Genomic DNA, 57,671 nt, shown 5'->3' on the forward strand with positions numbered 1-57,671 from the left:
CAACTTTACCAGATTATCTCCTTATTGAGCAACCGCGAATTCATGAATCGATTAGGTTATCCAACGCTTGGAATTGACCTGGACGAAGTATTCGGAAGTAATCTGGAAGTGATTTCTGCCAAACGCATTCTGATGAATGGCGAACACATATATAATGAAAGCGGAGATACGTATCGATCTGGCGGAGGAATTGCTCCTTGTAATGATTACGTGGCAGATGCATTTGTGCAAACACCAACCTGCAACTATAGTTCGCGCAGTGGAACGGCCATAAGTGCCGTTACGATTCACACAATTCAAGGAACCTACGCTGGAGCAATCAGTTGGGCACAGAACTGCAACGCCCAGGTTTCATACCATTATGTTGTCAGCAATACAGGGCAGATCACCCAGATGGTGTGCGAAGTGGACAAAGCTTGGCACGTAGGCTCTGAAAACCCTTACACAATAGGCATCGAACAAGACGGGGTTGTGAGTGACCCGAATAACTATACTGCCGCCATGTATGCTGCTACGGGGGATATCGTGTCTGACATCACGCAGAGTGGTTATGGAATAGATGGTCTGCGAACAGCCTATTTTCCTTGGGCTGCAACTACCTATTATAACGCAACCAGTACTCCTGGCTCATGTGTGCGGATCAAAGGTCATCAGCATTTCCCTAATCAATCACACACCGATCCTGGGCAATATTTTGATTGGGACTACTTCTACAAACTGATAAATCCGAACACACCGACCACCATCTTAATAGCCGCTTCTGGGAATTTTTATGATAGCGGTGGCCAGATCGGAGTTTATTATAGTGATGAACGGACAATTTCCCTCATTCAACCAACGAATGCCAGTACCGTTTCTGTCACGTTTCAACAGTTTGATCTAGAGGATCAATGGGACTACTTATATATATATGATGGCACGGACGTATTTTCTCCATTGATAGGTTATTACACGGGAACCAATAATCCAGGAACGGTTACCTCAAACAGTGGACATTTGTTGTTTGAATTTCGGAGTGATTGTTCATCTGCAGCAACCGGATGGGAGGCAAATTGGACTTCGCAAGGATTAGACATTACACCGCCAACAGTTGAGATAAACGCTGGTCCGTGGGAAACCGATAATTTCTATGCCTTCTACTCTGAAAATGATGAGCAAAGCGGTAGTGGAGTTAACGATGATGAGCGCTTTTCCTCCATCCTTGATTTTGATGGCAGTCGTTGGAGCGGAAATCCTGACCACGGTTTTCTATATGATGATTACAATCCTGGTTTGAGTGAATGGATTTCCCAGACAGGAACTTGGAATATTTCTGGAGGAACAGCTGTTCAATCAGACGAGGTCAATTCAAACACCAACCTGAATATTCCGGTAGTTCAAGAGCAATCCTTCAATTACTTGTATTCAGTGAAACTGAAAATCAATGGCTCGGGTGCGAATCGAAGAGCCGGAATGCACTTCATGTGTTCAGACGCAACGCTCGAAAACCGTGGCAATTCATACTTCATTTACCTGCGTGCTGACAACGACAAGGTTCAGATATATAAGGTAAGCAATGATGTTTGGGAATTGGAAACCGATGACGACCTGACCATTGATCCCAATGTTTGGTATGATGTAAAAGTGGTTTGCAATCACTTTAGTGGGGAAATTCGGGTTTATGTGGATGGCGCGATGGTCAGTTCTTGGACCGATTCTTCTCCGATCCTGAGCGGAAATAGCATTTCGTTACGAACAGGAAATTGTTCGGCTGAGTATGATGATGTGCGCGTATATAAAGGACGGCTTTCGGCTGAGTATGTGAATGTCGGAACAGCCAATGACCCAGTTCGATATCAAAACCCAAATCCTAACATAGCTGCTTGCGAAATCAGAACTTACATCTTTGACCATGCTGGAAATTGCTCTTCGGAAGATGTATTGCAGGTGAATATTGATTGGACGCCTCCAGTTCTGTATGGAGTTGCGGATGGCATTTCATCAGACATTGACCAAACAAACGATGGCGCGCAACTCTTTGCCAATTGGTCTGCGGCTACAGATCCTCACTCAGGAATTGCGTACTATGAAGCGGCAGTTGGAGATGCTGCTGGTGCAGCGAATGTTTATCCGTTCACCAATGTTGGATTGAACACTTCTATTAATGTTCCTTACGTTTTGACACCAAATGATTGGTATTACGCAACCGTGAAAGCCGTGAATGGCGCTGGATTGGAAGAAGCGGACACCTCAGATGGCCAGCAATACATTGATATCACAGTTGGAATCGTGGAAATGATGATTCAATCCGTTTACCCGAATCCAACAACGGGAATTGTAAATCTGCCACAAATTGAAAACTTGAAATGGCAATTGCTGGATGTCATTGGTAGAACTGTTGCGGAAGGAAGCGGAGAATCGCAAATTGACCTTGAAGCAATTGGCATGGCAGAGCAAACGTATTTTCTGTTCATTACCACCGAAGAAATCAGTACCGCAACCAAGTTGATTTACCTGAAACCCTAACTATTTACTCTTATATATAAGGTAGCTGAAATCCTTCTCATCGAAAATCTCGTTCGCGATGCGAAGAAGTTGAGATGAAGTAAGCTGTTCTATTTTCTGAGCAATTTCTTTCCAAGTTCGAACTTCGTCAAACGCCAAAAGGCTCTTCCCTATTCCCAACATCTGACTTTGGTTGTTCTCTTGCCCGATTGCCACTTGTCCCAAAAGCTGCTGTTTGGTCTTGTGCAACTGCGCTGTACCCAAACCCTTCTCGCGAAGCAAACGAAGTTCCTTGTGTGTAAGATCGATGCACTTTTTCAGAAACTTCTCGTCCATTCCTAAATAAATAGAGAACAGACCTGTGTCTGAATACGAAGTATAATTTGTCTCTACATTATATGTGTAACCGTGACGTTCGCGAAGCGTCATGTGCAATCGTGCATTCATTCCTGGTCCGCCCAAGAGGTTCGATAAAAGATAAAGTCCAATTCGATTATCATGACCTGCCGAATAAGCCACGTTTCCCATCATCAGGTGCGTTTGATAATTGGACTTCTGTGCTTCTAAGCGAACAGGTTTGTAGCCACTGAAAGGCATACGTTCAGCAACAATACCACTTGTTTCTATTTCGCTACCGAAGTAGCGTTCAATCATTGCTTTCAATTTCTTTAGATCGATCTTCCCAACCGAACTAATTACCATTTGATCGGTACGATAACCACGCTTCAGGAATTTGCGAACCGCAGCTGCATCAAAACTGTACACACTTTCGGGCGTGCCAAGCGTGCCTCGGCCAATCGGGTCATTGGCAAAGACCAACTCATCAAACTCATCGAAGATCATTTCTGACGGAGAATCCAAATAAGAATTGATCTCATCGACAATAACTGATTTTTCCTTTTCCAATTCCTTGGCAGGAAAAGTGGCATGAAACACAATATCATTGAAGAGTTCCAACGCTCGACCGTAATGCTCTTTCAAAAAAGTAGCATGCACTACAGTCTCCTCCTTTGTCGTATACGCGTTCAACTCCGCGCCAATATCCTCCATGCGACTTAACACGTGATACGCTTTCCGTTTTTCGGTCCCTTTGAAGATCACATGCTCGATAAAATGGGCCAATCCGTGCTCATCAGGCAACTCATCGCGCGAACCCATATTGACGAAAAATCCCAAATGCGCAACGGGCGAATTCACTTCCCTGTGAATACACCGAATGCCGTTGGCCAGCGTCCACCTCTCAAAATATTCTTCTTGCATTGCGCTAAAAGTACTTCTTGAAAAACGGAAATTTCGATAGCAGGATATCTTCTATCCTTTTGGTATCAATCAGCGCTAAAAGGGCGCATGCCAAAAACGGCAATGCAGGAACTTTGTATCGAACGATTGCTCCAACAACGGGCGTCACAAGACCTGTGAGTACGAGAATGACCAAGGCAAAAAACAGCGACACGTAGAAAATCGGGTTTCGCAACGCTTCTGCTTGAAAATAGAACAGCAGCAGAATCATCAAGAACCCAATGATCAGATTTTCCAAACCCGAGAGCAACATGAACGGTGAACGAATTTCCCACGGAAATGGTCGGTATGTAGCATTGATAAAAGCCACAGGCATCGCCTTCAGAAAACTCCAAGCATTGGGTTCCAAACGGGGGATTTCTATTGTACTTCCCGTTTTGCCATAGTCGAGTAGTACAGTGAGTTCGCTTCCCGCTTCCAAGTTGCGGATTGGGGAAATTGAATCCTTGGCATGTTTCCAATAAACAGCAGTCACCGCATCATTTAGCAACACATTTTTCCGGTCATTCGTAAAGGTCAGAAGCTCATAATTTTCAGCCTCTATATATAAGGTATCATTTGAGGCAGTTTTAACGTATGTTCCGCCCTCTGCCAACTGGTAGAATTCGTACTGCTTTTGCGCCAACCGTTGTAGTGGATCTTTATCTGGCGCAAGCTGAGCGATCATCAACGTTGCCAATCCAAGCAATGAATAGATTCCAATAAAAACAAGTGCTGGATGGAATTTAGCTGTTCGCAGCGAAAGTTGCCAAGCAAGTAATCCTGGGAGAATCGCAATGAGCGCATAACTCTTAACCGTAAAAAGGAAGAACAAACTGGTGATCATCAAACTCAGTCTTCCTACCAAAAAACCATCGTTCATCCATTTCATCGCCCCAAAAAGGAATAGACCAAGCCCGAAAAGCAACAGCGGCTCTTTCAGTACACCCGATGCCCAAAACATCATTCCTGGCAAGAGAAAGACACCAGCGAAAAACCACTTCTCCTTTGATGGTGCCATTTGTTTAAGAAAGTGGAGAATTCCAGTGAGCCCAATCATTCCAAGGAAATTGGCAACTACGCTATGTACGTTATAATGCCCAAGGGAGAACAATCTGACAAAGGCATTGAACCGGATAATTGTATGCGTGTCGTTGGCAATGCTGCTTCCATAAGGACGATACCAATGGTTCATATGGTCGTAATACTGGTCAAAATGAGGTGTGTTGTTTCCCAATCCGAAAAGCATTTTTACAAAATCCATCGGATGCCGACTCAAAGCTGAGAACATCACCATTCCATCATCATAATACTTCCAGATATCTGCGGTTGAGCGATCTGTATAGTAATAGGTGTATATTAGATAAAGAAGAAAGCCACTCAGCACCTTTAAAACAAACGCGCCTTGAAACCATCGGACAGGAATATTACCGATCCTAAAAAACCTCATTCTGGAAATCAGAAAAAGGAATAGGGCCAAATAGCCAAGAGTCAGTGCCGTCCCGATGAGATGATCCATAGATTCAAATGTAACAGCTTGACAGAATATTGAACTCCGAATTGAGCCAGTTTAACCCGAAACCGTGTTAATAACTATGGATGATGCTACGGCACTACCAAAGCTCCGCAAAAGTGCTGTTCGTTACTTTTGCAGTTCAATTCAATCTTGAATCTGCACAAAGATGGACAACACCACTACCAACCAATTGACAACCGTAGAAACTGCTGGAAAACTAGGTCTTCGACCAGAGGAATTCGAGAAAATAAAAGGCATTCTTGGCCGTACTCCGAATTTTACTGAGCTCAGTATTTTCTCAGTAATGTGGAGCGAGCACTGCAGTTACAAGAACTCCATCAAATGGCTAAAAACATTGCCAAGAACTGGTTCGAAGATGCTGGTAGAAGCAGGTGCTGAGAACGCAGGATTGGTTGATATTGGCGATGGATTGGCCTGTGCATTCAAAATCGAATCGCACAATCACCCTTCGGCATTGGAACCATATCAAGGAGCTGCAACAGGTGTTGGTGGAATTAACCGCGACATCTTTACGATGGGTGCACGTCCAATTGCACAATTGAACTCCCTTCGTTTCGGAAATCCAGACCTCGACAAGACAAAATGGTTGGTGAAAGGCGTGGTAAAAGGAATTGGCGATTATGGCAATTCATTCGGAATTCCAACCGTTGGCGGAGAGGTTTTCTTTGATGAATGCTACAACCAGAATCCGCTGGTAAATGCCATGTCCGTTGGAACTTTGGAGGTTGGGACCATGGTTTCTGCCACTTCGCATGGCGTTGGAAATCCTGTTTTCATCGTTGGGTCTTCTACAGGTAAAGATGGAATACACGGAGCAACTTTTGCCTCTGGCGATATTACAGAAGACAGTGCCGAGGACCTTCCGGCAGTTCAAGTAGGCGATCCGTTCCAAGAAAAATTGTTATTGGAAGCATCGCTCGAAGTGATCAAAACAGGTGCCGTTATCGGCATGCAGGATATGGGAGCAGCGGGCATCACTTGCTCCACTTCGGAAATGAGCGATAAAGGTGGTCACGGTATGGACATCTGGTTGGATAAAGTTCCAACCCGTCAGCAGAACATGTTGGGATGGGAGATCCTACTCAGCGAATCGCAAGAGCGAATGCTCATAGTGGTTGAAAAAGGACGTGAAGAAGAAGTACTTGCAGTATTCGATAAATGGGATCTGAATTGTGTGGAGATCGGAGTCGTTACAGAACCAAATCGAGGAGAGAAAGGCGGAACGCTTCGTTATTACATGAATGGCGAATTGGAAGCTCAAGTTCCTGCTTGGGACCTCGTTCTTGGTGGTGGCGCTCCAGTTTATGATCGCGAATATTCAGAACCAGCGTATTATGCTGAATATCAGAAATTCAATATCGATCAACTTTCTGAACCAGAAAGCTTGAAAGATGCTTCGTGGCACTTGATCGGCCATTTGAACATTGCTTCGAAAAACTGGGTAACCGAGCAGTACGACAGCATGGTTGGCACATTGAATATGAGCACCAACTCTCCATCTGATGCAGCTGTTGTAAACCTAAAAGACAGCAATCGTGCGTTGGCAATGACAGTGGATTGCAACTCGCGCTATGTGAATGCCGATCCAGAAAAAGGAACACAGATAGCCGTTGCTGAAGCGGCCAGAAACCTGATCTGTACTGGTGCGGAACCAACTGGTGTTACCAACTGCCTCAATTTTGGAAATCCTTACCAGCCAGAAGTTTTCTGGCAATTCGTGGGAGCCATTAAAGGAATGGGTGCAGCATGTCGAAAGTTCGATACGCCTGTTACAGGTGGAAACGTGAGTTTCTACAATCAATCAGTATATAAAGACAGAACTGAACCGGTCTTCCCTACTCCAACCATCGGAATGGTGGGGATTTTGGGAGACAAATCAGATAGAATGACGTTGGATTTCAAAACCGCTGGCGACCTGATCTATTTGGTGGGCACATCAAGAAACGATGTCAATTCTTCTGAATATCTGTACAGCTTCCGAGGAGTTAAAGGTTCGCCTGCTCCTTTTATCGATCTGGAAGAAGAGTATGCTGTTCAGCAATTGATCCTTGCATTGATCAAGGAAAGAATCGTACAATCGGTTCATGATGTTTCCGATGGTGGACTGTTCATCACCGTTCTTGAATCGGCTTTACCAAAAGGATTTGGATTTGAGTTTGAGAGCGATTCAGAGATCAGAACTGACGCCTTCCTTTTCGGAGAAAGCCAAAGTCGAGCAGTTGTTTCCATCAAGCCAGAAGCTCAAGATGAATTCGTAGAACTGATGTCAGCGTCTGGTGTAGATTATACGCTTCTTGGAACGGTGACTTCAGATGACAAAATGGTCATTGATGGAGAAGAATTCGGAAAAGTAAGCGAGGCAAAAAAAACATACAATTCTGTGCTTGCCAATAAAATGGCCTAACGCTATTATCGTTCATAGCTTGCATTTATGAATGCAATTAAAAGTACTTAGCTGTCGTAGGCTTGCAAGGTTTCGGTGAAACCTTATTTTTGGACGCTTGATGAAAATCAACTGACCGATTTTGGTCGTTAACCTCTAATCCAAAATAACGCTTATGAGCCGTCCACTTCCTTTAGATATGATGTACCGTTGGGAACGCGAATCACCAAATTTGGTGTTCATGCGTCAACCGATAAACGGTAAATGGCACGAATGGACCTGGAAAGAAACCGGACAGGAAGTGCGAAAAATGGCCGCTTACCTGAAAGGTTTGGGCTATGAGCCAGGCACCAAGATTGCCATGATTTCGAAGAATTGTGCGCACTGGATCATCTGCGACCTTGCCATTCAGATGGCTGGATATTGTGGGGTTCCTCTTTATCCGAACCTGAATGATGAAACCATCAAGCAGATTTTGGTTCACAGCGAATCGAAGTTGCTTTTCGTTGGAAAATTGGATGATTGGGCTTCTATGCGACCAGGAGTTCCAGATAACGTGAAGTGTATTGCGTTTCCTTTTTACACAGAACCTGGATATGACGAGTGGAATGATCTTGTAAAAGATGTGCAGCCGATTAAGGATAACGTACACCGTGATCCAAAAGACATGGCAACTATCATTTACACTTCTGGGACAACCGGAATGCCGAAAGGTGTGATGCACAAATTCCACAACTTTGGATGGGCTGCTGAAAAAGCGATGGACGAGCTTCGATTGCAGCCTCATACACAACGTTTCTTCTCGTACCTCCCACTCTGCCATATTGCAGAAAGACTTTTGGTAGAAATGGGAAGTATTTACACTGGTAGCCCAGTTTCGTTTGCTGAATCGTTGGATACGTTTGCTGCGAATTTGGCCGAATCGAAACCTACTGTTTTCCTTGGAGTTCCAAGAATCTGGAGCAAATTTCAGCAAGGAATTCTTGGCAAAATGCCACAGAAAAAATTGGATCTGTTCTTGAAAATTCCAATTCTGAGCGGAATCGTTAAGAAGAAGATCAAAACAGGCTTGGGACTACAGGAAGCTGAAAACGTATTCACTGGAGCAGCTCCTACGCCAGATTCACTGATTCATTGGTTCGCCAAACTGGACATCAACATTCAGGAAGCGTATGCGATGACAGAGAATTGTTGCTACAGCCACGTTACTCGAAACAACGCTATCAAAGTTGGATATGTCGGTCAGCCTTTGCCCGATTGCGAAGTAAAATTGAGCGACATCAAAGAGATTCTTGTGAAGCACGAAGCCTTGATGGACGGCTATTATAAAGAGCCAGAATTGACGGCAGAAACAATGGTTGACGGTTGGCTTAGAACAGGAGATGAAGGCTACATTGATGATCAAGGATTCTTGAAAATCACTGGTCGAGTGAAGGATCTATTCAAAACTACCAAAGGGAAGTATGTTGCTCCTTCTCCGATTGAAATGCACATTTCTGAGAATGCGGATCTTGAACAGGTATGCGTGGTCGGTGATGGAATTCCGCAACCGATCGCGTTGTTGGTGATGTCTGAGTCAGGAGCAAAAAAATCGAAGACCGAATTGACAGATAGCATACTTAAAACACTTGACCGTGTGAATCCTTTGTTAGATCATCACGAACAAGTGAAAAAAGCAATTGTGGTTAAAACTGCATGGACAGTGGAGAACGAATTGCTTACTCCGACAATGAAGATCAAACGTAATCCGATCGAAAAGATCTACCACAAGAATTATGAGAAGTGGTACGAATCGCCTGAAAGAATTATCTGGGAATAATTTCTGATTGAAATTGAATTAAAAAGGCCGCTCAAATGAGTGGCCTTTTCTTTTTTCGCCCGTCTTTGCCTGACATTTATCATACTTAACAAAGACACTGGTAAGGCGCTGAATCTCAGCTTAAAGGTTACTTGCAAACGTTAATTACCGTCCTTCATGAATAGTCTCACAAAATCAGTTTTGCTTGTCGTCATTTCAAGTTCGATTTTTTCATGCCAATCGAAGCAAGAAAAGATCAAACCACAATATAAAGCACTAGTTGAATCTGTGTATGCTTCAACTACGGTTGAACCCGATGATCTGTACGAGGTTTATCCAACCGCTTCTGGCGTGCTGGTTAAGGTTTTCATCGAGGAAGGTGACACGGTTTCCATCAACCAATTGTTAGCAGAAGTTGAAGCAGACGAACCCACTATCAATGCAGAGAATGCCGCTTTAAAAAAAAGCCTTTCTGAAGAAAGTTATTCGGGAGCAGCAAGTGCGCTGGCCAGATTGAAAGATGATATTCGAATGGCTAAAGATCAACTCCGCATCGATTCGCTCAACTACACACGCCAACAGCGATTGTGGGAAAAGCAAATAGGCTCTGAAGTAGATCTTGAATATCGAAAGTTGAAGTACGAATCGTCTTCAAATCACTTGGCCACGTTGCGTTCTTCGCTGAAAGAAACCGACCGAGAACTTCGCAATCAACTCAAGCTTTCGAAAAACGAATTACAACGCGCGCTTTCGCGATTGGGTGATTATTCCATTCGATCAAGAATCAACGGAAGAGTTTATTCACTTCTGAAGAATGAAGGAGAATTGGTCAATGCACAACAAGCGTTTGCTGAGATTGGAAAGCGAGACGCTTTCGTACTGAAAATGTTGGTGGATGAAGTCGATATCATCAAGGTGGAGACTGGACAGCGCGCGCTGATAACCTTGGATGCATTTGCCGATACGGTTTTCGAAGCACGGGTCACGAAAATCTACCCATCTAAAGACGAACGAACACAGACGTTTCTGATTGAAGCTTCTTTCGTTTCGCCACCAGATGACCTGTATAACGGACTAGCTGGCGAAGCGAATATCATCACCGCGCAATCAGAAAATGTGCTTGTCATTCCGTCTGAGTTCCTCTTCAACAACAACCAAGTAAAAACCAAGAATGGACAAGTTGAAGTTACCATCGGCAGACGAAACATGGAATGGGTGGAAATAACTTCTGGTCTCGATACCAACGCAATTTTGGTTAATCCGTAGCAGCATGACCAACTACCGCGTCATACTCGATATCACACGAACTCATTTGCTTTCGCGATTCAAGCAAACGGGCGTGGCGGCTTTGGGCGTGACCTTCGGTATTGGCATGTTCATTACCATGATCGGATTCATGACAGGTTTGAACGGACTGTTGGATGGTCTGATTCTGAACCGTACGCCACACATTCACATTTACAACGAAATTGAGCCAAGCGAAGAACAACCGATTGAATTATTGGGCGATTTCAGTCAAACGTTTAATGTCGTTTCGTCCGTAAAACCGAAGCAAAGCCTAGTTCGGATTCATAATGCATTGCCACTTATTTCTCAACTCCGAAAAGACGAACGTGTGAAAGGCGTTACGCCACAGGTAAATGCCAATGTGTTCTATCTCGCGGGCTCCATTCAACTGAACGGAATGATAACGGGAATCAATGTGATGGACGAACTGGAACTATTCAACTTCGGAGATTACATCGTTGAAGGCAGCGCCAGCGACCTCGTCAAGAACAACAAGGGAATTCTTCTCGGTTCGGGAATTGCCACCAAAATGTCGGTCACAATTGGTGATCGGATTCAGGTAAAATCGGTGAATGGCAGCATCATTCCGTTGAAGATCGTTGGTATTTTCCAAAGCGGATTGGCCGAAGTGGACAAGATTCAGAGCTACGTGAACCTGAAAACAGCGCAGCAATTACAAGGCGGAAGCAACGACTACATTTCTGACATCAACGTGAAGTTGTGGGACATGGAATTGGCGCCAAAAATGTCCAAAGAGATTAGCAGTCAGCATAAACTCACGGCCGTAGATATCAAAACCGCCAATGCGCAATTTGACACGGGTTCTTCGGTCAGAAACCTCATCACGTATGTGGTTTCCATCACCTTGCTTACCGTAGCTGGATTCGGCATTTACAACATTCTAAACATGCTCATTTACGAGAAAATGAATGACATCGCCATCCTGAAGGCAACAGGTTTTTCGGGCAATGATGTCAAGCTCATTTTCATGAGTCAGGCCATTTTGATCGGATTTGTTGGTGGTATTCTCGGGCTCTTACTCGGACTGACAGGGTCACTTATAATTGACAATATTCCGTTCAATACAGCTGGATTGCCAACCATCAAAACTTACCCTATTACCTACGATTATCAGTATTACCTCATTGGAATGGCATTCGCGTTGGCATCAACTTTTCTTGCCGGTTACCTGCCAGCTAGAAAGGCTGAGAAAATCGACCCCGTTGATATAATCAGAGGACAATGAGCAAGGTTTTGGAAGCGAGAAATATTCAGAAGCACTTCCGTTTTCCGGTCGACTTCCACGTGCTGAAAGACATTTCGTTCAGTATCGATCATGGCGAATTCGTTTCCATCATGGGGAAATCGGGTTGCGGTAAATCGACTTTGCTTTACATCCTTTCTACGATGGATACGGATTATGAAGGCGAACTTTTTCTGGACGAAAAACTGATAACCACCAACACGGCCAACCAACTTGCTCGTTTACGGAACGAGAAGATCGGGTTCGTATTTCAATTCCACTATCTGTTACCCGAGTTCACGGTGCTTGATAATGTGATGCTTCCAGCACGAAAATTGGGCAAGAAGAGTTTTGAAGAAATCCGCGAAGACGCATTAGAAAAGCTTCGTTTGCTGGACATTCACGATCAAGCACATAAGAAAGCTACCATGATTTCGGGCGGTCAAAAACAGCGGGTTGCTATTGCGCGTGCGCTTATCAACGATCCCGTCATTATTATGGGAGACGAACCGACCGGAAACCTAGACAGCAAGAATTCTAATACGGTTTTCAATATTTTCAGAGACCTGAGCCAAGAGAAGAAATTCTCTCTTTTGGTTGTAACCCACGATCAGGATTTTGCCGACAAAACCGACCGCATTATTGAAATGGGAGACGGACGGATTATCTCTGCTTAGCCTTTTGCAGTTTTAACCATTTCAAATCCTGCTTTTCCGATGAAGAAAGCAAGGAACACCCACGGAAACCCGTGAAATACAAGGTCGAACCAATCCATTCCTGTCATACCAATGGCACCACCAGCCACCCAACGGATTTTACCAACGATGTGTGGTTCTGGAACAAAAGGAGCCAGACCGAGTGTGAGTGAGGCAATAAGCCAAGTAGTAAGTTGTTTTTTGGTATTCGAATTCATGTGGCAAAGTTCCGCAACCATTTCTTTCCGAAGGTGACAATTGACACAGATCATTCTTATGTATCTTTGAAAAACCAAATTTGAGATGGGATTAGAGGCTCTTAAACTGGAATTGATTGAATGGCTTAGTCGGTTGGACGATAGCTCAACGATTGAGTACCTTAAAATCGTCAAAGACAACTCCGATAAGGATCTCGATTGGTGGAATGACCTTTCTGAAAATGAAAAAGCTGGGATTGAACGTGGACTGAAAGACATTGAAGAAGGTCGAGTTCATCCTCACAGTTCAGTGAAGGCAAAATATGGCCTCTGAGTTTCAAATCATCTGGTCAGATGAGGCCATTTCAAACCTTGAGAAAATTCTTGACTATTTAGAACGGAAATGGACCGAAAGAGAAGTCAATCGTTTCAAAGTATTACTTTCCAGACAGCTTGACATAATCCAAAACAACCCAGAATTGTTTCCGAAATCTGGAATTCAGTCCTTACTCAGAAAAGCAGTTCTTAGCAAGCAAACCTCCATCTATTATCTGATCAGAGACGACAGTATTTACTTGGTCTATCTTTTTGATAATCGGATGAATCCCGAGAAATTGAAGTAATCGAATTCAACTCACCTCAAAGCTGTTCCAAGTCTCAAACTTCCATATCTCAAGCACATTTTCTACCGAAATGGAATACGGTTTATAGATTCGATTGCTGGAAACCAACTGAAAACTTCGGCCATTTTCCAAGTTGTTGTAAAGCAGTTTGAAAACCACGCCATCATCTTTAGTGATGACAATGCAAGGCGTTCCATTCTTGATGTCGTTCCAATCTTGGATGAACGAACCCGTTACCCACGCATTTTCGGGAATCGGCAACATGCTATCGCCCTTTATCTGAAAGCAGCGATACGTTCTGTTTTTCGGCAGAAATGGCAACTGAAACTTTGGCAATTTCTCCACGAATTCGGGGTCACCATAGCCATTAGCATATCCAGCTTGCGCTTTGGTTGCCACCATTTCAATGTTCTCGTTTCCTTGATTATCGGTGGTCACGGTCAGCAGGCGAAGCTTCTGTCCCGTGATGTCTACATCCATTCCGCGTTCGATTTCGGAGAGTTGGAATGCTGAAAGTTTGCTCAGGTCGTAGCGAATCAACGCATCTAAACTGATCTTGAAATACTCTGCCATGCGGATGAGCTTCGCGAAGGGCGGCTGCACTCCTTTCTCATAACCAATTAAGGTCGTGCGACTTAACTCCAACGTCTTAGCCAAATCGGTCTGCGAAATCTGCTTTCGCTCTCTCAAGAATTTCAGATTTATTGATAAATACATTCGACCAAAAGTGTACAACGAAATTACAAATAGTCTACATTATAAACTCATTAATGTCGAAATGGCCAACATATCAAATAGATTACGAACTGAACATTTAATGTTGTGCTAGAATGAAACCATGAAATCCATCATCCACATAGACCTCGACACCTTTTTCATCTCCTGCGAGCGGCTGCTCGACAGCCGATTAAACAACAAACCTGTGCTTGTGGGTGGCGTAACCGACCGTGGTGTGGTCGCATCATGCAGCTACGAAGCTCGTTTGTTCGGAATCCATTCGGCCATGCCCATGAAAATGGCGCGACAACTTTGCCCCGAAGCCATTGTGATTCGTGGTGACAGCAGTACCTACAGCAAACAATCGAATATCGTTACCGAGATCATCAAGGAGGAATCTCCTTTGTTTGAGAAATCGAGCATTGATGAATTCTACATAGATGCCACAGGAATGGACCGCTTTTTCGGTTGCTACAAATGGTCTCAGGAATTGCGCACACGCATCATAAAAGAGACGGGACTTCCCATTTCCTTCGCGCTTTCTACCAGTAAAACGGTCGCAAAAGTGGGTACGGGCGAGGCCAAACCAAACAACCACAAGGAAATTCCGAAGGATACGGAAATGCCATTCCTCGCACCGCTTTCCATCAAAAAGATTCCTCAGGTTGGCGACCAAACCTACCGTATGCTCCGTAGCATGGGCGTGGAAAAAGTGAAAACCGTGCAGGAAATGCCGATGGAACTGATGGAGCGCGTGATGGGCAAGCCAGGCATCTCGCTTTGGAAGAAGACCCACGCCATCGACAACACGCCCGTCATCCCCTATCACGAACGGAAATCCATTTCCCTTGAACGCACATTTGAAAAAGATACCACTGATATGGTGAAGCTGAAAAGCATCATCAAAGCAATGGCCGAAAACCTCGCGTATCAGCTGCGCAATGGTGATCGACTCACGGCTTGCATCTCCGTCAAAATCCGTTATTCTGATTTTCAGACACACAGTAAACAACTCCGGATTCCGTACACGAGTGCCGATCACACCATCATCAAAACCGTGGAAGAACTCTTCGATCAACTCTACGACCGTAGAGTGCTTATCCGTTTGGTTGGCGTGCGCTTCAGTCATTTGGTGGGTGGCGGTTACCAGATCAATCTTTTTGAGGACAGCGAAGAACTGATCAAACTCTATCAGGCCATGGATCACCTGCGCAACAAGTACGGACAGGATGCTGTGAAACGTGCTGTGGCCATGGGTTCAAAAGGCATTGGCAGAACAGGAAATCCGTTCAACGGTCAGCCGATTGTGATTCCGGCACACAGGAGGGGGTGATCAGTATTAGAAAGACTCAACCATGAATCTTTTCTTCGTTACCAAGTTTACTCATGATTCCTGCTTCAAAATCTAAAAGTTCATTCCATTTTTTGTTGACTATTTCTCTGCCGCCATATTTACGTGCGTAGTTCAAGAATAGCGTATAATGGTTGGCTTCACTTACCATTAGATCACGATAGAAAGCGGCAAGTTCATGGTCTTCAATATTATCTGCCAGAACTTTGAACCGTTCACAGCTCCTAGCCTCAATCATGGCAGAAATGAGTAGATCATGTACCAAACGGTCTTCACGCTTTCCTCCTTGAGGAAAGTATGCCATCAATTGCCTGACATATTCGTCTTTTCTAGGTTTGCCAAGTTCAAATCCTCTAGCAAGAATGCGTTCATGTACCATCTGAAAATGACTGAGTTCTTCTTGCGCGAGTTCTAGCAATTCCGTGATCAATTCTGACTTATCAGGGTAACGAATGGTGATGGAAATGGCATTTGAAGCCGCCTTCTGCTCACACCATGCATGGTCGGTCAGTATTTCCTCGATATTCTTTTCGGCAATGTTTGCCCAACGCGGGTCGGTGGGAAGTTTCAGTCCAAGCATTTCGCAAAGTTAAAATGATGTAAAAAGAAAACCGCTTTCGAAAGAACGAAAGCGGTTTTCTGCAATCAGCTAAAAATCACTGATTATTTTTTCTTCTTACTTGGGTCTTGCTGTACTGGAGCAGCAGGTTGTGCCGCTTCCTGTCCTTCCAATTTAATTCCCAACTCGGCCACTACATCTCTAGTGATATCGTGCCCATCTGGTCCCCAAAGAACGATGGATGTTCCTGAGCCATCAACCGAATTCATGATATATTCGAATCCTTTTCGTTTTGCAACAATCTCCATTGCACCTCTTATCTTTTGCAAAACAGGTTGAAGAGACTCACTTCTTTTCTGAGCTAATTGTTGTTCTGCTTGTGCGGCTGCTTCACGAATCTGTTTGTCACCTTCCATTCCCTGCTTTTGAAGCTCAAGAGCTTTTGCGGTATCTCCAGCAGCAAGTACCCGATTGAATTCAGTCACGATTCCTTCCATCTGAGCCTTCATGTCATCAAGTCTTTTTTGAAGTCCCGTACCATAGATCTGAAGATCTTCGTTGATTTTCTTATTCTCAGGCATCACAGATAAAATTGCATTGATGTCAGCATAACCGATCTTTTGAGCGGACACCAAACTTGGCACCATCATCATCACTGCAATAGCTAGTACTAGATTTCTCATGTTTTTCATAGTTGATTTGGAAAACAAATAACGTCAATCACTTCAGTTTGAACAAAAATCAAATTCTTAAAAAATCAGAATTCTCAAACTCTATTATCCAAGCTTGCTTAACAAGGTAGAGCAAAATTCAATCAGCTCCTCAATTTCACGTTCGCTTAAGATGCGTTCTTTCCCAAAAACCAGCATGGAATCTCCCGTGCTTTCCAATCGGTATGAGGTTCCATTTTGAAGAAACTCAAGTAATTCGACATTGAAAAACAACCTGATTGCGGTTTCATCTTCTCCTTTCAATCTGAACTTATTCGAGAATTTCCTGAAGTCCTTGAAGTCAATGTCGTCATAGCCGGCCAATGCAGCAACGCGATCGAAAATGTGCTCTTTTTCGAGTGTGAAAAGTGGCATTTTCCTGTTTACCGAAATCACAGCCACAGTTGCTTGTCTATCCACCTTCACTTGAAATTCTCCTTCGTGAAAATCGACATCTTGAACTACAATGTCATAATCGGTAGCTGTTCCAATAAGCCGATTGTAAACCCTGTCGACCGTTCGGAACCTGAAGAGGTGAAATTTTTCGAAGGACAATACGTAGCGAATTACTGCAAGCTCAAATTTCCAGTTAAGTGTGTTTGCGAGTGCCTGTAATTTTTTCTGCCTAGAAGTAAGCGTCACATTTGCAGGCCTTGGCACTTTTGAATCACCTTTGAACCGCACCGAAAGCGGATGAGCTGTTGACGTTCGGTGATTATCCATCCCAATTATCTCAAAATGACCTCCTCTTCTGATGTGACTTTCCTCAAACTCGGCCAAATGCTCGAGAACAGTATGGTCAATGAACTCGGTAAGTGAAAGATCAAGGTTGATGGTAGAATCACTTGGTATCACGTCAAGTGCCTTTTTCAATCTCGAATAATTGAGGAAGTTGCTGTAGCCGCGAACACTGACGTGAAACGTGTTTTCATCGCCTTCTTCGTATGCTACCACATTTGGTCTAAAAAGAATGGTGAACAACTTCATTACAGACCGCAGCCTGATGATATGAATGACGATTGTAATGGCAACTCCAGCGGCAATTCCAATAATGAGGTCGAAGGTGAGCGTGATCAATAATGTGGTAAAGAATATCAGTACTTGATCCCAACCTATGCGATACACATTTCTGATCTCTGACGGATTGAGGAGCTTGTATCCGGTCTGAATCAATATTCCTGCAAGCGCTGCCAACGGGATGTGTTTCAATTGAGAACCGAGCAACACAACCAATAATAGAATGAGGATTGCTTGAAACACATCCACCAATTGCGTTTTTCCGTTGTGTGTTACAGCAACGGAACTGGGAACGATACCAGGAATAACGGGCATGCCTCCAAGCATTCCACTGATGGATGTGCCAATTCCAACTGCCCGAAGTTCCTTGTTCACATTGGTTTTCCGCTTCAACGGATCCAATCTATCGATGGCCCGTGCGCTTAAGATCCCCTCAATACTCGTTACCAGCACAATGGCCAAAACAATGTTCCAAAAGTGAGCGGTTTGCCATAAACCGAAGTCGGGCATCACTATAGATTCGGACAATTCTGATGGAAGTGCAATGAGTTGCTTGCTTCCAAATTCGTAAGTGTGCTGGAAAATGGTGTATTGGCCGCCTTCTGCAAATTCAAGCGCGTATGAATAAGCAATGGATATCAGAATGACCCAAACAGCCGCTGGCAAGGCCTTGATAACTGGAGATTCAATCTTAGGATGTACGAACATTATGAGCACAGAGATGATACCGATGAACATGACAATCGGGTTCACTCCTCCGATCAGGCCTTTCATTTCCTGTACGAGTTGAATCAAGCTTGCGGCATGGGTTTCGGCTCCAAGCAATGCTGGTATCTGTTTAACAATAATGATAACACCAACAGATGCCAACAGACTTTTGATGACGGTGGCAGGAATCAGGTCTCCGATCACGCCCATTCGAAGTATTCCTAAAATGAACTGAATGAGCCCAGCAACAACCACAGCCGACAGAAAGAAGCGATATCCAAGAAAAACATCATCTCCACCAAAAGATAATACAGCGGCAGCCGTTACCCCGATCAGCATTTTTGGCGTGCTATGCAGCGCTATGCTTCCGCCACTGAACCACGAAATGAACAGCCCTCCAACAACACTAGGAATAACCGCTGACAAAGGAGGAACACCTGATGCCAAGCCGATCCCCAACCCTAAGGGAATAGCAATGAACGCTACGCTGATGGACGCACGCAGGTCACCTTTCCACGACTGTTTCCAGCCTTTGAAGCCGTTGGAGAACAGTTTCATGCAACCGAATTGGCAGTCTGGTTAACGATCATGAGACAGCAAGGCAGATCAGACAAAACAAATTCGAGATCGTGCGGAAACACACGGTCCATGATTCCCAATTTGGAATCAGGCGAATTCATTACCAAAAGGTCAGCACGATTTGCCGCAGCAAAATGACCAATGGTGTAACCCGCTTTTCCAAAAATGCACTTATGATCTACCGGAACCGCTCCTTCTGCACTCAACTGCTTCTCCAGATCAGCCATTCGCTCATCTTCGCGTTGCTTCAGTTCTTTTCGTTTCAAGGCTGTTTCAGCCAATTCAAGATCATCGTCTACTGCCTCCCCTCCCATTTTCGGGTCAATCTGATCAATGATGGTGATGTGCTCAGCCCCCAAAGTCTTCCCAATATAATTGGCCGTGCGAATGGTAGCTTCCGTCTTACTGTGATTATCGCCAGAAACAACAATTTCTCTGCATTTGTTTCTGATCACAGATCTATCAGTAAGAAGAAGAATGGAGCATTGTGCCTTGCGGCAAAGCTTGCGCGCAATGGAGCCTGTGTAGAACTTGAGCAAGTTCTCTCTTTTCATGGCACCTGCAATCAAGAGGTCAACCGAATTATCTGTGCACGAAGCAAGAATATTTGCTGCCGGATCACCCTCACGAAACTCCACTTTCACCCTACTTCTATCAATTTCCGCCTGCGAGATCAGCAATTCCAAACGCTCAACTTTTTCATCCGTCTTTCTGCCTACATGAATAAGCACAAGGTTTGCATCGAGCATTTTTGCGATCCGTGCACTCTCATGCAAATTTGCTTCGGCATATGGCGAAAAGGCAATGGCGGTGGCGATGGTCTTAAACGGAAACGGTACGGACATTTGAATGTTTTTTGATGCTTACAATATACAATGTCGAGGGGAAGAAGTCTAGAACCTTCAGCCACAACATGATCGTGATCAAAAAAAAAGAGAGCCAAAGCTCTCTTTTTGTCATTGTGCTATTTATTCATTGGCGGCTCAGCCGGTTCGCCCGTTGGAGCAAAATCAATGTGTTGAGGCTGTCCATCCTTAAAGTATCCTTCATACACCGCATTGGTCATAAGGTCGCCAGGCAGGCTCCAATGGAAATGCCCACGGCCATTCATCTTGCCAGCTTTCCATTCGCCAATGTATTTGTCTCCGTTGTTGTAGGTGTATGTTCCTCTTCCTTCCATTTGCCCATCTTTCCAAGCACCCTTGTACACATCTCCGCTGGTAAATTCATAAACGCCATAACCAAATGGGAGTCCTTTTTTCCACTGACCTTTGTATTGGTCACCATTTTCAAACAGGTAAGTTCCATTGCCTTCATAGCAATTCCCTTCTGTACACTGGGCATTTACGGTAGAAACGAATCCGATTCCAACAAATAAGAACAACGCGATTTTCTTGAGCATTTGGGCAAGTGTTAGCTTAGTTTTTCATCCTCCTAAGAAGATGGTTACAAGATTAAGGATTTTTTGAGATTAGAACATCCTAGCCCTATTCATCTTTTACCTCAGTTACGAAAAGTAATACATTTGCGACAATCGTTCGGGGTGTAGCTTAGCCCGGTTAAAGTGCGCGTCTGGGGGGCGCGAGAGCGGTGGTTCGAATCCACTCACCCCGACACAAAAAAAGGCAGCCAACGGCTGCCTTTCTACTTTATCGTTTTTGATAGATCAGATAAACATGAGATGCGAACCTTTGCCTGCGGCTCGTTCATAGAATCCGCCAACGGTAAGCACGCCATCTATATCATCATACAGGTCTTTCTTCTCAAGATGGAACATATCCATGGCCAATTTACAGGCCCACATTTTACAACCTGAGGCAGAAAGAAGCTCTAAGAATTCGTCAACTGGAGGAATGTCGAGTTTTTCCATTTCCTTCTTCATCATGTTGGTGGCCAAGGCTTCCATTCCTGGCATTCCGCCTAAGATGGTAGGAATGTGCATGGCCGGATTACCGACCGTTGCCACATGCAGGTCATTGAGCTTCTTCTTGTTTATGGCTTCCAACCCGAAGAAGGTGAAGAAAATCTCCGCTTCAATTCCTTCCATTCTTGCTCCATTTGCAAGAATGAAACATGCATAAACATTCTCTATGGTTGCTTTGGAAAGTATGAGAAGCAGTTTCCTTACCGGGGCATCTGTTGTTTCAGTCATTAGTTCTTGAGTTTAGATTAAATACATCCGACCGGTTTCGGAATGCCTGCTATTTTAGCTGCCTTCTTCAACGGTCCATTTGGAAACAATTCATAGAATTCCTTGATGTCTGTGATACCACTTTTGCCAACTTTCCTGATTGTCAGAGGATTTTCATTTCTGTATTGTTCTTGAAGCCATGAAATGACCTCCCAACTTTTATCGTTGAGGTTCACTTCCTCATTCTTTGCAATTTCCAAAGCAATTTCTTTGGTCCACTGATTCAGGTCGGTCAAATACCCTTCCTGGTTTACGTTTACTTCTACTCCTGCAATTGTTGCCATGCTGATGGTGTTTTTGAATGTTTATCCGTGATTGATCATTTCTAAATGTTTACCTGCTTCGCTCATGGTTGCTGGTACAAATGGAATAGGCGTTCCTTTAAGCAGCATGTTCCAATAAACCCATCGAAAAGCGAGTTTACCCATGTGATTCATGCGTGTTTCCTTCAGAAGCTTCAGCGGTCCAAGATTGCCTAAGGGAAAAGAACCTTCCACTGGTTCATGCGTGTAGTTGAAATCAATCAGCAACGCCTTTCCATGTCCTGTTTCAATAAAGCAGTTTGCATGTCCATCAAATTCTTCTCTCATCTCTTCGCCATTTATGTAACGAACGATGTTTTCCACAAGAACTTCGGATTCGAAATGCGCTACGGAACCAGCCTTTGAAGCGGGTAGGTCGGTAGCATCCCCAATAACGAATATGTTCTCAGCAAACTTGCTTTGCAGCGTAGCTCTATCGGTTGGTATAAAATTCAGATCATCTCCAAAACCAGAGCGTTCAACCATTTCATCGCCCATGTTTGTTGGAATGGTGACCAACAGATCGTAAGCTACTTCCTTTCCTCCGAAATCGTAGATTTTTCGCTCGCCTCCTTCAACACGTTCAATGGCAAAATCGGCTACTATGTTGATGTTCTTTTCGTTCAAAAGGTAGCTGAGTTTATCAGAAGCTACCTGTTTTGTGAATGCTCCGCTAAGTGGAGTGACAAATGTGATATCCACCTTATCCCGCATCCCTTTTTCTTCGAAGAATGCATCTGCCAAAAAGGTAAATTCAAGGGGAGCAACTGGACACTTTATCGGCATTTCGCATATGTGAATAACCAGCTTTCCGCCTTCCCAATTCATGAATTTCTCGCGCAATGCGCACGCTCCTTTGAAAGTGTAGAAATCGAATATTTCGTTTTGCCACGTATCACACAACATCCCTTCAATTTCCTGCGGAGCAATGTGTGATCCTGTGGCAATTACGAGTATATCGTAGTTCAACACTTCGCCATTCTGAAGCAAAACCTGGTTGGATTCAGGCATTACCTTATTAATCTTTTCCACCACGTGTTTTGCCTTTTTGGGAAGAAAATCATCCATTGGCTTAATCACATCATTAGGCTGATAAATATCAAAGGGTAGAAAAAGAAATCCTGGTTGATAATAGTGGGTCAACTCCTGATCGACCACTGTCAATTCCCATTCGGCAGGAAGCTTTTTGGCCAAATGATTGGCCATCATCGTTCCCGCTGTTCCTCCACCAAGTATTACTGCCTGCTTCATTCTTTCCTGATTGTAAATCCGAGTCAAAAAAAGCACCGCATGTCGCTTTCATTCCTGATTTCGATTACCTAAAGACCTGAGTATTGTCAGATTTAACCAACTCAGTAGTATCATGATGTTGATATGCCATTTTTATAGTTAAAAACAACAACATTTCTACTCTTAGTGGGTTACATTTGCACCGCCAAAATCAATATTGACATTACTTCCATTCCTTCAACGACAATGAGCTTGAAAATCAAGCATTTCACAGCCCTTTTAACCCTTATTTTTCAGTTCGGATTCCTTCAGGCCCAGCAGAAATACACGATCAGTGGAACCATAACTGACGCAAACAATGGCGAGACAATGATCGCCACCAATGTGTTTGTAGAACCGCTGATGAAAGGTGCTACCACCAATCTTTACGGTTTTTATTCGCTGACCGTACCCGAAGGGAATTACACCTTGAAGGTTTCGTTTCTGGGCTACGAAACGTTTTCGCAGGAAATCAAACTTGATAAAGATCTCGAGTTCAACATCGAGATGAAGGAGTCTAGCTACACCAAGGAAGAAGTTGTTGTTACTGGCGAAAAGAAGGACGAGAACACGAAGAGCAGCAAAATGAGCACGGTGGAAATCCCTATCCAACAGGTAAAGGAACTGCCAGCGCTCTTGGGCGAAGTTGATATCATTAAAGTCATCCAACTAATGCCAGGCGTTCAGTCTGGTTCTGAAGGAAACGCTGGACTTTACGTGCGTGGCGGTGGCCCAGACCAGAATTTGGTTCTGTTAGATGAAGCAGTGGTTTACAATGCTTCTCACCTATTCGGTTTCCTATCCGTTTTCAACGCAGATGCCATCAAAGGAATTGAGCTCATTAAAGGTGGCATGCCAGCAAAATATGGCGGTCGTTTGGCTTCAGTGCTTGACATAAGCATGAAGGACGGGAACAACAAGAAATTTGAAGTGGATGGTGGAATCGGCATCATCAACTCAAGACTTACACTTCAGGGACCGATTGTAAAAGACAAAGGCTCGTTCATTGTTTCTGGCCGTTTTGCCTATGCCGGACTTCTAGGTGGTGCGATTGCCAATGCTGCAACGAAGGATAATACCAACGGAGGAGGTTTCTTTGCTGGTGCTTCGTACTACTTTTTCGACCTCAACGGAAAGATGAGTTATAACCTTGGGTCAAAAGACCGCTTATTTCTTAGCGGTTATTTCGGTCGCGATGTTTTTGGATTTAAGAGTCAGGATGGTTTTAGCGCCAACATAGGTTGGGGAAATGGAACAGCTTCGTTACGATGGAATCACATTTTCACCCCTAAGCTTTTCATGAACAGTTCGTTGATCTTCAGCGACTACAAATTTGAGTTTGGTGCAGGGCAGCAGGAATTCAATCTTACGTTGCAATCTGGCATTCGCGATTATAACCTGAAGCTCGATCTGAGTTGGTTACCAGATGTTCGACACAACGTCCAATTTGGTGGAAACTATATTTACCACACCTTCACGCCCAGCAGCGTTTCTGCCAGAACCGGAGATACTGAACTCGACCTTGGTGGAATTATCAGATACCATGCACACGAAGCGGCCATTTACATCCAGGACGATTGGGATATTTCGGATCGGTTTAAAGTAAATGTGGGAATCCGCGGTTCGCTATTTGCACACACTGGCCCATTTGACCGCTACATCCTGAACGAAGTTGGCCAGGTGGTAGATACAGTGAAATACAAAGTAGGTCAGAACATCAAAACCTATGCTTTTGCAGAACCACGCGTTTCTGGCAGAGTGATGTTGGGGAAGCATAATTCCATCAAGGCATCCTACACAATGAATTACCAATACATTCACCTGGCAAGTTTGGCCTCCATTAGCTTTCCTACCGATCTTTGGATGCCTAGCACAGATAGGGTAAAGCCCCAAGAAGGCCATCAATGGGCCCTCGGTTATTTTCACAATTTCTTAGACAACAAACTAGAAGTGAGTGTTGAGGGCTACTATAAAACCATGAAAAACCTTATTGAGTATAAGGATGGATTCAGTCCTGATCAGAATATCAACAATAACCCAGACAACAACTTCGTATTCGGCAAAGGAAACTCTTACGGAGCTGAGTTCTTTATCAGAAAAAATGGCAAGAAATTCAATGGCTGGATAGGTTACACGCTTGCTTGGACAAATCGGAAATTCGAAGCATTGAATAACGGAAACTGGTTTCCAGCCACATACGATAGGCGACACGACCTATCTATTGTGGGTTCTTACAGGATCAATGAAAGATGGTCGGTCTCCGCTGTCTTCGTGTATGGAACAGGGAGTGCCATTACTGTACCCTCTTCGCGCTATTTCATCAATGGAAACATAGTGACCGAATATGGTGACCGCAACTCTTATCGGATGCCTGATTATCACCGATTGGACATTGGTGCTACACTTCATCCGAATCCTAAAAAGAACAAGCGCTTCAAATCCACTTGGAATTTTGGAATTTACAACGTCTACAGCAGACAGAATCCGTATTTCATCTACTTCGCCACAAAGGTGAATGAAGAAGACCAAACAGTAAAAATTGAAGCGAGGCAAGTGTCCATATTCCCGATTCTTCCGAGTGTAACCTGGAACTTCAAATTCTAAAGAAATGCTTAGATATTCAGCTTCCGTAATAATTGTGCTTCTAACTATCGTGGGTTTCTCTTCCTGTGAAAAAGTGTTGGATATTGAACTTCCAAATGGCGTGAATGGAATCGTATTTGAGGGATATATCGAAAACGGAACCTTTCCTTATGTGATTGTGAGCCGTAGCGAGAATTACTTCAGCGAGATCAACACAGCCGCAGAAGCCATTATCAATTCATTGGTTCAAGCAGATAGCATCTTCATCACTGCAGATGGCGTGCGATATGCAATGGATTATACCTGCCTTTCTGATCTGACTCCAGAACAACAACAATTGGCGTTGGATTTTCTGGGTTTCCCAGCACTTCCTGAAGGCCTTGATCTTTGTATTTATCTAAAATTCAGCCTAATCGGTGAGTTTGGTAAAACTTACAAAATGACTGCCTATGTGGAGGGAAAAGAATACAATGCCGAAACAACCATCGGTCAACCAGTTCACTTGGATAGCCTTTGGTACAAGGATGAATTACCGATTGATAGTTTCGGTTCAATCTGGTGCAGGCTTGCAGACCCTGCGGCCACAACAGATTTCTACTACATGTGGACCGAAAACCTCACACAAAAAAGACCAATGACCGCCATTGATGGACCAAGTTTTGCCGATCGATTGTTCAATGGTGAATCCATCGATTTTAACTTTTACCAAGGTTCCAACTTGGCCAACGACAATGGTTCTGAGGAAGAATATTGGTGGTTTAGAGAAGGAGACACCGTGGTAATAAAATTAGGTACCATTGATAGAGGCGTGTATAATTTTTGGGAATCTGTGGATGCGGCATCCAACCTGAATCCGTTCAGCAGTCCAACTCCTGTGTTCTCCAACTTCGATAATGGTGGACGAGGCGTTTGGGCAGGTTATGCCACAGCAGTAGACACATTCATTTGCGTTAAATAGAAGTAAAACATCGACAAGTGTCGAGATAAATAAAATAGAAATGTCAGAAGAATTAGAGAGAAGGAAATGCGTCATTATCGGTTCTGGGCCAGCGGGTTATACTGCGGCCATCTATGCTGCAAGAGCAGACATGAAACCGCTTATGTACACTGGTCTTCAACCTGGCGGTCAGTTGACCATCACCACCGAGGTTGACAATTATCCAGGATATCCTGAAGGTGTGGAAGGCCCACAAATGATGGAAGATCTGCGTAAACAAGCAGAAAGATTTGGCACAGAGATCCGATATGAATTGGTTACTGAAGTTGATTTTACTGGCCCAGTTCATAAGGTGATGATCAACGATAAAACCATTTTGGCCGACTCAGTGATCATTGCAACCGGAGCATCAGCTAAATGGCTCGGATTGGAATCTGAGCAAAAATTCAATGGTTTCGGAGTTTCTGCCTGTGCGGTTTGCGATGGTTTCTTTTACAAAGGACAGGAAGTTGTGATTGTTGGTGCTGGAGATACGGCTGCAGAAGAAGCATCGTACTTGGCTAAACTTTGCTCCAAGGTCACCATGCTTATCCGAAGGGATGAAATGCGCGCATCTAAAGCCATGCAGCATCGCGTAGCGAACACACCGAACATCGAAATGCTGTTCAATCACGAGACGGTTGAAATTGTTGGAGGCAAAGGCGTTGAAGGAGTGAGAGTGAAAAACAACAAAACCAACGAGGAATACACCATTCCGTGTACTGGATTTTTTGTGGCCATTGGCCATACTCCGAACACAGATATTTTCAAAGGTTGGTTGGATATGGATGAAACAGGTTATTTGATTGTAAAACCAGGCACATCTAAAACAAAGATTCCTGGGGTGTTTGCAAGTGGAGATGCTGCAGATAAAGTTTACCGACAAGCAGTTACTGCTGCAGGAACCGGATGCATGGCCGCTTTGGATGCAGAACGCTATTTAACGGAAGAAGGAATTCATTGAAAACCTCTTAATAACTCAGAAGAAAGGTGTTCTTAACAGGAACACCTTTTTTGTTTCTTGAACTTGGAAAACGAGCGAAGGATGAAGTTCAGATCAGAAGTAGACATTGCAAAGCCGATGGATGAGTTGATAGTGCTCATCCAAGACCCAGAAAACACCTTAAAGTGGTTGGATGGTCTGCGGTCCGTGAAACACATTTCCGGAGAAATGCGACAGGCTGGTGCAGTCAGTAAGGTTGTTTTTGATTCTCCTGCGGGTAGACTACTGATTACTGAAACGGTGATCAGCAACGACCTGCCGCACGAATACATCATGCGATACGAAGGTCCGGGATACATAAGTTACTCGAACTATACTTTCGAGCAGTTGTCGAAGAATTCAACTCGTTTTATCATGCAGCAGCAAGTGGAACTTAAAGGTGCCCTCAAACTTGCTGGAGGTCTTGTTAAGAGTAAAATGAGCAGCCAACTTAGTATCAGTGCTCAAAGCTTTAAGCGCTTTGCGGAAAATCAATAGTAATCGGGCTCATTACCCGCTTTCCACTTGATATTGCAACCTAGGCTTGGTTTCTGGTCAGCAGTTACCGTTTCGCCCTTTAGCAGTTTATCCAGCACATTTCTGATATCCATTCCATTTACTGGCTCCGAGTTTCCCGGTCGGCTATTGTCTAGTTGTCCTCGATAGACACAAACATCTTCTGAATTGAAAATGCTGAAATCGGGTGTACAGGCCGCAAAGTATGACTTGGCCACCTCCTGAGTTTCATCATACAAATAAGGAAATGGGAACTGTTTCTGAATCGCAAGCTCCTTCATGTTCGCAGGTGCATCTTGCGGATAGTTGACCACATCGTTTGAACTGATGGCAACAAAACCAATTCCTTTATCCCTGTAGTCATTTCCAATACGGATAAGCTCATCAATAACATGCACAACAAATGGGCAATGATTACAGATGAACATGACCAACGTTCCATGTTGTCCTTTAATGCCACCGAAGGAAACAGTTTTGCCCGTGACCACATCCTGAAGTTGAAATTCTGGAGCCTTGTATCCTAATTCGATTTGTACTGTTGGTGTTCTTGCCATGCCATAAAAATAAAAAGGGTGGCAAAATTTGCCACCCTTTTAAAATCATTCAATTGGAAGATTATTCCTTGATCAACTTCTTAGTAGTTGATGCTGAACCGTCATCCAACTTCAAGAAATACATACCGCTGGCCAAACCTGATAGGTCAACGGTTTTTCTCAATCCACTTGAAATTGAACCTGTGTTAGCAGCATAAACCAACTTACCGTTCATATCCAAGATCTGAAGCGTCAGTCCATTGCTGTTGCCAGTGATGTCAAGCACAATCTCTCCTCGAGTTGGGTTTGGATAAACTTCAACACTTAGGTTTTCAAATTCTGCCACTCCTGCACATGCATCAACAGTCAGAACAAAAGAATTACTTACCCCTGTGCAACCATCCTGATCGACAGTTACATAAATCTCGTGCGTACCTAGACCTAGTACATTACCATATAGGTCAATGCTCTGTGTATTGTTTCCTGTACTCCACAGATAAGAATCGTAAGTAGACGCGCTAACTGTAAGAACTTGTGTAATACAAATACTAGTATCTGAAAATGCCAGCTCGGGAGTTGGACTATAATCCACAAAGGTCATAGACCAGCTCATCAAGGTGCCCTCATCACCTCCAGTATCGTCTCTGACAAATAGAGTCCAAGCTCCATTTGGATCTTGACCATTGTAAAGACCAGCAAATCCTAATGAATCTTCGGTGTGATACACTCCAGGCATGATATCATCTGTCTGCAACGTAATGTCATTAGAAGATGTGTCCGAGAACACAACGTTTGACATATCATTCAAAGACCCACCGTTATCTGTTGAAAGCTCTACAGTATCTCCGGCAGGAGAAATCAAATATATATCAAGGTCAGAAAGCCAAGTATGCTGAATCGAATCAATACTTAAGCTTTCAATCTGCAAACATCCATTCAATGAAGCTGGAAGGCCACAGAAGAATATCTCAGAAGACGTTCCTTGCGGAATGTTGCTACTGATCGGCAATCCAGGCATCTCAGTTTGACTCAATGGAGTAGATTCTCCGAAATTGACCACTTCATTTGCGAATAGCGTATCAGAAGCCAGGTTTTCATCTCCCGCAAGGGCAGTAAAAACATCAATTTGGTAGGTTCCCTCAGTACTAAGATCTGCAAGTTCCGTACTGAATGTATAGGTAACAGTATCGCCAGTGGCTACTGAACCTGTATAGGTTTCTGTCTGAGCACTTCCTACTAGAGGAATTGACCCACTATTAACAATGAATCCAACTTCAAAGTTTGAAACCGTTTGTAGTCCCTTGTTCCAGAATGTGAAACTCACTGATTCCTCGCCCAAAGAACATCCATCTTGAGGTCCTTCAAAAGAAAGAGCAACCAGATCCAATTGAGCCTGCGGACGAATATTGATATCATCTACTGCAAAACCTTCGAAGAAGCTGGCAAAATCATCAGCACTGAATACGAATCGAACACTCACTTCAGAACTTCCAGCAACTCCTTCAAGAATGTGTTCAGCAGTAATCCAATCACCATTTCCACCTGACTGACCATCCCAACCTTGGGTAACGAACGCATTATAGAATACATCCTGTGTATACCAGTTTTCTCCTTCTCCTACGTTTCCAAGGATGTTCCAAGTTGTTCCACCATCTGCAGATACTTCCATCCATGCGGCATCGAATTGCTGTTCAGCATCAAACTGAATAGCAAAACTGATAACAGGATCATCGTTGATTCCACTGAAATCGAAACACGGAGATGTGAGGACAGAAAATTGAAGATCAGAATAATTCAAGGTATTCAGATTGGTTGCCCATGCATTCACACCACTAAATGCAGTATCAATGATGATTCCTTCTGGATCACCAAGTTCCCATGCATTTGGCACTCCAACCGATCTCCAACCTCCTGTACCAGATTCAAAATCTTGAGTATATGGCAAGGAACTGATAGTAGGAACACTTGTTACAACTACAGAAGATGTGTCGTTTGATGTGTCACCATCACCAACTGTCGATACCCAAACTGCAAAATCATAATCGGCATTCACACTCAGATCAAGTGTAGTTGAAAGTGTAAGATTCACACTTCCTCCAACTGCCAATGTCTGATTGAAAACCTCTGTCACTACTGGACCATTATCGAATGAATACGAAACCACCACAGAATCCATATCGATAGATCCAAGGTTTGAAACCGTCACAGAAATTGCTTCGGTTGCAGTCAATCCGCAACTTGAAACTGGGCTGTTGATAGCAAAAAGCGATCCGTTGATAGGCGGTTGCTCTGATATGCTGATATCATCGACTCCAAAACCATCATAATTCAGGGAAATGTCAGAACTGAACGCAAATCTGATTTTAACAGACCCTTGTCCTGCAGCACCATCCAACAAATGCTTGGCATTTCTCCAAACTGTTGGTGCTCCTGATGTTCCATTCCATTCATTGTTGTCGCCATCATTGTACCAGTTCTCACCTTCACCAGCAACGCCTAAGAGAGTCCATGTGGTTCCTCCATCGAATGAAATTTCTACATATCCTTGATCGCAACATTCTTCTGTCTCATAAATATGAGCAAACTCTAAAATAGGATCGATTGTCAACGCAGAGAAGTCGAAACATGGGGATTCTAAATATGAGTCTTCATTGATGACATAAGCACCTGCAAGATTGGTTACCCATGCATTTACACCACTGTTAGCTGTGTCAACAAAAGCTCCCTGAGGATCACCAAGCTCCCAAGTGCTTGCAGTACCTCCAGTGGTCCATCCACCAGCACCTGATTCAAAATCTTCAGTGTAAGGCAACGCGCTTACAACCGGAACACTTGTTACTAAGACAAAAAGTGAATCGTTCAACAAATCTCCATCTCCAGCGACCACTGTCCAAGCTCCGAAATCATATCCAGCAGCTACAGCAAGATCAACTGGAACACTGAACGTGAATGTATCAACTGTAGCAGAGAATAGTGTGTCAGTTATCATCTCGCTCACTACACCACTACCAGCATCATATTCAACTGAAAAATCTACAAGGTCAGCGTCTCCAAAATTCTGGATGACAACGGTTACGTTCTCAACTCCCAAACCACAACCTGTTGTTGGCGAAATAATTTCTACAACACCTGCATTTACTGAAGGTTGCTCAAATATTTCCACATCATCAAACGCAAATCCATCATCCGCTCCTGAAATATCTGAATGAAAGAACACTCTCACTTTAACAGAAGATGAACCTGCAGCGCCATCTAGCAAATGTGTAGCTGTAGTCCATTCATCAGCACCTCCAAACGGAGCATCCCACCAATCAAGGTCAAAATTGGCTCCGTGTTCATCAGCATTGTTGTACCAATTTGTTCCTTCGCCCAAGCTTCCAACTGTAGTCCAAGTGGCTCCAGCATCCGTAGAAAGTTCTATCCAAGTTCCATCCCAACCAAGTTCTGAACGGCCAATGAAAGCAAAACGGAAAACCGGATCAACAGACAATGATGAAAAGTCCATACAAGGTGATTCAACATATTGATCAGAGCTGTTCTGGTATTGTCCTGTTAAATTCGTAACCCAAGCGTTCACGCCAGAATTGGCTGTACTGATAAAAGCTGTTGCAGGAGTTCCTAGTTGCCAATCGTTCAATATTCCTCCAGATACCCAGCCACCTGAACCATTTTCAAAATCTTCTGAATAAGGAAGCGAAGCAATGACAGGAATGTTATCAAATGAGAAATGAACCGTATCGTTGTTCGGCTCCAAATCATCGGTCAGCGTTACCCATGCCGTAAAATCATACGTTCCAACCACAGAAACGTCAGCAGGAACTGAAAAAGTCAAAGTATCAGTTTGACCTGGAGCAATTTCCACTGTAAACGACTCAGTTTCGGTTGTTGCTCCAACCATATACGAACCGTCAATGGCAAAAATGGTATCCAAACCATTGTTGTAAACTGAAACTGCAACTGATTCGCTACCGAGCCCACATCCCGTTACAGGACCAACTGCACTTGTAAGTTCTGCATCGTCAACTGGTGGCAGAAATACATTTACGGCATCCAAACCTATTGCGTAACCATAGCTTATGTATCCATCAAATCTAAGCTTCGAATTGGCAGTTGTCGATGCAAAATCATTCAAGTTGTACTCAACTTCTTGGTATGCACCAACATTAGCATACAAACTATCAATCAGCGTCCACGTTGCGCCATTATCTACCGACAATCGAACCGCAAGTGTATTCTGATCTCCTAACCAGTTTGGATGGACATGTGCAAATGACAGTTTATAGCCTCCTGCGCTGAGGTCTAAAGTAGGTGAAACGAGCGAAGTGCGATCTCCAGAATAGTCAGCATAATAAAAGTGAGCAGCAGAATCACCTTCGAAGCTGGCTGCACTTGGCCCAAGCGTAATATTGGTCGGGTCGTTGACCCAATCAAGGGTTCCAACTATGTATTCCTGAGTGAATTGATCTGCGACACCGTTTTCAAAATCTTCAAAGAAGACGCTCTGCGCAAAGGACTGTGCCGTGATCAAGAGCAAACATGCGATCGTAAATATGTGTTTCATGCGATTATGGGTTATGGTAATAATTAGAATCAACGAAGGTAGGCAAAGGCAGCTACGCAAATCACATAGAACAACAGATTATTATCAACTTTGGTCAGAATTCAGACCAACGGTCAGTCTTCCGCCTGCTTCTCTTTTCCTGACTTCTTTTTCGACTTCCGATCCTTCTTAACTAGCGGTTGCGAATTGAAAAAGTATCGAACATCAAAGGTGAGGTAACTTCCATTGAGGGCAATTCCCTGAACTGAAGAAGCGTAATTGATACTCTCGTCCAAATACTGGAACTTACTTTGATAAATATTTGCAAACGGAACGTGATACGTAGCTCCCAAATAAAAATAGCCTGCCTTTTTAGTCCGATACTCAGCACCCAGATTAGCAATGGCACCTCCGTGAATGAATCCATCAGGGCCTGGTTTACCATCAAACCCTAACCGAAGTGATGAGTGCTTGAAATATTGATCGCTCGGATTGTTTTCTCGATCAGAAGTGAAAATATCTGATGGGAAAAAAGTCAACTGAAAACCTCCTGCAGCGTTCATAAATACGCGTTCTGCCAATCGCACAAAAACAAGAAGCTTTATAGGGTGTTCGTAACCTACAATAGTAAAGTCGGTTTTGCTTTTGAACTCAGGGCTTCCTGGGTTTATTCCATCGCCTGATGTTGCATCGCGATGAATTGTCAGATTGTAGTTACGTTGCACAAAATTTATTCCTGTTTCCAAGGCCAGTCGCTTACTGAAACCATAGCGGATGGTCATGCCCGCAGAGAAACTGAATTTAGGAGCAACCAGCACGCTGAAATCGGCATTGGAAGTAGATTGACTGCCCGTTTTCAGGAAATCTACCGGAAAAATGGGACGGAACTCGAAACCGGCCGTGAGCGTTTGTGGAAACTTTTCATCCTGCGCTTGGCTGTTCAGAACACCTACAAGCAAACAAATAAAGACCAGCACTTTTCGCATGCCCAAAGTTACTACGACCGTTTGATTCAACCCTTACCTAACGCGGAGATGTGATAAAACTTACATTTCGTGGTATAAACATCGTTTATTTCGCAGCGCATGAATTGGGGATTATTCGCATTTGTTGTTGCTTTTTTGGCCTGGATATCAGCCAACTACCATAGACGCAGAGGGTATTTCTTTTGGAGAACATTCATTATGGCGTGCATGGGTTTTGCTGGTCTCGGCCTCATGCTTTATGGTCTATACACCAAATAAAATATTGTTTATAAACCTGTTGATACCGAATCTTCACTTTTCGAATCGGCATGACATCGAGTTATATTTTGGCCAATTCTAACCAACAAGATACTTTATGCTAAAATCAATCAAACTATTTATCCTAATTACTTTGCCTTTTGGTCTTTTCGGTCAACAGACAACAGGCCTTTTTGAGTACGACTGGCATGCAGAAGAAGGCTTCATTTTATGGGGCCCAATTTTTTCGAGAAGTCAGTATTTAATGAACAACTGTGGCGAAATAGTCCACACTTGGGAGGATGACACCGTTTCATTAGGCAACTCCATCTACTTGCTTGAAAACGGGACGCTTCTCAGATGCGCGAAGGCTGACACTGCTATTAGCTGTCCTATTGGTGCCGGAGGTGGCAGCGAACGAATTCAGAAAGTAGATTGGGATGGCAATGTAACTTGGGATTTCATCTATTATGACATGCAAAAGCGGCTCCATCATGATATCGAACTGCTTCCAAACGGCAACATATTAGCTATTGCGTGGGTACGAAAAGACATGCCTACATGCATACAGGCAGGCAGAAATCCTGGCACGTTGAGTTATGGCGAACTCTACAACGAACGCATCATAGAAATTGAACCAACCGGGCCACACACAGGAAATGTTGTCTGGCAATGGGACCTTTGGGATCATCTGGTGCAAGACTTTGATAACACCAAGGATAATTTCGGTGTCATTGCAGATCATCCAGAGCTTCTCAACGTCAATTGGCTTAACGAGAATGAAGCCGTGCCTGGCCAAAGTGATTTCATCCACCTAAATGCTATCGACTATAATGCAGAGCTTGACCAGATAGTGCTTAGCTCACAGATTCTAAGCGAAATCTGGATCATTGACCATAGTACAACAACTCAAGAAGCCGCTAGTCATGCTGGAGGAACGTATGGGAAAGGAGGAGACTTTCTGTACCGATACGGAAACCCTCAAGTATACAACAGAGGAGATGCTACAGACCAGAAACTTTGGAGACAACACGATGCTCATTGGATAGAATCTGGATTGGCAGATGAAGGTGGAATTATGATATTTAACAATGGACTAGACAGGCCTGTTTCATTTTCAGAAATTGATGTGGTCATGCCTCCTCAGACCTCGCCAGGAGTTTACGAGCTTGCCGCTGGCGAATCTTATGGTCCGACTGAAACGGTTTGGAATTATCACGCTTCTGATTCCGTTAGTTTCTATTCTTATTTTATTTCTGGGGCAGGTAGATTACCAAACGGAAATACGCTCATCTGTGAAGGGAACAAAGGAAAATTGTTTGAAGTTACATATGATGGACAGAAAGTTTGGGAATACGTAAACCCTGTCACTGTGAACGGAATCATAAGTTCCACTGATCCAATTCCAATGGCTGGAGGAGGCGCCTTTCAGGGAAACATCGTTTTCCGAGCTGAAAAGTATGCCGTTGATTTTCCTGGATTTGCAGGGCACGATCTGAGTACCGGTATTCAACTTGAAGCAAATCCTATTATTTCAAACTGCTTTGTAGGATTAGAAGATTTCGATGCTAGCAAAGAATTCAGCATTTACCCGAACCCGACCACAGACCAATTAACGCTTGAGAACATGAATGGAGCAAACATTAGTATCTATAATGTCTCTGGACAACTAGTAATGACAGAGCGCGTAACGTCTGAACAATTCCAATTCGAATTGCTTGATAAAACTGCTGGCATATACGCTGTTCGAATTGAATTGAACGGCAAAACGATCGTCAAGAAATTGATGGTGCAATAACCCTTTTCGAACAATCTGGCAAAGGCCCATCGCAGCTGCGATGGGCCTTTCTTTTTGGTTCAGTAAAATTTACGTATTTCGTAGCGCAACAACCCCAACATGATGAGAACACTTTTATTGACCTTCAGTCTTTTCCTTTCAAGCAACCTAATCTTCGCCCAAAGCAACATTAACTGGGTCAGTTCGCTTTCCAATGATCAGGGGTTCATAGAGAACAAAGGTCAATTCGATGGCTTCGCGGAATCAAACTCATCAGAAATACGCTACGCGTTAGACGGTGGAAATTCGATGATTCTATTTACCAACGAAGGATTTACGTTCCGTTTTACCAAAAAAATAAAGAACAAGAATCGGACAAAAGGAGACGAGACCAAACCAAAATATCTTGAAGAGAAGGAGATTGTTTCTGTCAAGTGGATCGGCATAAACAAGCAGGCAGCCATTGTTTCTGAGGAAATCCTAAATGATAAACACTTCTATGCTTCAGGTAATATGGAAGTGGGTAGCACGATTGAAAATGTGAATGGTTTTGCCAAGCTCGTTTACAAGAACGCATACCCAAAGATTGACATTGAATTCACTGTTCATCCTATATCCGGAATCAAGTACGATATAATTCTACATCCAGGAGCGGATCCATCTCGGATCAAAATGACATACACATCCAAAAGCCAACCTGTAATTGACACTGAAGGAAATGTGATCATCTCTACCGAATTCGGTGACATAATCGACCACGCACCTTCGACCTCATACTCTAAGTCTGGCAACAAGATCAACTCGAAATTCAAGTTGGATGGGAACACGGTACGTTTTGAACTTGGCGGTTACAGTGCCGACCAAGAAGTAGTTATCGATCCATGGGTTCAAACTCCTGCATTTCCGAATTCTGGTGGCATTTGGGACATCGATGTGGACGACCTAGGAAACGTTTACGTCTATGGAGGCGACACTCCAATGAGACTTCGCAAATATGATGCGCTTGGCAACATTCTTTGGACCTACAACACGCCTTGGGATTCGGCCAATTATTGGATCGGAACGATGATCACTGAACCGACAACGGGAGACTGCTTCATTACCGCTGGTACTGACCCACGTATTTCACGCATCAGCACTGCTGGTAATTTACTTTGGACGGCAAGTGGTGGCGCTTTCGATGAGTATTGGAAATTCTCGTTCAACTGCGATTTTACCCGATTGATGCTCGGAGGTACTCGTCTATCGCTTGGCGGTGGAGTTGGTTTGATTGATGGTTATGGCTACGTGTTTGAAATAAATATGAGCAATGGTGCTCAGATAGGAAACCTCGAAGTTGCAAGTGTCACGCCTGGCCCTTTAGGGCTGGCCAGCAATCCGAATGAAGTTCGCGCCATGTGTCCTTCTCCTAACGGGAAATACTATTTCATGACCCTTGATTCCATTGGAAGTTTTGATGATAACCTTGTGTTAGGCTATAAAGACAACCACGGCTACGGATTCTCATATCAAGTGGCAGGTTATGGTGTCACCAATCAAAGCATAAACGCTATGGTGGCCACCACCGATTATCTGTATACTCAAAATGGTGCTATACTTCACAAAAGAAATATTGTTGATGGGTCCATCATTTCTTCCGTTCCAATTCCAAGCGGCACAACCAGTTCCCAACTGGGTTTCGCCTCGGCAGAAAATGGCGGATTGGCCATTGATAGCTGTGGAAACCTCTATGCAGGTTCGGGAAACGGTGTTTATAAATTCGATGAGAATTTGAATCCATTAGGTTCTCAAACAACTTCGAACCGAGTTTATGACGTTGCAGTAAATCGCGCAGGCGAAGTAGTTGCTTGCGGACAAGGATTTGTTGCTTCACTCAACCTTACGCCTTGCGCTCCAGCAAAAGCAATTTGTCTTAATTGTCTTGAACTCTCTCCTTTAGGTCCATATTGCCAAACGGATGGACAAGACACCTTGGTTGCTTCAGCACCAGGAATCTGGACTGGCCCAGGCATTATCGATCAAGCACTAGGAATCTTTGATCCTGCGGTTGCAGATACAGGGACGCACGTGATTCACTTTGCGCCTGAAATTCCATTTGAATGTGGCATTGATTCTTTGGTGATCGAAGTAAACTATTGTGTCGATCTTCTAGCTTGCGTCAACCTTGCTGGTGATATTACGGTCTCCGAAGGAACGGCACCTTACACATGGTCTCAGTTGATTGACACTGTGGATTGCAGCACATGTATTGCCTTTCCAGGTTTTGGACCATGCGATTTCCCTCCTGGTTGTTCGGTTGCTAGTACCATGTGGGTAGAATTCGCCACTGACACAACCATAACTCCAACTGGAAACTGGCCGATAATGGTGGAAGATGCAGAAGGAAATGCGTTGGAGATAAACTCGGTTTCAGAACTTCCAGCGTGTGAAAGCGGTTGCTTCCTTTCTGTGAATTTGCCACCTCAAGTAATTGCTTGCACCGGTGATAGTGCGATTGCCACCGCTGCTCCCACGGGTGTTATCGGAACTGCACTATTCTCTTGGAATACCGTTCCAGTGCAAACAACCGCTACTGCGGTTGGCCTTGTTCCAGGAAACTACTACACAGTAACCGTTACTGACGATAGTTCTTGTGTGGCCATCGATTCTGTTTTCGTTGTAGAACAGGAATGCATTGGCCCAGTGGTCTGTGTCAATCCGTTCAATGATCTGATGGCTGAAGGAATCGCCCCATTTACATGGTTCCAGTTTGTAAGCTCCACCGATTGTAGCGGATGTTTTGAAGTACCCGGATTCCCACCGTGTTCATTCCCTCCCGGATGTGCAGTGACCATTAACGAATGGCAGCAGTTTGCAACCGGGGAAATGGCAACGCCAACCGGAAACTGGCCAATAGCAGTTTTGGATGGCGTTGGAGATACCTTATTTATCAATTCACTTTCGGAATTACCTGCTTGTGCGCAGATATGCTACATTTCGGTTGATGTGCCAGCGCAGGCTTTTGTTTGCAATGGTCAATCCAATGGAGAAGTTACCGCTAACGTTTCGGGCGCGTTTGGAACCGTGTCTTATTCATGGAATACTGCACCCGTCCAAACCACAGCCACGGCAACCGGACTTGCTGTCGGCACTTATATAGTAACTGTCACCGATGACAACAGTTGTTTAGATAGCGATACAGTAGAAGTTGAAATGTTACCGCAAATTCTGTTGCAATCGTCTGGAACTGATTCTCTTTGCTTAGGCGTAACTGTTGGCAGCGCTTCTGTAATAGCAACAGGTGGGGCAGGTTCTTATCAGTACTCTTGGAACACTTCGCCTGTTCAAACATCAGCTACGGCCACTGGGCTTGGCGTTGGTTCTTACACCGTTACAGTGACAGATCTTACTGGTTGCACCTCTATGGAAACATGGTCAATCGAAGAGCGAATTTCCGTTTTAGTTCAAGTGGGTGCAACAGATGATATTTGCGTTGGATCAACGGATGGAACTGCGACTGCATCTGCTTCAAATGGATCTGGCAACTACACTTATTCATGGAACACAACCCCTGTTCAAAATGGAGCAACGGCAAGCGGTTTATCTTCAGGAACCTATCAGGTAACTGCAACAGATGTAGATGGTTGTCAAGGAGTTGCTTCTGTTACCATTGGAACGCTTCTTGCGGTTGCAGTGGATGCAGGACCAACCACATCAATTTGCTTAGGACAACAGACTGATCTTTTGGCGACTGGTGGCATTTCATATTTATGGAATACTGGTGAAACGACCGCATCTATAACCGTGATGCCAACTGAAACCACGCTATACGAGGTTACTGCAACCGACAACAATAATTGCGAAGCAAGTGACACGGTTACTGTATTTGTCGTAGCTATTCCGCAAGTAACGATTGTTGAACCCGATTCTCTTGTTTGTGATGTTGAACAGCCATTCCAGCTTGTGGGAAATCCAACCGGTGGAACGTTCTCAGGAACTGGAGTGAATTCAGACGGTATGTTTGACCCGATGGCTGCAGGAAACGGAGCACATGTTGTCACTTACACCTTCGGTTCTGTAGCGAATTGCGATGTAGACACGTCTGTAGTAATTGTAGTTGATGAACATTTGTGCGATGTAATCGCTCCGAATGTTTTCAACCCGAATTCCGATTTTAGTGGTCAAGCAGATTTCTGTGGGAATGTTCCGCAGAATAACGTTTTCAGCCTTCCTTGTTTAGAATGGTATCCAGGTAATCGTGTCCGGATTTTTGACCGTTGGGGAATTAAGCAATATGATCAAATTGACTATCATTTGAAGCCTTGGACAGGCGACAATCAAAGCGATGGCATTTACTACTACATCTTAGAAATACAGAACGAAGAAACGATAAAAGGATTCTTCCATTTGATCAGATAGACCATTTGCGTGGTAATTGAGAAGTCCCGTTCCTGCGAAGGAGCGGGACTTTTATGTTCCTATACAAAAACAGAAAAGCCGCAGCTTTCGCCACGGCCTTCCCCTCTCGCCAACCATAAAACTTACCTCAGCTTGATCTGAACCCTTCCCAAACTCTTCGCCCCATTGCTCACCTCAAGTGTGTAAGTTCCCTTTTTCAATTTCGATTTCGGCACAAACTCCATTTTCATTCGCTTAGCACTTACCAATTCGCCTTCAACCATTGTAAGAGATGCAGTAAGTCCTTCATCATTCAGCACTTCCGAAATGCTTGCAATTCCGTCTTTGTCTGTCAATTCCGTTCCTTGTGGATCGATCACTTTCAGTTTTAGATTGTTTGTCATGCTAATTGGAAGATCCACTTCCATTTTCAACTCTTTTGTGCGATTGGCCACAACTGTAAGTCGTTGTTTCTTTTTGCCTTGAACTGCCTCAACCAAAGCATTATTAATGGCTATTTCCTGAAGTGCACTTACATGATTATTCAGCCTTGAATTGACGATGGCAAGATCACTATTTTCAATTCTGATCTTACTGTTTTCAGCAGTTAGCTCGTCCAAAGATTTGTTCATCCTGTTCATGTCCTTTTCCATGTCTTTGAGCATTGCTTCCAATTCGCCCTTTTGTTTTTTCAAAGCATCGACCTGAGAAGCTGTTGACCGAAATCGCTTGTTTTCCCTTTCAACCTTTTCAATTTGCGCCAATTGCACTACAATTTTTGAGCTGAGACCTTTGTTCTCTTCCCCCATTTTTGCCAAATCTGACTTGAACTGAGCAACCGATTTTTCCAATTGCAACTTTTCACTCACCAATCTTTCTTGCTGAATGCGGGTGTCTTGAAGCACTTGGTCCAAATCCCAGTTTTTGTTTTGCAAAACGAGCAATCCGCTCAATGCGGCAAAAAACAAAACTGTGGTTATCAAGGCAACTTTACGAGCGGTTATTCTGCTCTTTGATTTTTGAATTGTGGTTTCCATTAGTTCTAATTAATTGAGGTTTGTTTTATGTCTCTTTGTTTGTTGAACCAAAGTTGACACTACCGAATTAGAAGCGAATGAAAGCGGAATTAAATTGCGATTAAAGCTGTTTGAGTGGAATACTCACAGTAAAAACAGAGCCTTTTTCAAGTTCACTCAATACGCTGATTGAACCTTTATGAAGATCTGTAATGCGCTTAACCAGCGACAGTCCGATGCCATGACCATCTCGATTCCGAATAGCGTTCGATCGAAAGAATGGTTCAAAAATGTGTTTCAGATCAGATTCAGAAATTCCAATTCCATTGTCTGCAAAGGAAAGCTCGATGAATTCGCCACGGATACCCAACGAAACTTTAACGATATGATCATCCGAATACTTGCAACCGTTTTCCATCATGTTCAACACAAGTGTTTTAAGAAGAATATCACTTCCCGAAACTTGAAGCTCTTCGAGGTCGGTAATTGTTTCATCCAATTCCACTTCAACGGAATAAACCGGTTTCATCTTAATAAGGTCTGCACGCGCTTCCCACAGAATGTCATCTACACGTACCGATTTGAAATTGGCTTCAGGCGCATCCGTTCCTGTCTGTGCCAACAGCAACAATCGGTTGGCTAGTTTATTGAGTTTATGAATGTCTTGTAGCACCGATTCAACAGCCACTTTATATTCATCCTCTGTGCGGTCTTTTAAGAGAATAACTTCAAGCTGCCCCGAAATAGCCGTGAGTGGAGTGCGCATTTCGTGACTCGCATTTGCAATGAAATTGCGCTGCGAAATGAAGGCAGATTCTAATCTGGCAAGCATGGCATTGAACGAAATGGCGAGTTGTGCAATCTCGTCCGAGCCATTTCCTTCATTGGCCCGTTTATCCAAATTACTGATGGAAATGCCTGCAATTTCGGCCACCAACTGTTTGATCGGATTCAGCGCCCGCTCGGCATAAATTCTTCCAAGAAGAAAAAAGGCGATCATTCCCGAGCCCAGCACGATAGCCAAAACCTGTCCGAGGTTTTGAATTTTCCTCCTTCCATAAATATCGATGGCCGAAACGATGACCACAAATCGATCGTAGCGATCGGTAAATAAGAACGCCTCGGTTTCGCGCTTGTCTTTGTTTAGCTGAATGCCGTTTCCTAACCGAACCTGATTCAGGAAATCCTTTGAAGGCAATTCGATATCCAAACCTTCAGAACTATAGATGAGGCTATCTTTAAAGTTAAAAATCAGAATTTCCTCCTCGGGTAAGCGAACCGGATTATTGCGTTCAATGATATTCAGAAGATTCTCATCCACTTCTTCTACCTGAATAAGCAGCTTGGCCATGTTCACGCCTCGACTGATCAGCCGTTGCGAAAATTCATCCTTCCTATAATCAGCAGAAAGGAAATAAATAGCGATGGAAGCGATGCCAAGTACCAGCGATGCTAGTAGTCCGAATTGAAGCGTAAGCCGATTGCGAAGGCTCATTTGCTATGCTTGCAACACGTATCCGTGACCAATACGTGTTTGAATGAGTTTGGTGTCAAAATCCTTATCCACTTTCTTGCGAAGCAAGTTCATATACACATCCACCACGTTCGTTCCTGTATCGAAATGAATGTCCCAAACATTGTCTGAAATCTGCACGCGCGAAACGACCCGTTCCCGATTCCGCATAAGGTATTCGAGCAACGAGAATTCCTTGGCTGTCAGCGAAATTGATTTCCCACTTCGCACAGCCTGTTTCTTCTCAAGATCCAATTCAAGATCGTGGTAAACTAGTTTGTGATTCACCTCTGTAGCGCCAGAATTCCTTCTACTCAATGAACGAATTCGAGCAAGCAGTTCTTTAAACTCAAATGGCTTGACGAGATAGTCGTCTGCGCCAGCATCCAAGCCATTTACTTTATCTTCAGTTGTTCCTAAGGCAGTGAGCATTAGAATTGGAACCGTGATACCTTGCTTGCGTACTTCCTTGCAAAGTTCCATTCCGTTCATTCCAGGAATGATCACATCAAAGATCATCAGGTCGAACAATTCTTTGGTTGCAAACCGAAGTCCAAGTTGCCCATCGTAGGCCAATTTCACTTCATGGCCACTTTCTTCAAGTCCTTGAACAATGAATGCAGCAACCTTCGGTTCGTCTTCTACAACAAGAATTCTCATAGTGTAATATAAGACTGCAAAATTACTTTCTCAGATTTTGGCCGAATGAAATTTCCATTAAGATCGGGTTTACAGCCAGTAAGACAAAAAAAGCCCCGCCATTTCAGGCGGGGCTCGGTTTTCCCAGCCTCAACTTGGCGGGTTTGAGGCCTCGGGCCGACTTATCTTTGATAGCAATACTTGGTTTTCCATCTGTCGGATCTCCAATTGCCAGTTCGTAATGTTTGTAATGACAGTGAATAGCGGAGTGTATTCGAATTGATGCAGCCCCCAACTCTGTGGTTGACCTTGTGCATCTGAAAAACTTCCGTCTGTCCGCAGTCCCAGATTATCGTCCATCAACGAGCGAAGTTCTGGTGGATATTGATGAAGTACCGCAGTGCGATAATGGGCGAACATATCTTCAAGCTCGCTGGCGCTGAACCGTCCGTTGTTCGGAGCATCATCTGGCCCCAACAATAGATCGTGAGATATGGCCATGTCGTGTTTCTTGTCCATTTGATAGATATCAGAAATCTTCAGTTGCAAGGGATCGGCTTGAGCAGCCCAAGCAATCAGTTCCTTCTTCATTCCTTCGAGATGATTGACCAATTGGTCAGATTCATCTTTTAAGTTGGCAAGATCAGCTGGAGACGTTTTGGTATAGAGTTGCGCGTTCAGAGCGGTCAATTGCTGCGTTTGCTCCGTCAGATTTTCATTCGACACCATCACTCCATGTTCATAATAGATGCTGTTTCCTGTTTTCATCAGAGCTAGGATCAGAATAAGGCATGCGACTGCTATCATGGATGATGAAAGCGTAACAGGCCTGTTGGCTGATGTCTGGTAGCGCTTAAAGAAATACACCGGCACGTAGCCAAAGGCAAGCACGCACATTCCACTAAGCAGTATTACAGCAGCACCCGGCCAATGCAGTATTTTAAATAGCACACCAACGGTTGTTATTGCCAATCCGAGGAATCCAAGAATGTGGAGCAATGCCTCATCCTTTGGTGATTCTTTCAGCTTGTGGGTCAATATCAATGGAAGATAGACCAGCGCGAGAAAAGCCGCACCGAGCAATACCATGATGTTGGCCCCAGGCCAATGCATCAGTTTAAAAATCGTCCCCGCCAAGAGAAGAAATGTAGAAGTCAGCCCGAAACCAAACGTTACTTTTTTCATGATTGCGTTCATTTCGGTTAATAATTTGAATGTTTCGGTTTGGACCTGTTTTAAACCTCCAGGCCCGAAAAGGTTGATTGTATATTGAAAGGCTTCCTCAAACGATTTGCCTTGTTGTAGTTGGGTTTCAATACTTGTGCAGAGATGATCCAAGAGGTTTTCCTGCAATTCGCTCTGCGCAACACCATTTTCTTTGATGTACGCATCTATCAGTTCCACCTGAAGTTCCGTTAGCTCAACCATTGCAGTTCAGGATTTGGGTTGAAACTGTTCAGCAACGAATTCATCGTTTCGGAGAATTTGCGGAATTCCTCCACTTTATCGTTTGCTTGCTTGTTACCGTTCTCTGTAAGCCGATAATATTTTCGCACACGTTTACCGATGCTCACCTTCTCAGTAGTAAGAAAACCTTCCGCCTCCAATTTATGAAGCGTAGGATACAAGGCTCCTTCTGTGAGTTGGATTTCGCCAGCGGTTTTATCCTTGACGTGTTGCGTAATCTCGTACCCATACATCCTTTCGTTCTCGGCCAATAGGCTCAGAACGATGGTCTGCAGGGTTCCTTTTAATAGCTCTTGCGAATACATAGGACAATGATACATAATTTTCTTAGGTATAAGCGTCTTATGTATTAACTTTTTTCAACAAGAATTATTGCATGAACAGTTATTTGAGTTCAAAATCAGGATGAAACCAGCTGAATAAACTCAGAAGATTTCTTCAACAATTGTCAAAACGTGAATATGAGTTGGGTTATTCTCCCTCTAAACTACCTATTTCTTAGATGGAATATTCCACTTAATGGAAGTACCATTGAATTCGAGTTGCTCCCATATTTTCTGCTCGTTCTTCTTCCAATGGCTTTTATGTACACCGAGCATCACTGCATCAAAAATCAGAAGAAAACCACCCTGCAAAATGAGCGAATATCCCATTCCCTTAAAGGAATCGCGTACTTGATTGTTAGCATATCGATTGCCAAACTCCTGAAGGAAAACACCCGAACCAACATATAACACATCGGCAGCCATGTTTATAGCGTACAGCGTTTCTTGTTGTCGTTGGAGTTTAAACGTACCGGGAATGTCGTATTCCTTGCCTATTCGCTTGCGGGCACTGAAGTACGCTGGCAGCGCAATTCCCAAATTCACCACATTCCATGAAGCATTCATCAAATGAAAACTGAACATCATAGAACCTTTTTCGGTGGTCAAAGCGCCAGCGGTTCCTGCAATGATGTTCCCAACTCCCCAACTTCCCAAAGCGATCATTCCGTTGCGCGAATGCGTGTTAAGCTCTCGATTGTACTGATGGAACACTAGCATTTCCTGGGCATTGGAACCGACTGCCAACAGCAAACAAAAGCCTACAATAGATAAATGTTTCATAGTCGTTCAAAATTAAGCTTGGTTCGCACTTGTTGATAATGATAGAAGTTATCTTCGAAAATCAACAACTCACCAAACCACTAAATCATGAAAACGAATACACTTTCCTTTTGTTTGGCAACCATTGCAATCATTATGTTTTCTAACCCAAAACAAGCAACTGCTCAAGCTAATTGTGATTATCCTACTAGATTTTGTTGCGATTTTTACATTGATCTTCCTGCTGGCTTCACTGGCGAAAAAACACAAAGCATATATCCTAAGAAGAAAGCTACAATAACGGCCGAAAAGTGTGAAGGTCCGTTTAAGGTTGTGATTACAAACCAAGACGGAAGCACCGAGGCAGTTAAAATTTACGAAAGATCTACCGCAACTTCCGACACAATGTACATAGAACAACCTGAGCCGCCATACGATTTACAGATGTTTGTGCAAATGGTTTACGGTGCTACGGAAATTAAGTAGCATCGCTTTAGACAGGTAATTTAATCGCCATTTTTCGCGTTGATGCGTCTTACCTGAACCGTTAACTTCGCGCCCAATGTGGGCACTGCTTAAAAAAGAGATCAACAGTTTTCTGAATTCACTCATCGGATACATCGTTATCTGTGTGTTCCTATTATTTGTGGGGCTTTTTATGTGGGTACTTCCTACCGAAGCCAACGTGATTGATAACGGCTATGCCGATCTGAACACGCTTTTCACAGTAGCACCTTGGGTATTCCTCTTCCTCATTCCGGCCATTACCATGCGCAGTTTTGCGGATGAAAAAAGCAGCGGAACAATTGAATTGCTTCATACGCGACCGTTGAGTGATCTAAGCATCATTCTCGCCAAATATTTTGGTGGACTCGTGTTAGTGATGTTTGCACTGCTACCGACTTTGGTTTATTTCCTTTCTGTTTATCAACTCGGAAACCCGGCAGGAAACATTGATACGGGCAGCGTTTGGGGTTCATACATCGGACTATTGCTGTTGGGAGCAACTTTCGTGAGCATAGGGATTTTCAGTTCCACCATCACCAATAATCAAATTGTGAGCTTCATTTTGGCCGTATTCCTTAGTTGGAGTCTTTGGATCGGCCTCGAAACAATCGCTTCCTTCCAGTTTCTTGGAACTTGGGATCACATCCTTTTAGGCATCGGCATCAATAGCCATTACAGCAGTTTGAGCCGAGGCGTAATTGACACACGTGATGTTGTTTATCTGGTGAGTCTCATCGCCATTTTCATTGCACTTACACGAACCGTTTTAGAAAGTAGAAAATGGTGAAAAAGGCAATGTTCCGCGATATGGTACAGCTGATGACGGTGGTCGGAATCGTCATTATTCTTAATGTTCTTAGTGGCTTCTTCTTCACACGATTCGACCTCACTTCTGAGAAACGATACACGCTTTCAGAGACATCAAAAGACCTGCTCGAAAACCTAGATGATGTCATCTATTTGAAGGTGTATTTGGACGGTGAACTTCCGGCAGGCTTCCGAAGATTACGCGACAGAACGCGCGAAATGCTGGATGAATTCCGTGCTTATTCGAACAACAATATTGAGTACGAATTCATCAATCCAAGCAATCAGCCAGACGAAACAAGCAGAAACGATCTTTATCGTCAATTGGCCAACCAAGGATTGATGCCTACCAATATCCAGATCAAAACGGAAGATGGAGCGGAGCAAAAACTGATCTTTCCTGGTGCCATCATGACCTATCGTGGCGAAGAAACAGCTTTGCAATTGCTGAAGAGTCAAATGGGAGCTGCGCCTGAAGAGATGCTGAATAGCTCTACCGAAGATCTTGAATACGAGATTACGAACGCCATCCGCAAGCTGACGACAGTTCGTGCAGAAGTTGTGGCTTTTATCGAAGGTCATGGAGAATTGACCGATCGGCAGGTTATTGACATGAGTAAATCTCTGTCTGAATACTACCGATTGGAAAGGGTAACGATCAATGGTAAACTGAACAGCCTGGTTTCGCGTGCCGAAGGCGATAGCGGATCGGTGATCATTCCAAAGTTCAAGGCGATCATCATTGCAAAACCTGATTCTGCTTTTTCGGAAGAAGACAAATTCATGATCGATCAGTACATCATGTACGGTGGTCGTGTACTATGGCTTTTAGATCCTGTTTTCTGCGACATGGACAGCTTACGCTATTCACCTTCTACATTGGCTATTCCAACTTCAGAGAATCTTGAAGATATGCTGTTCAAGTATGGAGTGCGTGTGAATACCGACCTTCTTCAAGATGCGCGCTGTGCATCTATTCCTGGACCTGCAGGATACGTTGGCAATCAGTTGCAATGGGCGCTACAACCATGGATCTTCTTCCCTATCGTCATTCCTAAAACGGAACACCCGATTGTAAGGAATCTGAATGGCATTAAACTCGAATTCGCTTCCAGCTTGGATACGGTCGGAAATTCCAAGATCAAGAAAACGGTCCTGCTTTCAACCTCAGAAGCCACGCGCGCACTACGAACACCAACTCAAGTGAGTTTGGACGTGATGGTGGAAGAGCCAAAACCAGAGCAGTTCAACAAGAAAAATGTGCCAGTTGCTGTTCTGCTTGAAGGCAAGTTTGAAAGTGTTTTCAAGAACCGCCTCACCACCATGATCAAGGAAAGTAAGGACATACAGTTCCGAGAAGATGGACGAGCATCTAAAATGATCGTGGTTTCTGATGGCGATATCATCCGAAATCATATCAACCCAGACGGAACGTATCTGCCTTGCGGATTTGACAAATACACCAGTCAGCAATTTGGCAACAAGACCTTTTTGCTGAACGCTATAAACTACTTGTGTGATGATATGAGTTTGACATCCATTCGCTCACGAGCGTTGGAAATTCGTCTGCTTGATAGGAAAAAGGCCGAAGCTGAACGCACAAAATGGCAACTGCTGAATGTTGCTCTTCCGATATTGCTCGTAATCCTTTTCGGATTCATCAACGCTTACCTCCGCAAAAAAAGATACGCCTGACCATGAAGAAAAACCTGATAGGACTGCTTATTCTTTTAGCGCTTGGCGCTATTGCAATGTACGTTTACCAGCAACGCGGCTCAGGAACCATCAAACCGGATCTGTATGATTTCGCGGAGAAGGATACGGCTGAGATCACCAAAATTTTCTTGGCAGATAAAATGGGTCAGACTGTTCTCCTAGAACGCGTTGGCCCGAAGGAATGGACCGTGAACACGAACCACAAAGCACGAAAAGATGCGATTGATGTTCTGCTAAAAACCATTAATCGGGTAGAAATGAAGGCTCCGGTTGCCAATTCTGCTCACGACAATATTGTGAAACTGCTGGCAGGAAAGTCTACCAAAGTAGAAATCTACAAGGGAGATGATAAGGTGAAAACCTATTACGTTGGCGATGCTACGAAAGACAATCAGGGCACGTACATGCTGCTTGAAGGTTCGCGAACTCCATTCATCTGTCACATTCCAGGATTCATTGGATATTTAACTGGCCGGTACATGGTACGCCCGTTGGAATGGCGCGACAGTGAAATTTTCAATTATTCGCTTCCCGAGATTTCAGAAATAAAGGTGGAATTCCATCAAGAACCAGAGCGATCATTCAAGATCACACACTCAAAAGATCGAGTGGTTCAACTCTACAGGCTTTTCCCTAAAGAAGAATTGGTGGAGAAAATGGATACGGTCTTTGTAAAACGCTACATGCTCAATTATCGAAACGTGCGTTTTGAAGGCATCCAACCTTATGATGCAGCTAGAGTGGACAGCATTGTCAATTCTCCCGCATATTTCACCATTTCAGTAACCGATCCTTCAGGAGAAACGGAGACGGTTACTGCTTACAGACTTCCTGCAAATCCAGGTGATGTAGACACAGACGGGGTTCAATTAGAATGGGATGGTGATAGGATGCATGGCGTCATCAACGGAAATGAAGACGAAATTGCGTTGATTCAATACTTTACTTTTGATCGATTGACTGTTCCAATCCAATCATTACAGGTCGACCCTACGCTTAGAAGAGACAACTAATTCAGATTTATCAACAGTATCGGGCGTAAGAACCGCATTCGTCTATATTTGTACCCCATTCGAAAAAAGCACAGATGAAATTCATTGTTTCCAGTCAGTTATTGCTAAAGAATTTGCAGGCCATCAGTGGTGTTGTAAGCACAAATAATACGCTTCCAATACTCGATAATTTCCTGTTCGACATTGGCGAAAACCAACTGACAGTTTCAGGTTCTGACCTTGAAACCACCATGACCACTTCGTTTGAAGTGACTTCGAAGGAAAAAGGCCAAGTGGCCATTCCTGCCCGTATCCTACTCGATCTTCTAAAGAGCTTTCCTGACACTCCGATAACGTTTTCTATCAACAAGGAAACACACGCTGTGCGCTTTACTTCAGAATATGGAGAATACAACGTGGCCGGATTGAACGGAGAAGAGTTTCCGAAATCTCCTGAATTAGAAGTTGCCGCCTCTGTAACGGTTGCTTCAGACCTACTTGCACGCGCCATTGGCAAAACCATTTTTGCTGCAGGAAATGATGAACTCAGACCAGTGATGTCGGGCGTTTATTTCGAATTGGCTTCGGACAACGTTACGTTTGTTTCTACCGATGCTCACAAATTGGTAAAATATACGCGTACAGATGCAAAAGCAGATGCAGGCGCAAGCTTCATCATGCCTAAAAAACCTCTTAATCTGTTGAAGAATGTTCTTGCAACGGAAGAAGCGGAAGTGACAATTGAATACAACGATACGAATGCTAAATTCTCTTTCGGAGAGGTTACACTTGTTTGCCGACTCATTGATGGTCGCTATCCGAACTATGAAGCAGTGATTCCGAAAGAAAATCCAAACGTATTAACCGTTAACAGAAGTCAATTTCTGAACTCTGTAAAGCGTGTTTCATACTTCTCGAACAAAACCACGCACCAAGTACGATTGAAAATTGCTGGTAGCGAGTTGCATGTTTCTGCAGAAGACCCAGACTTCTCGAATAACGCAGACGAAAGACTTACTTGTAGCTACAAGGGCGATGACATGTCTATCGGATTCAACTCACGTTTCTTGATGGAGATGCTGAATAACGTGGAAACCGAAGATGTGATCCTAGAAATGTCTGAGCCAAACCGAGCTGGAATTCTTCATCCTGGAGAAACAGTGGTAGAAGGCGAGCAACTGCTCATGTTGGTTATGCCAGTTATGCTGAATAACTGATCAGTGTAAACTTTTCGATACGATGAAAAGCGAGCTTCGGCTCGCTTTTTTATTGCACCAAACCGATGCGCTTATTGAAATGATGGAATTCTTCTATCAGCGCTCCGAACAGCATCCACAGTGGCAAATAATCAAACCGAATGTAACCTCCGAAATGCCAACCAGTCTGATACTCCCACGGACAGCGACCAGTAAATTGCTCTAGTAAAAATCCTGTTATCAATTCAACCAGGAGAATCCCAGCGCCATAGATGATGTAGCGCAGCATTCGATTCCACTTTTTCAAAACGCTAAAAGCAAGTGGAAACAGTATGGCCGCCAAGCCATAGATCGGGAACATCCAAATGTAGCTTTGGCCCTTGAGCGATAGGTCGTCAAAGTTTCCGCTGTTGATCAGGTCGCTGATGGCTGTGAAGAAAACCTCTGTTGTAATTCCCAATCCACCATACAGTGCAAACGAAATGAAGCGTTCACTTATCCCGACTTTGTGTGTTTTCATTCTTCTTGTAAACGTAATTGATATTTATTGTAGCTGCATTTTGCTGTTCGCGCAGCCTTTGCTCGTCTTGAAGCTGCCGTTCAGCCTGTTCGCGTCTTTCTCGTTCTGCATCAGGAAACCATGCTGGTACTTCTTCTTCAACTACATAATCCCAAGAATATTTTGGCCGTTGCGGACCTTGCTTCCGATAAACGAAGGCAACTACGATTCCGGCAAGAAGGCCGAAAAAATGACCTTCGTAAGAAACATGAACATCAATTGGAAGTACACCCCAAACCAGACTTCCGTACATAAAAACCACCAAGAGCGACAAAGCCATCAGTTTGAGATGCTTTCGGAGTAATCCGCTCACGAATAGAAAGCCAAAAAGTGCATACACAATTCCGCTGGCACCAATGTGAAAATTGGCCCTCCCTCCTATCCAAAGCCAAACACCGCTAAGCAAATAGACCCAAAGCAATGTCTTTGATGCTACTTCACGATAGAAGTAGAACAACATGCTTCCAAGAATGAATAAGGCAGTTGAATTATTGAACAGATGCTTCCAATCTGCATGAATGAACGGATAGGAAAGGATTCCTAAAAGACCAGAAACCTGGCGAGGCAAAACTCCATACTGAACCAGATTAACGTCAAAAGCAATCTCTCCTAGCTTCACGAGAACGAGAATGATCACTAATGTTCCAGGAATAATGGTGCTAGAAAACAGTTCCTTTTTCACCTGATAAAAGTAAGGCCTCTCCAATTACTGAAGAGGCCTTAAATAGAGGTTGGATAATACTTGTAATCCGAGCTATGGCTAGCTTTTGATGTAGCGCACAGTGGTCATACTTCCTGCAGCTTGAATTCGAATAAAATAGACACCGTTAGCAAACTGGCTAATGTCCATTCGTTGGGTAAAGTCGTTCGTGCCATTGATAACTACGGCAGGCAAAAGAGCTTGTCCAAGCATGTTCGTCAATTCAATTGAAACGTTTTCAGAACTTGGCAATTGTCCGCGGATCGTGAATTCTCCTTTTCCTGGATTAGGATAGACATCAAGCACATCAAATATGCTGTACTCTTCTACCCCAACATTGAAGGTGAACTCATAAATGTAAGTTTCTGTAGGGCAACCATTAGGTCCAATGTACTCCACATGATAGTTTCCACTCTGGATTGCATCGAACGTAAGACCTGTTGCTCCTGGAATCGGGTCTCCATTGATGAACCATTGGTATCCAGATCCAGGTGGATCTACTGTGAGATTATTATTTCCATTATCAACGATTATGGCTTCATCCATCGGTGTCACATCAACTGTAATCGTATTCGAAATGCCTTCGCATCCGTACTGGTTCGTAACTGTTACAAAGTAATCGCCAGATTCAGTAACAACCGTTGAAGCATTTGTTCCGTTAGTAATTTCCCAATCATATGCACCTTGATTGAGCGCTGTAGAAAGCGTCACTGTTTCTCCTTCGCAAAATAACAATGGACCATTAGCAGTAATAACAGGAGCGGGAACTGGCTGAACCGTTACGTTAGCAATCGTTGATGTTCCCTCACATCCGTCAGCGTCCGTTACAGTAACCGAATACTGACCGCTGGCACTTACCGTAATTGATTCGGTTTGATCTGCTGTATTCCATTCGTAGCTCGCAAAACCAGGCGTTGCTGTCAAATCTAAGGTTTGCCCAGCGCAAAGTTCCAAAGCACCATTATTGCTCGAAGTAATTGTAACAGAAGGTCCGGCACCTACTTCAATGTCAATTGAAGCAATATTGGTACAGCCCAAGTTGTTTGTGTAGGTGTAAGATATAGTGTGCATTCCGCCACCAACAGCGCTCGGATTGAATACTCCGTTGCTTACTCCAGCACCTGCGAACGAACCTCCAGCAGGAGATGCCGAAAGGGTTACTGGTGTGCTTGATTCGCAAAGTGGTGCTACTGCTGTAATGCTAACATCTGGAAGCGTATTTGCAAGCGCGAACGCAGGTTGATTGAAGTCTGTCCAGCCTGAGTTGGTAACAGTATTATATCCGCCTACTGTTCCTATAGCTTCATTGGTCATATCTTCCCACTGAGGTGTTCCTTGCCAGTGAGATCCTGAAGACCAATCGCCATCATTTGCAGAGACATAGTATTGTGTGATATCAGCAGCGTCAGAACCAGCCGTATGATCGATAAGATTATAGAACTGATCGTTCACGATACATAATTCTGAACCGATCTGATTAACGTCAAAACCTTCAGAAGTAGCATTCACATTGGCCATTCTTAGGGCAAACGTATTTGCTGAACTAGCGTTAGGAGTAATTGCCACAGGTCGAATTCTTGCTGTTCCAACACTGCTTCCTACAGGAAAAACGTAGGTATCAGTACTATTCATATCCCATGAGAACCGACCGTTTCCAAGACTACTTACAAAACCACCATTTTCAGTTACGGCAGATGAAGCAGTATTCAAAACCCGAAGTGTGTTAACATCGGTAGCTAACTGCAAATTTCCAAGAGCTAAAACGCCTGCAACTTCAGCATCAAGACCCAAAGTTTTAATGCCAGAACCAAGTAAGTTCAAATTGTAAAAGGTAGAAACTGCTGTTCCCGTAACGATCTGATTTGCTCCGGTCAGATTCACAATGCTCTGGTCAGATGTGAAAACTGAATTATTCTCCCAATTTCCTTCCACATTGAAAATACCAGTGTTTCCACCACCACCGGTCAGAAGATCGCCATTTGTCAAGTCACCTTCAATCGTGATACGCCCAGCATTTTCAATCGAACCTAGATCATTGTTAAGATCACCTGTTTTAATAGAAACGATACATCCTGAACTTACCGTCACCTCAGCTCCATTGTTCTGAACAATAAACTGAGCGAAAACATTGGACGACCCAAACAAACCTATTGCAGTAAACATCGCAAGAAACACTCGAAAATTTGCCATTGTTTTGTATTCAAATTTCTTCATAATAGAGTCTTTAGATAAAGATTTCCTAAACAACCAAATTAATTGTACACTTCCACAATAGTCGTGGTAAAACTACCATGTCTAAGCATCACGATCTTGTAGGTAGGGTAAGCGTTGGAATCTTCCTTAGAGAGGTAGAAAATAATACCTGGCCCGTAACTATCAGATGTTAAAAACATATCCGTATTTATTGTGACCCAACTTCCTGAAGTGAAATTAATATCATCCGCACCTGAGTGTGGGGTTTGAGTGACCGAATTCCCATGCCATTCACCAATAAAGAACACGTCCCACCAACCATCATGGCCTGTGTTAAAGTTTAACTCAAGGTCGTCATCCGCTGAGTTCCATCTAAAACTCACGTTGGCGTCGCTATAGAAAGTTGTCGTAACAGCTTCAGAAAACGTTGTTTTAGTACCAGCTCCGCCTCCTGCAGGACCAGTGGGCCCTGTAGCTCCTGCAGGACCAGTTGCCCCATCCTGACCATCAGTGCCATCGGCTCCGTCTTGGCCATCAACTCCGTCCTGTCCGTCTGCTCCGTCCAGTCCGTCCAATCCTGCAAGACCTTGAGGACCAGGCAACCCTTGAACGCCTTGAGGTCCTGCTGGTCCTTGGGGACCAATCAATCCATCTGCCCCAGCTGGTCCTTGTGGGCCTGTTGCCCCATCCTGACCATCAACTCCATCTTGTCCGTCTGCTCCGTCCTGTCCATCCAATCCTGCTGGGCCTTGTGGTCCCTGTGGTCCTGCCGGGCCTGTTGCTCCATCCTGTCCATCAGCACCATCTTGACCGTTTGCTCCGTCTTGTCCATCGGCTCCATTCTGCCCATCCAATCCCGCTGGCCCTTGTGGTCCTGCTGGGCCTGTGGCTCCATCCTGCCCATCGGCACCATCTTGACCGTTTGCTCCGTCTTGTCCATCGGCTCCATCTTGTCCGTCCAATCCTGATAGGCCTTGAGGGCCTGGATTGCCCATTGGGCCAATGGCCTGAACCCATTGAGTTCCATCAAAGTACCAGAATTGGTTATCATCGGTGTCAAAAACCAATAAACCGGTTGCAGGAGAGAGGATGAGCGTCCGTTGCTGAGTCGACATCCTTGGAGTCAGGAAACCTTTATCTGATGACGTCAAGTCCAACACAGCACTGGCATCAGGAGATATGGTGCCAATCCCCATGTTGTCCTGTGCAATCAAAGAAGCACTCGAACCAAATAGAATACATACTACGTAAAGTATTTTTTTCATTATCTTTTTTCAGATAAACGACTTTATTTCAATCCACCAATCAATTGGCTGCTATTTGTTTAGGCTATCTGATTTGGTAATTCCTTTTCGTTGATTCGAATCAGATTCATAATCTAGCGCACTTTGAGAACGATCTGCCCCATACAACTCGGGTCTGATATACTTACCAGCAATCTTACCTGTTTTCTCTATCTCTACCTCCAGTTTTTCAGGGTTTTGCTTCATATACTCATCATTTCGAGCGCCCGTTAGCATCCAACTAATCTTCACACCAGGAGATCCTCCAGCAACAGAGAATGAATTTCCATCAAACTCCTTCGATACGTATATCTGCGTTGTTGGTCCCATAGGAGTGACGTTGTACGTGAAATCCCTGTTGATCGCAGCCACATACTCAGGCAAAGCTATTACAGCCTCACCGTTCTCGTCCAAATTTACTTTTCCACGATAGAATAATAGTGGCTCATTCGATTCAGTATTAAAGTGGCGAAGAATCTTGTTCTGCGGATCCAAAGGGTGGTCAATTACAAAATATTTAGCACCTGAGCCTCCAAAGTCACCATTAGAGTAAACGCCATATAACGCAGCTCCTGAATTGTCCGAACCATAAACACCGGCCCATCCATCGATAGATTCTCCTCGGACTCCGTACCACCCTCCTCTGCCTTCAACACCGATACCCCAAAGGGAAGACGGGTACGAGAATCCTTCTACCCCAGGATAGTCATTCACAGTTGAACCACTAAAAGCTCCATATACTCCAACCTCAGCACCAATGCCATAGGTTCCAATCCAACCTGTACTGTTACCATATGAACCTACTGCATCAACAGCGTAACCTGACACTGCAAGATTAACCCCTGTAGCGTGTGAACTGAAGATATTGTCAGAAGGTGGCGTTGTACTTGCAACCGCAACTCGAATCCCGTCATCAAATATCTGGGAGCAAACTGCCGAACTTCCGTTAGACTTAACAACAATGTTTGCTGTTGAGCATCCTACAGGTCCTGCTGGACCTTGCTGTCCTTGTGGTCCAGCTGGCCCCTGTGCCCCGGCTACTCCCGCTGGGCCTTGGGTTCCTTGCGGCCCAGGCAATCCTTGAACTCCTTGTGGACCTGCTGGACCCTGTGGTCCTATCAGTCCATCAGCTCCTGTCGGGCCTTGTGGGCCTACGGGTCCTGTTGCTCCATCCTGTCCATCAGCACCATCTTGGCCATCTGCTCCGTCCTGTCCATCGACTCCATCTTGTCCATCAACTCCTGCTGGGCCTTGTGGGCCAGGCAATCCTTGAACTCCTTGTGGACCTGCTGGACCCTGTGGCCCTATCAGTCCATCAGCTCCTGTCGGGCCTTGTGGGCCTACAGGTCCTGTTGCTCCATCCTGTCCATCAGCACCATCTGCTCCGTCCTGTCCATCGGCTCCATCTTGTCCATCAACTCCTGCTGGGCCTTGTGGGCCTACGGGTCCTGTTGCTCCATCCTGTCCATCAGCACCATCTTGGCCATCTGCTCCGTCCTGTCCATCAACTCCTGCTGGACCTTGTGGGCCAGGCAATCCTTGAACTCCTTGTGGACCTGCTGG

General features: G+C 44.1%; 46 protein-coding genes and 1 tRNA gene (2 of these 47 cut by a window edge). 21 read left to right on the forward strand and 26 right to left on the reverse strand.

All coding sequences use genetic code 11. From position 1 onward, the window contains the following. Positions 1 to 2,505: the 3' portion of an N-acetylmuramoyl-L-alanine amidase gene (locus K9J17_06610; GenBank protein ID MCF8276387.1), read on the forward strand. The gene continues 477 nt to the left of window position 1, outside the view; 2,505 of the gene's 2,982 nt are visible here — the last part of the coding sequence; its start codon lies off the left edge, out of view; it ends in the stop codon at positions 2,503 to 2,505. Here K9J17_06610 and K9J17_06615 read toward each other — a convergent pair whose 3' ends face one another. After that, positions 2,506 to 3,744, reverse strand: coding sequence for an insulinase family protein (locus K9J17_06615; protein ID MCF8276388.1), 1,239 nt, complete (start codon positions 3,742 to 3,744; stop codon positions 2,506 to 2,508). A 4-nt stretch (positions 3,745 to 3,748) separates the two neighbouring features. Continuing rightward, positions 3,749 to 5,281, reverse strand: coding sequence for a hypothetical protein (locus K9J17_06620; GenBank protein MCF8276389.1), 1,533 nt, complete (start codon positions 5,279 to 5,281; stop codon positions 3,749 to 3,751). A gap of 163 nt (positions 5,282 to 5,444) precedes the next feature. Between K9J17_06620 and purL the strand changes: the two genes are divergently transcribed. The 5 genes from purL to K9J17_06645 all read left to right on the forward strand — a co-directional run bounded on the left by purL (position 5,445) and on the right by K9J17_06645 (position 12,687). Further along, positions 5,445 to 7,703, forward strand: a complete 2,259-nt coding sequence (gene purL, locus K9J17_06625) for a phosphoribosylformylglycinamidine synthase subunit PurL (GenBank protein MCF8276390.1) — start codon at positions 5,445 to 5,447, stop codon at positions 7,701 to 7,703. A 154-nt stretch (positions 7,704 to 7,857) separates the two neighbouring features. Then, positions 7,858 to 9,501: an AMP-binding protein gene (locus tag K9J17_06630; GenBank protein ID MCF8276391.1), complete on the forward strand. Its 1,644-nt coding sequence runs from the start codon at positions 7,858 to 7,860 to the stop codon at positions 9,499 to 9,501. Between the two features lie 156 nt (positions 9,502 to 9,657). After that, a complete protein-coding gene (locus K9J17_06635) occupies positions 9,658 to 10,746 on the forward strand; it encodes an efflux RND transporter periplasmic adaptor subunit (protein MCF8276392.1) in 1,089 nt (362 codons plus the stop codon). Between the two features lie 4 nt (positions 10,747 to 10,750). Beyond that, a complete protein-coding gene (locus K9J17_06640) occupies positions 10,751 to 12,013 on the forward strand; it encodes an ABC transporter permease (GenBank protein MCF8276393.1) in 1,263 nt (420 codons plus the stop codon). After that, entirely contained in the window at positions 12,010 to 12,687 is a 678-nt protein-coding gene (locus tag K9J17_06645) for an ABC transporter ATP-binding protein (protein MCF8276394.1), read from the forward strand. Before K9J17_06640 ends, K9J17_06645 begins: the two co-directional genes overlap by 4 nt. Here the strand turns inward: K9J17_06645 and K9J17_06650 are convergent. After that, positions 12,684 to 12,923 carry a hypothetical protein gene (locus tag K9J17_06650; GenBank protein ID MCF8276395.1) on the reverse strand — a complete coding sequence of 80 codons (240 nt, stop codon included), beginning with the start codon at positions 12,921 to 12,923 and terminating at the stop codon, positions 12,684 to 12,686. The genes K9J17_06645 and K9J17_06650 overlap by 4 nt on opposite strands. 85 nt (positions 12,924 to 13,008) lie before the next feature. Between K9J17_06650 and K9J17_06655 the strand changes: the two genes are divergently transcribed. Both K9J17_06655 and K9J17_06660 read left to right on the forward strand, forming a co-directional pair. Then, complete coding sequence (locus K9J17_06655; protein MCF8276396.1) at positions 13,009 to 13,236, forward strand: hypothetical protein; 228 nt, start codon at positions 13,009 to 13,011, stop codon at positions 13,234 to 13,236. After that, positions 13,226 to 13,525, forward strand: a complete 300-nt coding sequence (locus tag K9J17_06660; protein MCF8276397.1) for a type II toxin-antitoxin system RelE/ParE family toxin — start codon at positions 13,226 to 13,228, stop codon at positions 13,523 to 13,525. The genes K9J17_06655 and K9J17_06660 overlap by 11 nt, the downstream gene beginning before the upstream one ends. Positions 13,526 to 13,531: 6 nt before the next feature. On the opposite strand, the gene K9J17_06665 is transcribed toward K9J17_06660, so the two are convergent. Beyond that, positions 13,532 to 14,215: an XRE family transcriptional regulator gene (locus K9J17_06665; GenBank protein MCF8276398.1), complete on the reverse strand. Its 684-nt coding sequence runs from the start codon at positions 14,213 to 14,215 to the stop codon at positions 13,532 to 13,534. 148 nt (positions 14,216 to 14,363) lie between these two features. On the opposite strand from K9J17_06665, the gene dinB reads away from it, so the two are divergent. After that, complete coding sequence (gene dinB, locus K9J17_06670) at positions 14,364 to 15,575, forward strand: DNA polymerase IV (GenBank protein ID MCF8276399.1); 1,212 nt, start codon at positions 14,364 to 14,366, stop codon at positions 15,573 to 15,575. 16 nt (positions 15,576 to 15,591) lie between these two features. Here the strand turns inward: dinB and K9J17_06675 are convergent, their stop codons facing one another. The 5 genes from K9J17_06675 to K9J17_06695 form a co-directional block, all read right to left on the reverse strand. Next, a complete protein-coding gene (locus K9J17_06675) occupies positions 15,592 to 16,173 on the reverse strand; it encodes a tRNA-(ms[2]io[6]A)-hydroxylase (GenBank protein MCF8276400.1) in 582 nt (193 codons plus the stop codon). Between the two features lie 83 nt (positions 16,174 to 16,256). Next, positions 16,257 to 16,835, reverse strand: coding sequence for an OmpH family outer membrane protein (locus K9J17_06680; GenBank protein MCF8276401.1), 579 nt, complete (start codon positions 16,833 to 16,835; stop codon positions 16,257 to 16,259). 93 nt (positions 16,836 to 16,928) lie between these two features. Next, the gene (locus K9J17_06685; protein MCF8276402.1) at positions 16,929 to 19,145 is read right to left on the reverse strand and encodes a hypothetical protein; all 2,217 of its coding nucleotides are present in this window, start codon (positions 19,143 to 19,145) and stop codon (positions 16,929 to 16,931) included. After that, complete coding sequence (locus tag K9J17_06690) at positions 19,142 to 20,011, reverse strand: universal stress protein (protein ID MCF8276403.1); 870 nt, start codon at positions 20,009 to 20,011, stop codon at positions 19,142 to 19,144. The genes K9J17_06685 and K9J17_06690 overlap by 4 nt, the downstream gene beginning before the upstream one ends. A gap of 119 nt (positions 20,012 to 20,130) precedes the next feature. Further along, a complete protein-coding gene (locus K9J17_06695; GenBank protein MCF8276404.1) occupies positions 20,131 to 20,568 on the reverse strand; it encodes a hypothetical protein in 438 nt (145 codons plus the stop codon). A 137-nt stretch (positions 20,569 to 20,705) separates the two neighbouring features. On the opposite strand from K9J17_06695, the gene K9J17_06700 reads away from it, so the two are divergent. Beyond that, a tRNA-Pro gene (locus K9J17_06700) sits at positions 20,706 to 20,780 on the forward strand. Positions 20,781 to 20,832: 52 nt separating this feature from the next. Here K9J17_06700 and K9J17_06705 read toward each other — a convergent pair. Genes K9J17_06705 through K9J17_06715 form a run of 3 tightly spaced genes read right to left on the reverse strand, consistent with a single transcriptional unit; the run spans position 20,833 to position 22,910 of the window. Beyond that, positions 20,833 to 21,318, reverse strand: a complete 486-nt coding sequence (locus tag K9J17_06705; protein MCF8276405.1) for a DsrE/DsrF/DrsH-like family protein — start codon at positions 21,316 to 21,318, stop codon at positions 20,833 to 20,835. A gap of 17 nt (positions 21,319 to 21,335) precedes the next feature. Continuing rightward, positions 21,336 to 21,641, reverse strand: coding sequence for a TusE/DsrC/DsvC family sulfur relay protein (locus tag K9J17_06710; protein ID MCF8276406.1), 306 nt, complete (start codon positions 21,639 to 21,641; stop codon positions 21,336 to 21,338). Between the two features lie 21 nt (positions 21,642 to 21,662). Further along, a complete protein-coding gene (locus K9J17_06715; protein MCF8276407.1) occupies positions 21,663 to 22,910 on the reverse strand; it encodes an NAD(P)/FAD-dependent oxidoreductase in 1,248 nt (415 codons plus the stop codon). A gap of 225 nt (positions 22,911 to 23,135) precedes the next feature. On the opposite strand from K9J17_06715, the gene K9J17_06720 reads away from it, so the two are divergent. The 4 genes from K9J17_06720 (at position 23,136) to K9J17_06735 (ending at position 27,967) form a co-directional block, all read left to right on the forward strand. Beyond that, complete coding sequence (locus tag K9J17_06720; GenBank protein MCF8276408.1) at positions 23,136 to 25,532, forward strand: TonB-dependent receptor; 2,397 nt, start codon at positions 23,136 to 23,138, stop codon at positions 25,530 to 25,532. Between the two features lie 4 nt (positions 25,533 to 25,536). Continuing rightward, positions 25,537 to 26,469, forward strand: a complete 933-nt coding sequence (locus K9J17_06725) for a DUF4249 domain-containing protein (protein MCF8276409.1) — start codon at positions 25,537 to 25,539, stop codon at positions 26,467 to 26,469. Positions 26,470 to 26,509: 40 nt separating this feature from the next. Then, the gene (gene trxB, locus K9J17_06730; GenBank protein MCF8276410.1) at positions 26,510 to 27,451 is read left to right on the forward strand and encodes a thioredoxin-disulfide reductase; all 942 of its coding nucleotides are present in this window, start codon (positions 26,510 to 26,512) and stop codon (positions 27,449 to 27,451) included. Positions 27,452 to 27,532: 81 nt separating this feature from the next. Beyond that, positions 27,533 to 27,967: an SRPBCC family protein gene (locus K9J17_06735; protein ID MCF8276411.1), complete on the forward strand. Its 435-nt coding sequence runs from the start codon at positions 27,533 to 27,535 to the stop codon at positions 27,965 to 27,967. Here K9J17_06735 and K9J17_06740 read toward each other — a convergent pair. The 3 genes from K9J17_06740 to K9J17_06750 form a co-directional block, all read right to left on the reverse strand. Next, positions 27,961 to 28,539, reverse strand: a complete 579-nt coding sequence (locus tag K9J17_06740) for a thioredoxin family protein (GenBank protein MCF8276412.1) — start codon at positions 28,537 to 28,539, stop codon at positions 27,961 to 27,963. The two genes, K9J17_06735 and K9J17_06740, sit on opposite strands and share 7 nt — an antisense overlap. A gap of 61 nt (positions 28,540 to 28,600) precedes the next feature. After that, positions 28,601 to 33,079 (reverse strand): T9SS type A sorting domain-containing protein, encoded by a 4,479-nt coding sequence (locus K9J17_06745; protein ID MCF8276413.1) that lies wholly within the window; start codon positions 33,077 to 33,079, stop codon positions 28,601 to 28,603. 113 nt (positions 33,080 to 33,192) lie between these two features. Continuing rightward, positions 33,193 to 34,044 carry an outer membrane beta-barrel protein gene (locus K9J17_06750; protein ID MCF8276414.1) on the reverse strand — a complete coding sequence of 284 codons (852 nt, stop codon included), beginning with the start codon at positions 34,042 to 34,044 and terminating at the stop codon, positions 33,193 to 33,195. Between the two features lie 355 nt (positions 34,045 to 34,399). Between K9J17_06750 and K9J17_06755 the strand changes: the two genes are divergently transcribed. Next, entirely contained in the window at positions 34,400 to 36,079 is a 1,680-nt protein-coding gene (locus tag K9J17_06755; GenBank protein MCF8276415.1) for an aryl-sulfate sulfotransferase, read from the forward strand. Between the two features lie 102 nt (positions 36,080 to 36,181). Then, positions 36,182 to 40,456 (forward strand): gliding motility-associated C-terminal domain-containing protein, encoded by a 4,275-nt coding sequence (locus K9J17_06760; protein ID MCF8276416.1) that lies wholly within the window; start codon positions 36,182 to 36,184, stop codon positions 40,454 to 40,456. 122 nt (positions 40,457 to 40,578) lie between these two features. On the opposite strand, the gene K9J17_06765 is transcribed toward K9J17_06760, so the two are convergent. The 6 genes from K9J17_06765 to K9J17_06790 all read right to left on the reverse strand — a co-directional run bounded on the left by K9J17_06765 (position 40,579) and on the right by K9J17_06790 (position 46,176). Continuing rightward, positions 40,579 to 41,472: a hypothetical protein gene (locus tag K9J17_06765; protein ID MCF8276417.1), complete on the reverse strand. Its 894-nt coding sequence runs from the start codon at positions 41,470 to 41,472 to the stop codon at positions 40,579 to 40,581. Positions 41,473 to 41,572: 100 nt separating this feature from the next. Then, the gene (locus tag K9J17_06770) at positions 41,573 to 42,946 is read right to left on the reverse strand and encodes a HAMP domain-containing protein (GenBank protein MCF8276418.1); all 1,374 of its coding nucleotides are present in this window, start codon (positions 42,944 to 42,946) and stop codon (positions 41,573 to 41,575) included. A gap of 3 nt (positions 42,947 to 42,949) precedes the next feature. Further along, entirely contained in the window at positions 42,950 to 43,624 is a 675-nt protein-coding gene (locus K9J17_06775) for a response regulator transcription factor (protein MCF8276419.1), read from the reverse strand. Positions 43,625 to 43,753: 129 nt separating this feature from the next. Continuing rightward, positions 43,754 to 45,031 carry a hypothetical protein gene (locus tag K9J17_06780; protein MCF8276420.1) on the reverse strand — a complete coding sequence of 426 codons (1,278 nt, stop codon included), beginning with the start codon at positions 45,029 to 45,031 and terminating at the stop codon, positions 43,754 to 43,756. Next, positions 45,019 to 45,375 (reverse strand): PadR family transcriptional regulator, encoded by a 357-nt coding sequence (locus tag K9J17_06785; protein MCF8276421.1) that lies wholly within the window; start codon positions 45,373 to 45,375, stop codon positions 45,019 to 45,021. The genes K9J17_06780 and K9J17_06785 overlap by 13 nt, the downstream gene beginning before the upstream one ends. A 186-nt stretch (positions 45,376 to 45,561) precedes the next feature. After that, positions 45,562 to 46,176: a hypothetical protein gene (locus tag K9J17_06790; GenBank protein ID MCF8276422.1), complete on the reverse strand. Its 615-nt coding sequence runs from the start codon at positions 46,174 to 46,176 to the stop codon at positions 45,562 to 45,564. Positions 46,177 to 46,263: 87 nt separating this feature from the next. On the opposite strand from K9J17_06790, the gene K9J17_06795 reads away from it, so the two are divergent. The 5 genes from K9J17_06795 to dnaN all read left to right on the forward strand — a co-directional run bounded on the left by K9J17_06795 (position 46,264) and on the right by dnaN (position 51,394). Beyond that, positions 46,264 to 46,641, forward strand: a complete 378-nt coding sequence (locus tag K9J17_06795; GenBank protein MCF8276423.1) for a hypothetical protein — start codon at positions 46,264 to 46,266, stop codon at positions 46,639 to 46,641. A 76-nt stretch (positions 46,642 to 46,717) separates the two neighbouring features. Continuing rightward, complete coding sequence (gene gldF / locus K9J17_06800; protein ID MCF8276424.1) at positions 46,718 to 47,449, forward strand: gliding motility-associated ABC transporter permease subunit GldF; 732 nt, start codon at positions 46,718 to 46,720, stop codon at positions 47,447 to 47,449. Next, positions 47,443 to 49,164, forward strand: coding sequence for a gliding motility-associated ABC transporter substrate-binding protein GldG (gene gldG, locus K9J17_06805; GenBank protein MCF8276425.1), 1,722 nt, complete (start codon positions 47,443 to 47,445; stop codon positions 49,162 to 49,164). Before gldF ends, gldG begins: the two co-directional genes overlap by 7 nt. Positions 49,165 to 49,166: 2 nt before the next feature. Further along, the gene (locus K9J17_06810; GenBank protein ID MCF8276426.1) at positions 49,167 to 50,198 is read left to right on the forward strand and encodes a DUF4340 domain-containing protein; all 1,032 of its coding nucleotides are present in this window, start codon (positions 49,167 to 49,169) and stop codon (positions 50,196 to 50,198) included. A 74-nt stretch (positions 50,199 to 50,272) separates the two neighbouring features. Then, positions 50,273 to 51,394, forward strand: coding sequence for a DNA polymerase III subunit beta (dnaN, locus tag K9J17_06815; protein ID MCF8276427.1), 1,122 nt, complete (start codon positions 50,273 to 50,275; stop codon positions 51,392 to 51,394). A 49-nt stretch (positions 51,395 to 51,443) separates the two neighbouring features. On the opposite strand, the gene K9J17_06820 is transcribed toward dnaN, so the two are convergent. The 5 genes from K9J17_06820 to K9J17_06840 all read right to left on the reverse strand — a co-directional run. Beyond that, a complete protein-coding gene (locus tag K9J17_06820) occupies positions 51,444 to 51,893 on the reverse strand; it encodes a putative ABC transporter permease (protein MCF8276428.1) in 450 nt (149 codons plus the stop codon). Next, on the reverse strand, positions 51,865 to 52,614 hold the full coding sequence (locus tag K9J17_06825) for a rhomboid family intramembrane serine protease (protein ID MCF8276429.1): 750 nt from the start codon (positions 52,612 to 52,614) through the stop codon (positions 51,865 to 51,867). Before K9J17_06825 ends, K9J17_06820 begins: the two co-directional genes overlap by 29 nt. A 78-nt stretch (positions 52,615 to 52,692) precedes the next feature. After that, positions 52,693 to 54,822, reverse strand: a complete 2,130-nt coding sequence (locus K9J17_06830; GenBank protein ID MCF8276430.1) for a T9SS type A sorting domain-containing protein — start codon at positions 54,820 to 54,822, stop codon at positions 52,693 to 52,695. Positions 54,823 to 54,884: 62 nt separating this feature from the next. Further along, a complete protein-coding gene (locus tag K9J17_06835) occupies positions 54,885 to 56,090 on the reverse strand; it encodes a hypothetical protein (GenBank protein MCF8276431.1) in 1,206 nt (401 codons plus the stop codon). A gap of 51 nt (positions 56,091 to 56,141) precedes the next feature. Continuing rightward, positions 56,142 to 57,671, reverse strand: partial view of a hypothetical protein gene (locus K9J17_06840; protein MCF8276432.1) — the 3' portion only. The gene runs 1,395 nt beyond the window's last position; 1,530 of the gene's 2,925 nt are visible here — the last part of the coding sequence; its start codon lies off the right edge, out of view; the stop codon is at positions 56,142 to 56,144.

The sequence above is a fragment of the Flavobacteriales bacterium genome (genome assembly GCA_021739695.1).
GTDB lineage: Bacteria > Bacteroidota > Bacteroidia > UBA10329 > UBA10329 > UBA10329.

Coding starts and splice junctions, on each gene's coding strand:
- K9J17_06615 (MCF8276388.1), bottom strand. CDS start 3,744: ATGCAAGAAGAATATTTTGAGAGGTGGACGCTGGCCAACGGCATTCGG.
- K9J17_06620 (MCF8276389.1), bottom strand. CDS start 5,281: ATGGATCATCTCATCGGGACGGCACTGACTCTTGGCTATTTGGCCCTA.
- purL (MCF8276390.1), top strand. CDS start 5,445: ATGGACAACACCACTACCAACCAATTGACAACCGTAGAAACTGCTGGA.
- K9J17_06630 (MCF8276391.1), top strand. CDS start 7,858: ATGAGCCGTCCACTTCCTTTAGATATGATGTACCGTTGGGAACGCGAA.
- K9J17_06635 (MCF8276392.1), top strand. CDS start 9,658: ATGAATAGTCTCACAAAATCAGTTTTGCTTGTCGTCATTTCAAGTTCG.
- K9J17_06640 (MCF8276393.1), top strand. CDS start 10,751: ATGACCAACTACCGCGTCATACTCGATATCACACGAACTCATTTGCTT.
- K9J17_06645 (MCF8276394.1), top strand. CDS start 12,010: ATGAGCAAGGTTTTGGAAGCGAGAAATATTCAGAAGCACTTCCGTTTT.
- K9J17_06650 (MCF8276395.1), bottom strand. CDS start 12,923: ATGAATTCGAATACCAAAAAACAACTTACTACTTGGCTTATTGCCTCA.
- K9J17_06655 (MCF8276396.1), top strand. CDS start 13,009: ATGGGATTAGAGGCTCTTAAACTGGAATTGATTGAATGGCTTAGTCGG.
- K9J17_06660 (MCF8276397.1), top strand. CDS start 13,226: ATGGCCTCTGAGTTTCAAATCATCTGGTCAGATGAGGCCATTTCAAAC.
- dinB (MCF8276399.1), top strand. CDS start 14,364: ATGAAATCCATCATCCACATAGACCTCGACACCTTTTTCATCTCCTGC.
- K9J17_06675 (MCF8276400.1), bottom strand. CDS start 16,173: ATGCTTGGACTGAAACTTCCCACCGACCCGCGTTGGGCAAACATTGCC.
- K9J17_06680 (MCF8276401.1), bottom strand. CDS start 16,835: ATGAGAAATCTAGTACTAGCTATTGCAGTGATGATGATGGTGCCAAGT.
- K9J17_06685 (MCF8276402.1), bottom strand. CDS start 19,145: ATGAAACTGTTCTCCAACGGCTTCAAAGGCTGGAAACAGTCGTGGAAA.
- K9J17_06690 (MCF8276403.1), bottom strand. CDS start 20,011: ATGTCCGTACCGTTTCCGTTTAAGACCATCGCCACCGCCATTGCCTTT.
- K9J17_06695 (MCF8276404.1), bottom strand. CDS start 20,568: ATGCTCAAGAAAATCGCGTTGTTCTTATTTGTTGGAATCGGATTCGTT.
- K9J17_06705 (MCF8276405.1), bottom strand. CDS start 21,318: ATGACTGAAACAACAGATGCCCCGGTAAGGAAACTGCTTCTCATACTT.
- K9J17_06710 (MCF8276406.1), bottom strand. CDS start 21,641: ATGGCAACAATTGCAGGAGTAGAAGTAAACGTAAACCAGGAAGGGTAT.
- K9J17_06715 (MCF8276407.1), bottom strand. CDS start 22,910: ATGAAGCAGGCAGTAATACTTGGTGGAGGAACAGCGGGAACGATGATG.
- K9J17_06720 (MCF8276408.1), top strand. CDS start 23,136: ATGAGCTTGAAAATCAAGCATTTCACAGCCCTTTTAACCCTTATTTTT.
- K9J17_06725 (MCF8276409.1), top strand. CDS start 25,537: ATGCTTAGATATTCAGCTTCCGTAATAATTGTGCTTCTAACTATCGTG.
- trxB (MCF8276410.1), top strand. CDS start 26,510: ATGTCAGAAGAATTAGAGAGAAGGAAATGCGTCATTATCGGTTCTGGG.
- K9J17_06735 (MCF8276411.1), top strand. CDS start 27,533: ATGAAGTTCAGATCAGAAGTAGACATTGCAAAGCCGATGGATGAGTTG.
- K9J17_06740 (MCF8276412.1), bottom strand. CDS start 28,539: ATGGCAAGAACACCAACAGTACAAATCGAATTAGGATACAAGGCTCCA.
- K9J17_06745 (MCF8276413.1), bottom strand. CDS start 33,079: ATGAAACACATATTTACGATCGCATGTTTGCTCTTGATCACGGCACAG.
- K9J17_06750 (MCF8276414.1), bottom strand. CDS start 34,044: ATGCGAAAAGTGCTGGTCTTTATTTGTTTGCTTGTAGGTGTTCTGAAC.
- K9J17_06755 (MCF8276415.1), top strand. CDS start 34,400: ATGCTAAAATCAATCAAACTATTTATCCTAATTACTTTGCCTTTTGGT.
- K9J17_06760 (MCF8276416.1), top strand. CDS start 36,182: ATGAGAACACTTTTATTGACCTTCAGTCTTTTCCTTTCAAGCAACCTA.
- K9J17_06765 (MCF8276417.1), bottom strand. CDS start 41,472: ATGGAAACCACAATTCAAAAATCAAAGAGCAGAATAACCGCTCGTAAA.
- K9J17_06770 (MCF8276418.1), bottom strand. CDS start 42,946: ATGAGCCTTCGCAATCGGCTTACGCTTCAATTCGGACTACTAGCATCG.
- K9J17_06775 (MCF8276419.1), bottom strand. CDS start 43,624: ATGAGAATTCTTGTTGTAGAAGACGAACCGAAGGTTGCTGCATTCATT.
- K9J17_06780 (MCF8276420.1), bottom strand. CDS start 45,031: ATGGTTGAGCTAACGGAACTTCAGGTGGAACTGATAGATGCGTACATC.
- K9J17_06785 (MCF8276421.1), bottom strand. CDS start 45,375: ATGTATTCGCAAGAGCTATTAAAAGGAACCCTGCAGACCATCGTTCTG.
- K9J17_06790 (MCF8276422.1), bottom strand. CDS start 46,176: ATGAAACATTTATCTATTGTAGGCTTTTGTTTGCTGTTGGCAGTCGGT.
- K9J17_06795 (MCF8276423.1), top strand. CDS start 46,264: ATGAAAACGAATACACTTTCCTTTTGTTTGGCAACCATTGCAATCATT.
- gldF (MCF8276424.1), top strand. CDS start 46,718: ATGTGGGCACTGCTTAAAAAAGAGATCAACAGTTTTCTGAATTCACTC.
- gldG (MCF8276425.1), top strand. CDS start 47,443: ATGGTGAAAAAGGCAATGTTCCGCGATATGGTACAGCTGATGACGGTG.
- K9J17_06810 (MCF8276426.1), top strand. CDS start 49,167: ATGAAGAAAAACCTGATAGGACTGCTTATTCTTTTAGCGCTTGGCGCT.
- dnaN (MCF8276427.1), top strand. CDS start 50,273: ATGAAATTCATTGTTTCCAGTCAGTTATTGCTAAAGAATTTGCAGGCC.
- K9J17_06820 (MCF8276428.1), bottom strand. CDS start 51,893: ATGAAAACACACAAAGTCGGGATAAGTGAACGCTTCATTTCGTTTGCA.
- K9J17_06830 (MCF8276430.1), bottom strand. CDS start 54,822: ATGGCAAATTTTCGAGTGTTTCTTGCGATGTTTACTGCAATAGGTTTG.
- K9J17_06835 (MCF8276431.1), bottom strand. CDS start 56,090: ATGAAAAAAATACTTTACGTAGTATGTATTCTATTTGGTTCGAGTGCT.